Origin of the sequence: Streptomyces sp. AC558_RSS880, from assembly GCF_019049255.1 — a bacterium.
Classification (GTDB): domain Bacteria; phylum Actinomycetota; class Actinomycetes; order Streptomycetales; family Streptomycetaceae; genus Streptomyces.
The window spans coordinates 111,604-167,814 of the sequence record NZ_JAGMUJ010000031.1 but is presented as its reverse complement, the minus strand read 5'-3'; the positions used below and the strand labels follow the sequence as shown (position 1 = coordinate 167,814).

Below are 56,211 nucleotides of genomic sequence, written 5' to 3'. Positions count from 1 at the left end.
GGGCGGTCCCGGAGGCTGGGGCGCGCCGGGGCCGCCCGGGCCCATGCTTCCCGGGCCCGCGAGCATCGTCGCCGCGTGGTGGACACCACCGGGCGGCGCAGGCGGGGCCGGCGTCCCGGGCGGCGGGGTCGACCCACCCGGCGCCCCCGGCCCGTCAGGGCTGAGCGGCGGCACCATCTGCGTCGGCACGTACCCGCCCGCCGGAGCGGACGGCGGCGCGGGCGTACCGCCCGGACGCGCACCCGGGGTCCCCGGGGCGCCCGGAGGGGGCGGGGTCGCCGCGCCCGAGACGCGCCGCGGAGGCGGAGTCGCCTTGCTGGTCGCGGCATCCGCGATGTCCCCGGCGTTCGGCGCGAGCGGCCGCTCCGGCACACCCGCACCGGCCGGCGGAGGCGTAGGCGCACCCGGACCAGCCGACGGAGGCGTAGGCACACCCGGACCAGCCGGCGGAGGCGTAGGCGCACCACCGGGCCCGTGCGGATGACCGTACGGCGCACCGCCCGGCGTGGGCGGCGGCGCACCCGGCGCTCCCTGCGGCGCACCGGAATCCTGGACCGCCGGCGCGACGGCCGTCGGCGGAAGCCCGCTGCCGCCCGACATCAGCGCCGTCTTCGCCTCCGGCGGAGCCACGGGCGGCGGAGCGTCGTCACCGGACTCACTCAACTGCGGCGCGAACACGGTCTCCGGCAGCGGCACGGAACGGTCCTCACCGGCATCGGCGTTGGTGTCCGTACCGGCCCACGGAGTCGCCCCGGCCGGCGCACCCGCCCCCGCGGGAGAACCACTCCCCCCGGCGGCGGGCCACGCGGCACCACTCCCCGCAGACGCAGCCGCACCCGGCACGGAAGCCCCCGAACCGGAACCCGCCCCCGGAGAACCGGCAGACGCACCGCCCGCCCCCGAAGCAGACCCCGCAGCCGAACCCGAACTCGAACCCGAACCGTCGGCCGAAGCCGCAGACGCACCCGCCCCCGAGCCCTCCCCCCGCCGATCCGGAATCCCCAGCCGGTCCGCCGCCTCCTGCAACCACTCCGGCGGACTCAGCAAGAACGAGGTCTGGTTCAGATCCACCCGCGCCGCAGGCGCCGGCACCGGCTCGGACGCCGAATCGTCACGGCCGTACTCCTCCTCGTACCGGCGGATCACCTCACCCACCGGCAACGCCGGCCACAGCGTCGCCTCACCACTGTCGCGGGCGATCACCAGCCGCTGCGCACCCCCGTCCGAACGGGGCCCGTCCGCACGGTCCTCCGCCCACACCACGAACCCGAGGCCGAACTCCCGCACCCGCACCTCACGATGCTGATACGCCGGCACGTCCCCGTTGACCCACTCCTCCGCGCGCTCCTGCGCCTGCGCGAACGTCACCATCGCCGAAGCTCACTCCCCCGCGGAAGAAACCGGAACGGCACGCGCGAACCCACCGTCCACCATCAGATTCGCCACCGTCTCCAGCTCCGGCGGAGACCCCGCCAACCGGGACAGGAACACATCGAAATCGTCCCCGCACGACAACAACAGCCGCTCCACCCGCTCGGCCGGCGGCCACGACGGATCCACGTCCCGCGCGTCGTCGTACGCGCAGAACCACACCGAACCCTGCCGCTCACCCCGCACCTTCACGGCCAGCAGACCGCCCTGCACGAAAGCGACGCACAGATAGTCCTTGGTGAGATGGTCACGCAGACACTTGTTCACGTACACGAGGTCATTGACCGCCGCCTCGTCCCGCACCGTGAAGAACGGCTGGTCCACCAGCAGCCCCAGCTCCGCGTCCAACGCCGTCCCCACCGGCGCGCAACCGCCCGCCGCCTTCAGGAACGACCGGTACGCACCCGGCAACCGGTACCCGAGATCCTCCTCCACGCCCAGGACCTGCGACTCCGTCACCGCCACACCCGACTTCGGCAGCCCGAAATGCGCCGGCCGCGTCTCCTGCAACGGCCGCGTACCCCGCTTGCCGTGGTCCACCGCCGACGTCGCCACCCCGCCGTGATGCCGCAGCAGCGCCTTCACCTCGACCGGCACCAACTCCAGCCGCCGCGACCCCACCACGTGATGCCACGTCCACCCGTGCGGCGTCGCCACCGCCGGCACCGTGTCCCACAGATCGTGACCGCTCGCCGCCAACGCCGCGTTCGCCGACACGTAGTCCGTCAACCGCAACTCGTCGACGCCGAAACCCCCCGGCGGCTCCGCCACCTCCGCGGCCGCACGCGCATAGGGCGAGAAGTCCGGATATCCGCGCTCGTCCACCCGTACCCCTCTCGGGTGACGCGCCGCCCGCACCGGATCCGGGAAGTGCACGACCTGCCCGGCATAGGCCGCGTTCGGCGGCGCGGCTTGTCCCCCGGCCTGGCGGCCGGGAGGCACACCCAGCCCGAGCCGACCTGTCGTCATGGCGGTTGCCCCCTGCGGCACTCTGTACGTCCCGCACCGCCCGCCTTCGGACCACTACGGAACGTATTCGACTGTCACGTCTGTCTCGACTGCTTACCGCCACGACCCCCACGGCGCCCGCACACCCAACCGCGCGGATCACCGCATGGATCGCGGTTGCCGACAGCCTATGCGGTACGACGACACCGGTCACCGGCGCCGGTCATCCACCCCTCCGCTTCCGTGACCAGCCGTCACCCTCCCGTGACAGCCCGCCCAAACCCGGGCGTGTCACCCCGCCCCAGCTTCCGCATCAGCCACCCCATTTGGCACTCTGTGACCTCCGGGGGGATGCTCGGGAGGGGATGATGATCATGAACGTGACGCAGACGGGACCGCACAGCGGCCCAACCGGCGACCCTCGCTCCGGCGACCCCCGCGTCGGCTGGAGCGCCACCGACACCGCCCACACCCCCACCCTCCACCACCGCCGCGACGGCATCCTGCCCACCATCGCCGCGGCCCTCTCCGTCCGCGGCGCCACCCTCACCTGCACCGCCGCCCGCGGCGACACACCCCCCGCCCTCCACCCCCTCGTCCAGGACTTCCTCGACACCCTCACCAGCGACCAACGCGACCGCTTCACCGGCCGCTGCGCCGAGACCATCCTCATCTCCCGGCACATCACCACCGCCGACGCCGCCCGCAGCAAACGCGCCGCACGCAAACCCATGACCAACGGCGAAGCACGCAAAACCCTCAAGAACGCCAAACTCACCACCCGCCGCATCCGCGAGGACGGCGACCCCCTCCACGGCGCCTACGCCACCCCCTGCCGCGCCTGCACCGCACTCATCGCCCACTTCGGCGTCCGCATGGTCGACCCCGCCACCAACGGCTGACCCGGCCCCGCACCACCCACGACCTCGACGAACGAAGAGCAGATGCACACCGACCGCACCTCCACCACCCGCTTCGCCGTACCCGTCGACGCAGCCCTGCGCGCCGCCGGCTGGCAACCCGGACGCTGGGACATCAAACAAGCGGAGATCTGGGCCGACACCCTCCGCGACCACACCTCACCCGCAGGACACCGCCACACCGTCTTCCCCGCCGCCGTCGAAGCCTGGGCCGAATTCGGCGGACTCCACGTGACCCCCGGCGGCCCCGGCCGTCAGATCGCCCCCGCGACCCTGCACCTCGACCCCCTCCACGGCCTCCACCTCGCCCGCACCCTCGGCGACCTCGGCCGCGCCCTCGACACCGAGGTCTGCCCCCTCGGCGCCGAAACCGACACCCAAGCCCTCCTCGCCATCGACGCCCAAGGCCGCGTCTACGCCCTCGACCACACCGGCGACTGGTACCTCGGCCCCGACATCGACCACGCCCTCGCCACCCTCGTCTCCGGCATACAGCCCACCCGCCTCACCACCGGCTGAACACCACGGGACGACCGGACTACGACGCCGGAATCACCGCCGACACCCGGAAACCCCCCGCATCCGTCGGCCCCGACACGAACACCCCGCCCAGCGCCGACACCCGCTCCTTCATCCCCACCAGACCGTTCCCCCCCGACGGCAGCCCCGCCGACGACGCCGCCTCCGGCGGCGGCTCGTTCTCCACCTGCATCGCGATCTCCGACACCCGGTACGCCAGACGCACATACGTCTTCGCGCCCGCCGCATGCTTGTGCACGTTCGTCAACGCCTCCTGCACCACCCGGTACGCCGTCGACTCCACCTCCCGCGCACACGACCGGACCTCCCCCATCACCGACAGATCCACCACCATCCCCGCCGCCGCCGACTGCCCCACCAACTCCTCGATCTCCGACAGACACGGCCCCTCCGCCGCCCCCTCGGCCTCGCCCACCGCCCGGGACGCCGCAGCCGCCGCGGCCACCCCCACCGCCGCCAACGGCACCGACGCCCCCGCCCCGCGCCGCACACCGTCCCCGCCCGAACGCAGCACCCCGAGCATCTCCCGCAACTCCGTCAACGCCTGCCGCCCCATGTCCCCCACCAGAGCGGCATTCCGCACAGCCTTCTCGGGATCCTTCCGCGCCACCGCCTGAAGCGCCGCAGCGTGCACCACCATCAGACTCACCCGGTGCGCCACCACGTCATGCATCTCACGGGCGATCCGCGTCCGCTCCTCACCCCGCGCCCACTCCGCCCGCTCCTCCGCCCGCTCCGCGAGCAACTGGAGCTCCCGCTCCAGACTGTCCGCCCGCTCCCGCAGGCTCTCCATCAACCGCCGCCGCGCCCCCACGTACAGCCCCAGCAACAACGGCGGCGCCGTCACCCCGATCGCCGTCGTGATCGACGCGAACGGCACGATCCAGTCCCCGACCTCCACATCCCCCCGCGCCGGGTTCTGCCGCATCCGCACGAACATCACGATGAGCACACCCACCGACTGCATGCCCGCCAGCGACGCGATGATCCGCCGCGGCACCTCGGACGCGGCCAGCGAATACAGGCCCACGACGCCCATCAGGAAACCCATCGCCGCCGGCGTCACCGCGATCGCCACCAGCACCACCGCGATCGGCCACTTCCGCCGCACCAGCAGCACGGAACCGGCGAGCACACCGAAAACGGCCCCCACGCCGGCCGGAATCCCCGCCTCCCACGCGAACGGGATCCCCTCCAGCCCGCACTCCACCGCGGACACCACCGCGAGCCCCACATCCAGCACGGCACTACGCCGCCTGTCCCACCACCACGGCCCTCCCCGGGCCGTCACACGCTCTTCCCCCGTCGTGGTCATGCGTCCAGCCTACGGGCGCACAGCGCCGCTTTTCCGACGAGTTTCCACGTCCGGATCACACCACACAGGGTGACCGTTCGGATGCGATACGGCCCGAAATCCCTCGAACTGATGAATCGGACACCGTTCGAGAGGGGAACCGACCATTCCGCCCGGACGGTATGCGTGTGACACATGCACCCGGCAAATACGCCGACTTCGAGGGCCTGCGGGAGCGGGCGGTGGCGCTGCGACGGGCGGGCCACAGCCTCCGCCAGATCCGCGACGAGCTGAAGATCTACAACAACGACATCCTCAACCAGCTGGTGAAGGGGGAACCTCCGCCGGCCTGGACGAAACGCCCGAACGCGAAGGACGACCTACGGGCCAGGGCCCGGGAGCTACGGCTCCAGGGCTGGACGTACGACCAGATCGAGGCCGAGCTGGGCTGCTCCAGGAGCTCGGCGTCGCTGTGGGTACGGGACCTGCCGAAGCCTGAACGCAAGCGCACTCCCGAGGAAGCCGCAGCCATCGCCCGCCGGGGCTGGGAAGCGAAGCTGCGCATCCGGGACGAGGAACGGCAGCGCACCAAGGAAGCCGCCAAGCAGGCAATCGGCGACCTGTCGGCCCGCGAACTGTTCCTGGTGGGCGTCGGCTTGTACTGGGCGGAAGGCGGCAAGGACAAGCCGTACGACCGCCGCGAGAACGTCGCCTTCGTCAACAGCGACCCCAGCATGATCCAGGTTTTCCTGGCCTGGCTCGACCTGCTGGGAGTTGAGCGAGAGCGCCTGCGGTTCACGGTCATGATTCACGAGAAGGCGGACATCGCAGGCGCAGAAGAGTACTGGGCCGACCTCGTCGGCGCTGGTCGCTCCGCGTTCAACAAAACGACCCTGAAGAAGCACAACCCCAAAACAGTGCGCAAGAACGTAGGCGACACCTATCGAGGATGCCTCGTGATCAAAGTCCTGAAAAGCGCCGAGCTGTACCGTCGCATCGAAGGCTCCTGGTACGGCATAGTGTTGGGAGCCACCCGGCAAGCCGACGAAATGTCCGATTAGCCGGGTTGATTATCCCCTGTGGTGTAATCGGCAACACAGTCCGCTTTGGACGGATCATTCCAGGTTCGAGTCCTGGCAGGGGAGCCACGCTCAAGTTCGGGCCCTGACCGGTCACCCCGGTCAGGGCCCGCTCTCATGTCCCCCCACAACCACCCCGGTATCCTGCGGATGTCACCCCCTCCCCCATCACAGCCGAAGGGCATCCCGTGAGCACCAATCGCCCGGCAGCCGTCGTCGTTCTCGCAGCGGGTGAGGGCACCCGTATGAAGTCGGCCACACCGAAGGTCCTGCACGACATCTGTGGCCGTTCCCTGGTGGGTCATGTGCTCGCCGCAGCCGGTGAGCTGGAGCCGGAGAACCTGGTCGTCGTCGTGGGGCACGCCCGCGAGAAGGTGACCGCGCACCTCGCCGAGATCGCCCCCGAGGTCCGTACCGCCGTGCAGACGGAGCAGAACGGCACCGGGCACGCCGTGCGGATGGGGCTGGAGGAGCTGGGCGGTTCCGTGGACGGGACGGTCGTCGTCGTCTGCGGTGACACCCCGCTGCTGACGGGTGAGACGCTGCGGCGGCTGTCGGCCACCCACACCGCCGACGGCAACGCGGTGACGGTGCTGACGGCCGAGGTGCCGGACGCGACCGGTTACGGGCGGATCGTGCGGGACGACAGCGGTGCCGTGACGGCGATCGTGGAGCACAAGGACGCGTCCGAGGTGCAGCGGGCGATCCGGGAGATCAACTCGGGTGTGTTCGCGTTCGACGGGGTGCTGCTGGCGGACGCGCTGAAGAGGGTGCGGACGGACAACAGTCAGGGTGAGGAGTATCTGACGGACGTGCTCGGGATCCTGCGTGAGGCGGGGCACCGGGTGGGTGCGTCGGTGGCGGGGGATCACCGGGAGATCGCGGGGATCAACAACCGGGTGCAGTTGTCCGAGGCGCGGCGGATCCTCAACGACCGGCTGTTGACGGAGGCCATGCTGTCCGGGGTCACCGTGATCGATCCTGCGACGACGTGGGTCGACGTCACCGTGTCGTTCGAGCAGGACGTGGTCGTTCATCCGGGGACGCAGTTGCACGGGGCGACGCATCTGGCCGAGGGGTGTGAGGTCGGGCCCCATTCGCGGTTGACGGACACCCGGGTGGGTGCGGGGGCGCGGGTGGACAACACGGTGGCGGTGGGTGCCGAGGTGGGTCCTGAGGCGAACGTCGGGCCGTACGCGTATCTGCGGCCGGGGTCGCGGCTGGCGCGCAAGGCCAAGATCGGTACGTACGTGGAGACGAAGAACGCGTCGATCGGTGAGGGGACGAAGGTTCCGCACCTGTCGTATGTGGGTGACGCGACGATCGGCGACTTCTCGAACATCGGTGCGGCGAGCGTGTTCGTCAATTACGACGGGCAGGACAAACATCACACGACGGTCGGGTCGCACTGCAAGACGGGCTCGGACAACATGTTTGTGGCGCCTGTCACGGTCGGGGACGGTGCCTACACGGCTGCCGGGTCGGTGATCACGAAGGATGTGCCGCCGGGTTCGCTGGCCGTGGCCCGTGGCCAGCAGCGGAATATCGAGGGTTGGGTGGCTCGTAAGCGTCCGGGGAGCGCTGCCGCGAAGGCGGCGGAGGCGGCTTCCCGGGAGCCGGCCGGTGAGGACTGACCGGATTCGGTCCTCTCGAACAGGGCGTACCGTGATAAGTGCACTTCCGCACCGCCACCAGCTGCGACACCTCTGAGGAGACTGTGCTGTGACCGGGATCAAGACGACCGGCGAGAAGAAGATGATGTTCTTCTCCGGCCGCGCCCACCCCGAGCTTGCCGAGGAGGTCGCCCAACAGCTGGATGTCGGGGTCGTGCCGACGAAGGCTTTCGACTTCGCCAATGGCGAGATCTATGTGCGGTATCAGGAGTCGGCTCGTGGTGCCGACTGTTTCCTGATCCAGAGCCACACCGCTCCGATCAACAAGTGGATCATGGAGCAGTTGATCATGATCGACGCGCTGAAGCGTGCGTCGGCCAGGTCCATCACGGTCATCGTGCCGTTCTACGGTTACGCGCGGCAGGACAAGAAGCACCGGGGTCGTGAACCGATTTCGGCGCGTCTGATCGCGGACCTGATGAAGACGGCGGGTGCGGACCGGCTGCTGGCCGTGGATCTGCACACGGATCAGATCCAGGGCTTCTTCGACGGGCCTGTCGACCATCTCTTCGCGCTGCCGCTCCTCGCGGACTACGTGGGTGCGAAGGTGGACCGTTCGAAGCTGACGGTGGTGTCTCCGGACGCGGGCCGTGTGCGGGTGGCGGACCGTTGGTGCGACCGGCTGGGCGCGCCGCTGGCGATCGTGCACAAGCGCCGGGACAAGGACGTGGCGAACCAGGTCACGGTGCACGAGGTCGTGGGTGACGTGAAGGGGCGTATCTGCGTCCTGGTCGACGACATGATCGACACGGGTGGCACGATCTGTGCCGCGGCGGACGCGTTGTTCGCGCACGGTGCGGAGGACGTGATCGTGACGGCGACGCACGGTGTGCTGTCGGGTCCGGCGGCGGACCGGTTGAAGAACTCGCGGGTGAGTGAGTTCGTGTTCACGAACACGCTGCCGACGCCGGGGGAGCTGAGCGAGTCGCTGGACAAGATCAAGGTGCTGTCGATCGCGCCGACGATCGCGCGTGCGGCGCGTGAGGTGTTCCAGGACGGTTCGGTGACGAGCCTGTTCGACGAGCAGTAGACACGTGCGGTAGGCCCGCACAGTACCTGCAGTAAGGGTTCTGCACCGGGTCTCCCGATGATCGTTTTGGGTGCGGCCTCCTGGTCCGAGTAGACTGTCCAAGTTGCTCGGCGAGGGAGGCCGTTCCGCTTTTTCGAGGCGGTTTCGGCTGTCCGTTATCGACGCGCTCTTCGTAGCAGGCCGTTCGTGGCCGGGTGACCACGTCCGTTTCTGACTTCGAGGAGTGACCATGTCCGAGGTGAAGATCTCCGCCGCGACGCGCACCGAGTTCGGCAAGGGTGCCGCGCGCCGTATCCGCCGTGACAACAAGGTTCCGGGTGTGCTGTACGGGCACGGTTCGGACCCGCTGCACCTGACCCTTCCGGGCCACGAGCTGCTGCTCGCGCTGCGTACGCCGAACGTGCTGATCGCGCTGGACATCGACGGCACGTCGAACGAGCTGGCGATCCCGAAGTCGGTGCAGCGTGACCCGATCAAGGGCTTCCTGGAGCACGTCGACCTGCAGCTGGTGCAGCGCGGCGAGACCGTCACGGTGGAGATCCCGGTCCTCACCGAGGGCGAGCTGGCCGCGGGCGGCAACCTGCTGGAGCACGTGCTGGGCACCCTGACGGTCGAGGCCGAGGCCACCCACATCCCCGAGTCCGTCACGGTGTCCGTCGAGGGCCTGGCGGCCGGTGCCTCCATCCACGCCAAGGACATCACCCTCCCGAAGGGCGCCAAGCTGGCCGTCGACGAGGACGCGGTCGTCATCCAGGTGCTGGCCGCGCAGGCGGAGGAGGCTTCGGAGGGCGAGGGTTCCGCCGAGGCCGCCACCGAGGCCTGATCCGCACCAACGCCGTTTTCGTCAGCCGCTGCTTCCCTTCGGGAGCAGCGGCTGGCGCGTATCGAGGGAGACATGCAGGTGACGACCGACGCCGGTGCCCCGTGGCTGATCGCGGGGCTGGGCAATCCGGGACCCGAGTACGCGATGAACCGGCACAACGTGGGATTCATGGTGGCGGATCTGCTGGCGGAGCGGATGGGGGGCCGGTTCAAGCGGGCCGGCAAGGCTCAGGCGCAGGTGGTGGAGGGGCGGATCGGTCCGCCGGGGCCTGCCAACCGGCGGGTGGTTCTGGCGAAGCCGATGTCGTACATGAATCTGTCGGGCGGGCCGGTGAACGCGCTGCGGGAGTTCTACAAGGTGCCGGCGGAGCGGGTGGTCGCGGTCCATGACGAGCTGGACATCGATTACGGGACGCTGCGGCTGAAGCTGGGTGGCGGGGACAACGGTCACAACGGGCTGAAGTCGCTGACGAAGGCGTTCGGGCGGGATTACCACCGGGTGCGGTTCGGGATCGGGCGGCCGCCGGGGCGGATGCAGGTGGCGGACTTCGTGCTGAAGGACTTCTCGCCGGCGGAGCGCAAGGAGCTGGACTACTTCGTGGACCGGGCGGCGGACGCGGTGGAGTGTCTGGTGATCGAGGGGCTGGAGCGGGCGCAGGGGACGTACAACTCGTGACGTGCTGAGGGGCACATCGGTTGACTCGTCCCCCTGCCGGGGCCCGTCGGAGCCCACCGGAGTTGACCGACCGCAAGGTTATAGCCAAGGATCTCGGCCATGCCTTCTGCGGTCCGCTCCTCCCCCGGCTCCTCCGCCCTGCGGTTCGGCCGGTTCGCGGCGATGGGCACGGTCGTCGCGCTGATCCTGATCGCGGGTGTGTGGGCGTCGTGGGGTACGGCGCAGCACGCGATGCTGACGAAGGGGCGTGAGCGCGGCACGGTGGAGGTGACGCGGTGCGGCGCGACGACGTGTACGGGGCCGTACGCGCCGCTGTCGCCGGGGTCGCAGCCGCGCGCGGAGGTCGTACTGGAGGACTCGGTGGCCGTGGCGGAGGGGCGGACGTACACGGTGGTGCTGAAGCCGGGCGGCACGGACGCCGTCCGCTCGGGTCCCGCCGGGATCCTCTACGCGTGGGTTCCGTTGGGCGGCGCGCTGCTGCTCGCGTCGGTCGTCGTGGCCGGCGGTCTGCTGCGGACGCGGGCGGCGTGGGTGATGGCGCTGTCCGGGGTGGCACTGCTCACCGCGGCTTTCCTGGCCGTCTGAGACGAGCCGTGTGAGACGTGAGAACGAGGGGTGCCCCCGGCCGTACGAGGCCGGGGGCACCCCTCGTCGCGTCGGATCAGCCGGTGTTGCGCAGGCCGGCCGCGACACCGTTGACGGTGAGCAGCAGGGCGCGGGAGAGCAGCGGGTCGGGCTCCTCGCCGGCGCCGACGGCGTCACGCTGGCGCTTGAGGAGGGCCACCTGGAGGTAGGAGATCGGGTCCAGGTAGGCGTCGCGGATGGTGAAGGTCTGCTTGAGGACCGGGTCGGCGTCCAGGAGTTCCTGTTCGCCGGTGACGCGCAGCACCTCGGCGACGGTCAGCTCGTGTTCGGCCTTGATGGCGTCGAAGACGTGCTTGAGCTCGTCGGGGACGAGGGTGTCGACGTAGTGCTGGGCGATGCGCAGGTCCGTCTTGGCGAGGGTCATCTCCACGTTGGAGATGAAGTTGCGGAAGAAGTGCCACTGCTGGTGCATCTCGTCGAGCACGGTGTCGAGGCCGGCCTCGCGCAGGGCCTTGAGGCCGGAGCCGACGCCGAACCAGCCGGGGACGATCTGCCGGGACTGGGTCCAGCCGAACACCCACGGGATGGCGCGCAGTCCGTCGAGTGAGACGCCCGAGCCGGGGCGGCGGGAGGGCCGCGAGCCCAGGTGCAGGTCGGCGAGCTGGTCGACGGGGGTGGAGGCCAGGAAGTACGTCGGCAGGTCGGGGTCCTCGACGAGCCTCCGGTAGGCCGTGTGGGCGGCGTCGGAGACGACGTCCATGGCGGCGTCCCAGCGGGCGAGGGCCTCGTCGGACTGGCGGGGTGCGGTGTGCAGGGCGGACGCCTGGAGGGTGGCCGCGACGGACAGCTCCAGGTTCTCCCGGGCGAGGGCCGGGATGAGGTACTTGTCGGAGATGACCTCGCCCTGCTCGGTCACCTTGATCTCGCCCTCGAGGGTGCCCCAGGGCTGGGCGAGGATGGCGTCGTGGGTGGGGCCGCCGCCGCGGCCGACGGTGCCGCCGCGGCCGTGGAACAGCCTGAGCCGTACGCCGTAGCGGTGGGCGACGTCGCGCAGGCGCCGCTGCGCGCGGTGGATCTCCCACTGGCTGGTGGTGATACCGCCGAACTTGGAGGAGTCGGAGTAGCCGAGCATGACCTCCTGGACGTCGCCCCTGAGCGCGACGAGGCGCCGGTAGGAGGGGTCGGCGAGCATGTCCTCGAGGATGGTGTCGGCGGCCTTGAGCTCGTCGGTGGTCTCCAGCAGGGGCACGATGCCGATCTTCGCCCAGCCGGCGTGCAGGTCGATCAGTCCGGCCTCGCGGGCGAGGACGGCGGCGGCGAAGACGTCGTCGGCGCCCTGGCACATGGAGATGATGTAGGACTCGACGACCTCGGGCCCGAAGACCTCCAGGGCCCGCTTGACGGTCTGGAAGACGCCGAGGGTCTTCTCGCCGGCGGCGTCGACGGGCGCCGGGGTGGGGGCGAGCGGGCGGCGGGAGCGCAGTTCCTTGGCGAGCAGCTTGCCGCGGTACTCGCGGGGCATGTCCGTGTAGCGCCACGACTCCTCGCCGAGCCGGTCGAACAGCTGGCCGAGGGCGTGGTGGTGGGCGTCGGCGTGTTCGCGTACGTCCATGGTGGCGAGCTGGAGGCCGAAGGCGGCCAGGGTGCGGATCACCCGGGCGAGGCGGCCGTCGGCGAAGAGGCCGCCGCGGTGTTCGCGCAGGGAGGCCTGGATGATGCGCAGATCGGCGAGGAGCTGGCCGGTGCCGAGGTAGTCGCGGCCGGGCTCGTGGGGGGTGCCCTTGGCGAGGCGGAGCTTGGTGTTCTCCAGCTTCTGCCGGATGCAGGTGGCCTTGAGCCGGTAGGGCTCCTCGGCGTTGAGCCGCTTGTAGCGGGGGCTGATCTCGGGGAGGGCGTCGAGGTCGGCCTGGAGGGAGGCCAGCAGCTCCTCCGTCGCGCCCGCGTAGCGGATGGAGTTGGAGAGGAAGCCGCGCAGTTCGTCGATCATCTCCAGGGCGTCGTTGATGCCGTGTTCGTGCTGGAGGATGAGGACGTCCCAGGTGACCTGGGGGGTGACGTTGGGGTTGCCGTCGCGGTCGCCGCCGATCCAGGTGCCGAAGGTGAGGGGGCGGGTGTCGTCGGGGAGGTGGACGCCGACGCGCTCCAGCTCGGCGGTGAGGTCCTCCAGGACGTCGCCGACCGCGCCGGCGTGCAGCTCGTCGAGGTAGTAGATGGCGTTGCGGGCCTCGTCGGCGGGTTCGGGGCGGACCACGCGCAGTTCGTCGGTCTGCCAGACGAGGTCGATGTTCTCGGCGAGCCGGGTGTCCAGGCGGCGCCGGTCGGAGGCGATGACCGGGGTGTCGAGGAGGGCGGCGATCCGGCGGAGCTTGTTGAGGACGGAGCGGCGGGCGGCCTCGGTGGGGTGCGCGGTGAAGACGGGCCGGATGTTGAGGTTGCGGACCGTCTCGCGCAGGTGCTCGGGGTCGGCGTCCTTGAGGCGGTCGGCGGTGCGGGAGAGCAGCCCGCCCTCGGCGGCGCGGCGGGCGCGCAGTTCGCGGCCGCGGTGCACCTGCTCGGTGACGTTGGCCAGGTGGAAGTAGGTGGAGAACGCGCGGACCAGCTTGGCCGCGGTCTGCAGTTCGGTGCCCCGCAGCAGCTCGGCGGCGGCCTCGCCGTCCTCACGGGTGAGTCGGCGCACCTTCTCGACGAGGTCGAGCAGCTCCGGGCCCTCCTGCCGTACCAGGGTCTCGCCCAGGAGGTCACCCAGTCGGCGGATGTCGGCGCGCAGCTCGCTGCTCGTCGTGGTGGTCTGGTCGTCGGCACTGCTCACAGGTGCGGCTCCTTGCAGTGTTGAAGCTCGTCTGGGAGGGAACCCGGACGGCGTCTCGCGCGGCGTGCGCCGCTTGCGGGCCGGACGTCCGGGAAGAAATCAGAGCGGACCGCGCTGTCCGACCGACTTCAAGGATAGGTGTCGACCCGGACGCGCAGGCTCACGGGCTCTTGCCGCCGGGCTGCGCGCTGCCATACTTACGTTGCCGTAGGTTACGGAGGCGTAGGTACGCAGTGCGTTTCCGGAGGCCGGGCACCCACCCCAGTCCACATACCCCACAGGGAACACGCATGACCTCAGGCTCCGATGTGTTGCACGAAGCTACGAAACAAACCGGGTCCGACGACGCGGCGCCCTCCGCCACGCTGGGCGGCGAGCGCAAGCGCTCCATCGAGCAGATCACGCTGCTGCTCTTCATCACCGTCCCCTTCCTGGCGCTGGTGGCGGCGGTGCCGCTGGCGTGGGGGTGGGGGGTGAGCTGGCTGGACCTCGGTCTGCTGGTCTTCTTCTACTTCCTCGGCTGCCACGGCATCACCATCGGTTTCCACCGGCACTTCACGCACGGTTCGTTCAAGGCGAAGCGGCCGCTGAAGGTCGCGCTGGCGATCGCCGGGTCGATGGCGGTGGAGGGGCCGCTGGTGCGGTGGGTGGCCGATCACCGCAAGCACCACAAGTTCTCCGACGACGAGGGTGACCCGCATTCGCCGTGGAAGTACGGGGAGACGGTCCCGGCGCTGATGAAGGGCCTGTGGTGGGCGCACATCGGCTGGATGTTCGACGAGGAGCAGACGCCGCAGGACAAGTACGCGCCGGACCTGATCAAGGACCCGACGCTGCGGGCGATCTCCCGGCAGTTCATCCTGTGGACGGCGCTGTCGCTGGCGCTGCCCGCGCTGATCGGCGGTCTGGTCACCCTGTCCTGGTGGGGCGCGTTCACCGGGTTCTTCTGGGGGTCGCTCGTGCGGGTGGCGCTGCTGCACCACGTGACGTGGTCGATCAACTCGATCTGCCACGCGGTCGGCAAGCGTCCCTTCAAGTCGCGGGACCGTTCGGGCAACGTGTGGTGGCTGGCGGTCCTGTCCTGCGGTGAGTCCTGGCACAACCTGCACCACGCCGATCCGACCTCGGCGCGGCACGGTGTGGAGCGCGGGCAGCTGGACTCCTCCGCCCGGCTGATCCGCTGGTTCGAGCAGCTGGGCTGGGCGTACGACGTGCGGTGGCCGTCACGCTCGCGTATCGATTCGCGCCGTAACACCTCGGAAGGCGGCTCCCGGCAGGGGACGGAGTCCGTCGAGGCGGCATGATGGTCGCCGTGGCGACCGACTCCAGCAGCACCCCGAGCAATGACAAGCCGCGGCGTGCGCGTCGCACCCGGATGACCGGTGCGGAGCGCCGCCAGCAGCTGCTGGAGATCGGCCGCACCCTGTTCGCGGCGAAGGGCTTCGAGGCCACGTCGGTGGAGGAGATCGCGGCGAAGGCCGGGGTCTCCAAGCCGGTGGTGTACGAGCACTTCGGCGGCAAGGAGGGTCTGTACGCGGTGGTGGTGGACCGCGAGATGCGGCGTCTGCTGGACATGGTGACGGGTTCGCTGACGGCCGGCCATCCCCGCGAACTGTGCGAGCAGGCCGCGTTCGCGCTCCTGGACTACATCGAGGAGTACACGGACGGTTTCCGCATCCTGGTCCGTGACTCCCCCATCCCCCAGTCGACGGGCTCCTTCGCCTCGCTGATCTCGGACATCGCCACCCAGGTGGAGGACATCCTGGGGCGCGAGTTCAAGAGCCGCGGCTTCGACCCCAAGCTGGCCCCGCTGTACGCGCAGGCCCTGGTCGGGATGGTGGCGCTGACGGGCCAGTGGTGGCTGGACGTCCGCAAGCCGAAGAAGGCGGAGGTGGCGGCCCACCTGGTCAACCTGGCCTGGCACGGCCTGGACGGCCTGGAGCCGAAGCCGCGGCTGATAGGCCACCGGAAGTCCTAGCGGGGCTCCGGAAGTCCTAGCGGGGCTCCAGGAACTCGAGCCGGTTGCCCACGGGGTCGTCGGAGTAGAAGCGCTTGTGTCCCGGGAGGTCGTCGTCCCAGGTGACGGGGGCTCCGTGGGCGGCCAGGCGGGCGGCGTACGCCTCGATGCCGGTCACCCTCAGGCCGGGGTGGGCTTTCCTCGCCGGCCGGAAGTCGTGCTCGATGCCCAGATGGAGCCGTACGTCTCCGGCCTCGAACCAGCAGCCGCCGCGCGCCGCCAGGGCCGGCGGCTTCGGCGTCTCGGTCATGCCGAGGACGTCGGCGTAGTAGGCGCGCAGCCGTTCCTCGGAGCCGGGCGGGGCGGCGAGCTGCACGTGGTCGACGGCGGTGAGCATCACGCCTCCTTGACGGCGACCGCGAAGACGCGGCGGAAGGGGAACGGGGTGCCGTGCGGGCCGGTCGGATAGGCCGCTCGCAGGGCGGACCGGTACGCGCCGACGAACGCGTCGCGGGCCCCGGGATCGTCCGCCAGAGCCGTCAGGACGGGGCGCAGGCCCGTGCCCTTGACCCAGTCGAGGACCGGGTCCTCCCCCGTGAGCAGGTGGACGTACGTCGTCTCCCAGGCGTCGGTCGTGCAGCCGAGGGCGGTCAGGTGCTCCAGGTAGGCCTGCGGCCGGAGCACGGCGTCGTCGTGGCGCAGGACGCCGGACAGGCGGTCGCGCCAGCGCGGGGAGGCGGCCAGTTCCCGCATGAGTGCGTGGCTGGGGGCGTCGAAGTTGCCGGGGACCTGGAAGGCGAAGGTTCCGCCGGGAGCGAGCCCTTCGACCCAGTCGCGGAACCGCTCCACATGTCCCGGGACCCATTGCAGCGTGGCGTTGCTGACGATCAGGTCGTACGACCCGTCCGGCACCCAGGTGCGGACGTCGGCGTGGGCGAAGTCCAGCCCGCCGCCCTCGTGGTCGGCGCGGGCCTTGTCGAGCATCTCGGGCGAGTTGTCGTAGCCGGTGATGCGGGCGGTGGGCCAGCGTTCGGCGAGCAGGGCCGTGACGTTGCCGGCGCCGCAGCCGAGGTCGGCGATGCGGGCCGGGCCCCCGGGGAGTTCCGGGATCCGGGCGAGCAGATCGGTGAAGGGCCGGGTGCGGTGACCGGCGTGGCGCAGGTACTGGGCGGGGTCCCAGGTGGGGGTCGCTGCGGACATGGGGGCCTCCCGATGGCCGGTGGACGGGTACCCAGCGTCACCCACCATCCATCTCGACGTCAAGATGCTCGACATCAAGAGACTTCACATCGACACAACCACTACACTGATCGTCATGGAGGACGAGGTCGATCGGCTGGTCGCAGCGTGGCGCCGGGAGCGCCCGGACCTCGACGTGGAACCGCTCGAGGTGCTCAGCCGGGTGAGCAGACTGGCCCGGCACCTGGACCGGGCACGCCGGCTCGCCTTCACCGAGCACGGCCTGGAGTCCTGGGAGTTCGACGTGCTGACCGCGCTGCGCCGCGCGGGCTCTCCGTACCAGCTCTCGCCGGGGCAGCTCCTCACGCAGACGCTCGTCACCTCGGGCACGATGACCAACCGCATCGACCGCCTCACCAAGAAGGGCCTGGTGGAGCGGCTGCCCGACCCCAGTGACCGGCGCGGTGTCCTGGTCCGGCTCACGGACGAGGGCCGCGACCGCGCCGACCAGGCACTGGCCGGACTGCTGGCGCAGGAGCGGGCGATCCTCTCCGAACTCACCCGCGCCCAGCGCGGCGAACTGGCCGGTCTGCTACGCCAGTTGACCGCCCCGTTCGACAACATCCCCGGTTAGGTCGACGGGCCCGACACCCGCCCGCCGGGCGAGGGCCACCGCGGCGAGGGTGGAGTGCACCCCCAGCTTCCCGAGGACGTTCTGCATATGGGTCCGTACGGTGTGCGGGGACAGGTACAGGCGCTCGGCGACCGCCTTGCGCCCCAGCCCCGCGACCATGCACCGCAGCACCTCCCGCTCGCGCGGGGTCAGGGACTCCACGAGCCGTTCGCTCTCCGTGCGGTGCCGCCGGGCGGCGGTCAGCTCCCGCAGCACACCCGTCAGCAGCGCGGGCGGCAGATGCGTCTCGTCGCGCAGCACCCCCCGGATGACGGTGAGCAGCCGGTTCAGCGAGCAGTCCTTGGCCACCCACCCGGAGGCTCCCGCCTGCAGGGCGAGCGCGGCCCGGGCCGGGTCGTCCTTCTCGGCGAGGACGACGATCCGTACCTGCGGCTGCGCCGAACGCACCCCGGTGACCAGCGCTATCCCGTCGACGAGGCCGTCCTCGTCACCGGCCTGCACGGGCACGGCCGGCCGGCCGCCCGGCACCTTGCCGCCCAGGTCGGCGTCGACGAGCAGCACGTCGAACCGCCGTCCCTCGGCGGCCGCCCGCTCCAGACAGCGCAGCGCGGCCGGGCCGCTGCCCGCCGCGGACACGTCGACGTCGGGCTCCGCGGCCAGGGCCGCGGCCAGCGACTCGGCGAAGATGCGATGGTCGTCGACGACCAGGACTCGAATACGAACCACGAAACCCCCTTCCCCGAGCTCCTCACGGAGCAGGGGACTACCCCATCGTCGGAGGACGACACCGGCGCGGGTACGACGCCGAGGCCCCTGTCACTTCACTGACCGGACATGGGACGGGTCGCCGCAGCCGCACGGCCGCCGCCGCGCGACAACCGCCACCCCCACCTCGGACGCCGTACCCGACTGTCTCGCCCCCTGAACGGCGCCGGCCCCCACCGGCGCTGTTCATCAGGGTACGGGCGGGGGCCGGGAGCGGAAGGTTATTTGCAGAACTGGCGGCCTTGCGCGTTTATGGTGAGCCGCATGTTTCGTCTTGAGACAGAAGTCGACAAGGCCCGACGTGATCTGCTCCGCAGGCGGCTGAGGGACACCAATACGGCGGCCTCACCGGTCCTGCGCGCCCTGCGCGGAACCCCGGACGAACGTGAAGCGCCTTTGCACGTGTGGGCATCGGACGCGAACGGTGATCTCGCGGGCGGCCTGGTCGGCCACACCTGGACGACCTGGCTCCACGTGACCTACCTCTGGGTCGACGCCCGCCACCGGGGGGCGGGCCTGGGCTCCGGCCTCCTCGCGGAGGCGGAACGCGTCGCCGCCGCCGAACGCGCCTGCACGGCCTCCCGCGTGGAGACCTGGGACTTCCAGGCCCCCGACTTCTACCGGCGCCAGGGCTACGAGGTGGTGTGCGTGATCCCCGACTACCCGCCGGGGATCACGGAGTACACCCTGACGAAGCGCCTGGGCTGACCGAACCGCGCCCGCCCCGGCACCTACGGGCACCGTGACACGGACATCCCGAAAGGGGGCCACCCCCGCCGTGCCCGCGAACCCGGCCGACCCCGCCGAACCGGCCCGATCCGTATCGTCCTCGTGTCGCCCGTGCGTTTCGCGGGCGGCGGCGCCGGGGTCCGACCGGCGCCGCCGCCCCGTCTCAGCGCACCCGCCGCGCGCCCGCCGCGGGCACCGCCTCGAAGACCCGCGGGGCCTGGAACCCGGCTGCCGCGAAGGCCTCCTCCACCGCCTTGGTGATCGTCGGGACGTCCGTCTCCTCCACCAGGACGATGGCCGAGCCGCCGAAGCCGCCGCCGGTCATGCGGGCGCCGAGGGCGCCGGAGGTGACGGCGGTCTCCACCACCAGGTCGAGTTCGGGGCAGGAGACGCGGAAGTCGTCGCGCAGGGAGGCGTGGCCCTCGACCAGGACGGGCCCGATGGCCCGGGTGTCGCCCGACTCCAGCAGGGAGACGACCCGTTCGACCCGCTCGTCCTCCGTCACCACGTGACGGACCAGCCGGCGGACCTCCTCCTCGTCGCCGAGCCGTTCCAGCGCCGCGTCCAGTTCCGCGTACGGGAGGTCCCGCAGGGCGTCGACGCCTAGCAGGGCCGCGCCCTTCTCGCAGCCCGCGCGGCGCTTGCCGTACTCGCCCTCGCTGTGGCTGTGCTTGACCTGGGTGTCGACGACGAGCAGACGCATGCCCTCGGCGGCCAGGTCGAAGGGGATCTGGCGCTGGGAGAGGTCACGGGTGTCGAGGAACAGGGCGTGGCCGGTCTCGCAGCAGGCCGAGGCCGTCTGGTCCATGATGCCGACCGGGGCGCCGACGTAGACGTTCTCCGCGCGCTGGCACAGCCGGGCCAGCTGCCAGCCGCGCAGACCGAGGCCGAACAGGTCGTTCAGGGCGAGCGCGACGACGACCTCCAGGGCGGCCGAGGACGACAGGCCCGCGCCCGCCGGGACGGTCGAGGCGAGGTGGATGTCGGCGCCGGTGACGGTGTGTCCGGCCTCGCGCAGCGCCCACACCACGCCCGCCGGGTAGGCGGTCCACCGCTTGTCGGACTCGGGGGTCAGGGCGTCCACCGTCAGTTCCACGACGGGCCCGTCCACGTCGGCGGAGTGCAGCCGCAGGACGCCGTCGTCACGCCGGGACACCGCCGCGACCGCGGTGTGCGGCAGGGCGAACGGCATGACGAAGCCGTCGTTGTAGTCGGTGTGCTCGCCGATGAGGTTGACCCGGCCCGGTGCCGCCCACACCCCGTCCGGCGCGGTCCCGTACAGCTCCTCGAACCGCTCGGCGACGGACCCCGCGACGGCCTCGCTGGACTCGCTCATGCCCTGACCCCTGACCCTTCGTGACGTTCTACTCGGCCTGTTCGGCCTGCTCGGCGCGCTGCTGCGCGAACTCCCACGCGTCCGCGACGATCCCCGCGAGGTCGGCGCGCGACGGGTTCCAGCCCAGTTTCTCGCGGGCGGTGTCGGCCGACGCGACCAGGACCGCCGGGTCGCCGCCCCGGCGGGGGGCCACGACCTCGGGGATCGGGTGGCCGGTGACCTGACGGACCGTCTCGACGACCTCGCGGACGGAGAATCCGTTGCCGTTGCCGAGGTTGCAGATCAGGTGTTCGCCGGGCGCGGCGGCCCGCAGCGCGAGCAGATGGGCCTCGGCCAGGTCGGCGACGTGGATGTAGTCGCGCACGCAGGTGCCGTCCGGCGTCGGGTAGTCGTCGCCGTAGACGGAGATCGCGTCGCGCCGTCCCTGGGCCACCTGCAGCACGAGCGGGATGAGGTGCGACTCGGGGTCGTGCCGCTCGCCGTACCGCCCGTAGGCGCCGGCCACGTTGAAGTAGCGCAGGGAGACCGCGCCCAGTCCGTGCGCCGCCGCCTCACCGGTGATCATGTGGTCGACGGCGAGCTTCGAGGCGCCGTACGGATTCGTGGGCCGGGTGGGCGCGGACTCGACGATCGGGACCTGCTCCGGCTCGCCGTACGTCGCCGCCGTGGAGGAGAACACGAGCCGGCGCACGCCCGCCTCGCGCATCGCGCCGAGCAGCGCCATGGTGCCGCCGACGTTGTTGTCCCAGTACTTCTCCGGCTTCACCACCGACTCGCCGACCTGGGAGAACGCGGCGAAGTGCAGGACGCCGTCGTAGGAGGAGTCCAGCCATGTGGCGGCGTCGCGGATGTCGCCCTCGATGAACGACGCACCCGCGGGGACACCTTCCCGGAACCCGGTGGAGAGGTTGTCGAGCACGACGACCTCGTGGCCGGCCTCCAGCAGATGCTGGGCGACGACACCGCCGACGTAACCGGCCCCGCCCGTCACCAGGTACTTCCCGCTCATGAACTCGCTACCTCTCGCAGTCGCTCGGCCGCGCGCTCCGGCGGCACGTCGTTGATGAAGACGTTCATGCCGGACTCGGAGCCCGCGAGGAACTTCAGCTTGCCGGATGTGCGGCGGATGGTGAAAAGCTCGAGGTGGAGCGCGAAGTCGTCACGCGTGACGCCCTCGAAGTCCTCCAGCTGCCCGAACGGGGCCTGGTGCCAGGCCGCGATGTACGGCGTCGGAGGCTCGCCTTCCCCGAAGATCCGGTCGAAGCGCTTCAAGAGTTCCAGATACACCTGGGGGAACTCTGTGCGCGCCGCCTCGTCCAGTCCGAGCAGGTCGGGCACCCGGCGCTTGGGGTAGAGGTGGACCTCGTAGGGCCAGTGCGCCGCGTACGGCACGAAGGCCACCCAGTGTTCACCCTCAAGGACGATCCGCTCATCGGCCCGTTCCCGCTCCAGCACGGCGTCGAACAGGTTCTCGCCGCCCGTCGCCTCCTTGTGTACCGCCACTTGGCGCAGCATCAGGGCGGTGCGGGGGGTGGTGAAGGGGTAGGCGTAGATCTGCCCGTGCGGGTGCTGGAGGGTGACGCCGATCTCGGCCCCCCGGTTCTCGAAGCAGAAGACCTGTTCGACGGAGGGCAGATGCGACAGCTCGGAGGTCCGGTCGGTCCAGGCGTCGAGCACCAGTCGCGCCTGCCGCTCGCTCAGACCGGAGAAGGACGAGTGGTGGTCGGAGGTGAAGCAGACGACCTCGCACCGGCCCGAGTCCCCGGCCAGCGAGGGGAAACGGTTCTCGAAGACGACCACGTCGTACGACGAGTCCGGGATCTCGCTCAGCCGGTCGCCCTCGGAGGGGCAGAGCGGACACTCGTCGGCCGGCGGGTGGTACGTACGCCCCTGCCGGTGCGAGGCGATGGCGACGGAGTCGCCAAGGAGCACGTCGCGGCGGATCTCGGAGGTGGTGACGGTGGCGTCCAGCGGACGGCGGTCGACGGCGTCGCGGACGGTGTCGTCGCCCAGGTCGTAGTAGATGAGCTCGCGACCGTCGGCCAGCCGGGTCGAGGTCTTCTTCACTGCCGTACTCCTCTGCACCCGCCAATCATCCAACACAATCAAACATAACACATCACAACCCATCAGCGAGCCCCGCTTATCACAATCAAACAAAGAACGTCACGGGAAGTGTTCAATCACTGAACACGGAGGCATGGGTTCCGCACCGGATCAGTTCGCGAACGAAGCGAGTGTGTATGCAAACCCCCACATACCTAGCCGCAGAGCTTCGACTCCCCACCAACTGGCTGGACTACACGATCCTCGGGATCTACTTCGTCGTCGTGCTGGGCATCGGCTTCGCCGCCCGCCGCTCGGTCAGAACCAGCCTCGACTTCTTCCTGTCCGGCCGCTCCCTGCCCGCCTGGGTCACCGGTCTGGCCTTCATCGCGGCCAACCTCGGCGCCACCGAGATCCTCGGCATGGCGGCCAACAGCGCCCAGTACGGCGTCTACACGACCCACTGGTACTGGATCGGCGCCATCCCCGCGATGGTCTTCCTGGGCCTGGTGATGATGCCGTTCTACTACGGCAGCAAGGTCCGCTCGGTCCCCGAGTTCCTGCTGCTGCGCTTCGACAAGGCGGCCCACCTGCTCAGCTCGGTCCTCTTCGCGGCCGCCGCGATCCTCATCGCCGGCGTGAACCTCTACGCCCTCGCGATCGTCGTCGAGGCCCTCCTCGGCTGGCCGCAGTGGGTGGCGATCGTCGTCGCCGGCTTCTTCGTCCTGGCCTACATCACCCTCGGCGGCCTGTCCTCGGCGATCTACAACGAGGTCCTGCAGTTCTTCGTCATCCTCGCCGCGCTCATCCCGATCACGGTGCTCGGCCTGAAGAGCGTCGGCGGCTGGGACGGCCTGTCCGACTCCCTCACCGCATCGCGCGGCGGCGACTTCATGACCGCCTGGGGCGGCACCGGCATCGGCAGCGACAACCCGCTCGGCGCCAACTGGCTGACCATCGTCCTCGGCCTCGGCTTCGTCCTCTCCTTCGGCTACTGGACGACGAACTTCGCCGAGGTGCAGCGCGCCCTGTCCGCCAAGAACCTCTCGGCGGCCCAGCGCACCCCGCTCATCGCCGCGTTCCCGAAGATCTTCATCGTGTTCCTGGTGATGATCCCGGGCCTGGTCGCGGCGGTCCTCGTGCCCGCCATCGGCACGCCCGACTCGGACCTCCAGTACAACGACGCCATCCCGTACCTGATGGAACAGCTCCTGCCCAACGGCGTGCTGGGCATCGCCGTCACCGGCCTGCTGGCCGCGTTCATGGCCGGCATGGCGGCCAACATCTCCTCCTTCAACACCGTCTTCACCACCGACATCTGGGCGAAGTACGTGGTGAAGCACCGCGAGGACGCGTACTACGTCCGCTTCGGCCGCCTGATCACCGCGATCGGCGTCCTCGCCTCCATCGGCACGGCGTTCCTGGCCAGCTCCTTCTCCAACATCATGAGCTACCTCCAGACGCTCTTCTCCTTCTTCAACGTGCCGATGTTCGTGGTCTTCATCATCGGCATGTTCTGGAAGCGGGCGTCCATGAAGTCCGGCTTCTGGGGCCTGATCGCCGGCACCACCGCCGCGATGATCAACTACTTCGTCATCTACAAGCAGGGCATCATCGACATCCCCTCCGACCAGGGCGCCAACTTCGTCTCCGCGATCGCCGGCTTCGTCGCGGGCGCGGTGGTCATGGTCGCCGTGTCGCTCTTCACCGCGCCCAAGCCCGCCGACGAGCTCCAGGGCCTGGTCTACGGCACGCGCTCGCCCGGCATGGCGGAACCGCCCGCCGAGGGCGACGACGCGTGGTACCGCAAGCCCGCGCTGCTGGGCTGGGGTGCGGTGATTCTGGCTGCCGCCTGCTACATCCCGTTCTCGTTCTGACCGCGGGAGGATGGAGAGACCATGTCCGAGCACTACTCCGAGCGTGATCTTCAGCGGGAGATCACCGAGTTGGAGACCAAGTCCACGACGGCCGCACGGCTGTTCGACATCCGGCGGATCATCGGCGGGCTGTTCGTCGTGTACGGCGTGATCGTCACGATCGCGGGATTCACCGCGTCCGATGCGGACATCGACAAGGCCGAGGGAGTCAACATCAACCTCTGGACGGGGTTGGGGATGCTGGTCCTGGGCCTGCTGTTCCTCCTCTGGCTGAAGCTCAGGCCGACGGCTCCGCCGCCGCCGGATGTCGTTCCGGGGGAACGGGAGGAGTGAGCGGGGCCGCACGGGACGCGCGGTCCGGGGCTCGGTGGGGCGCCCGGTGTCGGTGTGGGCCGGGGGTAGGTCGCGCGGCCCGGCGCCAGCGGGGTGCCTCCCCCACTCTCGACTTCTCCCCCACTCTCGACTTCGCTCGAGCGGGGGGACCCCCATGAGCGGGAGGTACCCCCACCGCCCACCCGTGCCGCCCTGGGGGTACCTCCCAGGCCTTTACGGCACTGGGGGAGGCACGACCGCCCGCGGTGGCGGGGAGCCGGCGGGAGTGGCCGGCAGCCGCGTACGGCGGGAAGGGAACGGGGCGGGGGTGGCCGCCCGCAGTGGCCGGCGCGTCCGCGCCCCGCACCCCCTCCGAGCAACGTGATCCGCGCCGGTCCGAGGACGGACACCCCCGACGCGGCCCCGACCCACCCACCGACCGCAGGCGCTACGCCCGCCCCCACCGGACCGAACGATGCGCCGCAGGCATCCCACCCACCCGGCCGCAGGACTAGGAGCCGCCCCCCACCGGTCCCGCCCGGTCCAGCAACCCCGTCCGGGCGGCCAGGGCCGCCGCCTCCAGGCGGGAGCCCACGCCCAGTTTCATCAGGACCCGCTGGACATGCGTCCGGGCCGTGGACGGCGCGATGCCCATGCCCGCCGCGATCAGCCGGGTGTCCTCCCCGTCGGCGACCCGCACCAGCACCTCCACCTCCCGAGGCGTCAGCATCTGCAACAACCGCGCGCCCTCGTCGTCCGGCTGCGCCGCGGGATTCAGCAGTTCCCCGAACGCCCCCTGCAACAACTGCGGCGCCACGGCAGCCTCCCCCGCCCGCGCCTTCATGATCGCCCGCTCGACCCCCTCGATGCGCTCATCGTGCCGCACGTACCCCGACGCCCCCGCCGCGAACGCCGCCGCGATACCCCGCGGCGACGGAACCGGCCCCAGCACGACCACCGCCACCTGCGGCCGCTCCCGCTTGATCTTCACCACCGGATCGAACGCCCCCGCCTCCGCCGGCGCCGCCGTCCCCAGCAGGCACACCTCGGGCGCCCTGCTGATCACCAGATCCGCCGCCCCGGCAGCCGGCGCCGCAGCCGCCAGCACCCGGTGCCCCCGCAGCTTCAACGCCGAGGCCAACGCCTCGGCGAGCAATCGGTGGTCGTCGACCACCATCAGCCGCACTCCCATCGAACAACCAACCCCCCATAACAACGCACCCCAAGATGCCCCCGGAAGCTACACGCTTGTTCGACGCCGCGCTCCCCCTACCGGCGAGAATCGCCCCGGATCACCGAAATTCTCGCATTCGACGGCGATGAGCGCAGGATGCGCGATACGCCCGCGGCCCCGTCCCTGACCAGGGACGGGGCCGCGAGAAACAAGAAACCGAACGATCAGCTCGTACCGAAAGCGATCACCAGATATTCCTTCTCGTCCGAAGCCGACGAGAAGTCACTCGCGTACACACCGGACATGTACAGACCGCCCTGCGAGAACAGGATCTCCGCGTAATCCGGCGACATCCGCGTCTCCACGTCCCGCACGGCCTCCGTCGCCGGGTTCTCCATCAGCGTCGTCTGCTTGAAGGTCCCCCCGTCGATGCTGACGATCTGCCCGCCCTTGTCGTACGGCGGACGCTTGTACGCCAGGATGTTGCCGCCGTCCATCCGCAGCGGAGTGATCGTGTAGCCGTCACCCGCGTCGGCACGCTGCCCGGTCTGCTTGCCGGTCGCCAGGTCGAAGGCGACGACCTCGTTGGTCTGGCTGTACGACTCCCCGCCGCCCTCGTGCTCCTCGGTCGCGATGTACAGCCTGTCCTCGCCGACCGCCAGCCCGCTGCACTTCTCGAGCTTGTAGATGCCGTCGCAGCGGGCCGCGTACTCCTCGCCCGGCGCGGAGATGCGCGTACGCAGCTTGCCGGTCTTGTTGTCGATGGAGAAGAAGTCCGAGATGCCGCTGCCGTCGTCCGCGGATTCACCGACGTCGGCGGCCACGACCAGCGGGTCGGTGGAGACGACGGAGGCGTACTCAATGCCCTCGTCCATCTTGTACTCGGTGATCACCTTCCCGGTCTTCGGGTCGATGGTCTGGATGTGCAGCTGACGCTGCTCGTACGTGCCGCACTTGCGCACCGCGACGAGCTTCTCACCGCCGCCGTACCCGGAGTCGTAGCAGGAGTCGGACGTCTTGGGCGCCCACAGCTGCTTGCCGGAGGCGACCTCCCAGGCGGCGCCGCCGCTGGTGCTGCCCGCCGCGACGGTACCGCCGCTGATCGTGACGTTGCTGAAGCTGATCGGCATGGTGCCGGACTTGGCGCTCTTGGCCCACACCTGCTTGCCGGCCTCCAGATCGATCACCGCGACCTGCGTGCAGGACTGCGGATCCGTCTTGGTCGGCATGGCGGGCTTGAAGATGATCGCCGTCTTGTTGTCCTCGGTGACGCGGCCGCTGCCCTCGCACACCGGACCGGGCAGGTCGACCGTCCACTTCTCGGTGCCCTTGGCGCGGTCGTAGCCGACGACCTCGGCGATCCCGCTCTTGGCGTACACCGTGTCGGTCAGCCAGGAACCGGAGGTGGGGATGCTCGTGGTGCCCTTGGGGACCTTGGGCGCGGGCACCTGGAACAGCACCTTGGAACCGGTGTCGGCCGGTGCCTTCTCCTTCGCCTCGGAGGAGGTGCCCCCGGTACCCCCGGTGCCGCCGCTCTTCTCGTCCTTGCCGCCGGTGCCGCCGGTGCCCGCGGTGGTGTTCTTGTCGTCGTCCTTGCCGGACGAGGACGCGTACCAGACACCGCCGCCGACGATCAGGGCGATGGCCGCGACCGCCGAGACGATGATGGCGGCCTGCGCGTTGAACTTCTTCCCGCCACCCCCCGGCTGCGGCTGCATCGGCATGGTCGGCGGCTGCGGATGCCCGTACCCGGGCTGGCCATAGCCGGGCTGTCCGTACCCGGGCTGGCCGTATCCGGGCTGCCCGTACGCCCCCGGCTGCTGCGGCTGCCCGTACGCCCCCGGCTGCTGCGGCTGCCCGTACGCCCCCGGCTGCTGCGGCTGCCCCGGATACCCGTACCCGGCGGCGGCCGGCGGCTGCTGCGGATACCCGTACCCGGGCCCCTGCGGAGCCGACGGCGGCGTGACCGGAGGCTGCGGGGCGGCCGGGGTCGGCGGAGTCTGCGGGGCGGCCGGAGTCTGCGGATACCCGTATCCGGGCTCCGGGGCCTTGTTGAGTTCGGGCCCACCAGGAGCGGACGGCTGCTGCGGCGGACCGAACCCCGGCTGCTGCGGGGGCTGGTTGGGCGGCGGAGGCGGCTGGGTCATGACGTGAGTACCTCGAAAAAAGGGGACGACGGGCGACGGATGACGGACGGCGGGAAGAAGACGAGCCGCGACCTCACTTGCCGTAGGCGAGCATCAACTTCTCCTTCGACTCGTCATTGCCGGTCAGCCGGGTCGTCGAGATGTAGAAGCGGCCGTCGACCCAGTCGATCGCCTTGCTGTAGAAGTCCCTCTCGATGTCCGCGACGCCCTGCGGGTTCTGCATCAGCTTGACCGGCTTGTGATCGCTGCCGCCGGTGGGGACGGCCACGACCTGGCCACCGGAGTCGTACGAGGGCTTCACGTAGGCGATGAGCTTGCCGCCCTCGACCTTCATGGGCTGCATCGACTCGGCCACCGGGGACTTCACCCGCCACTTCTCCTTGCCGTCGGCGAGGCTGATGGCGACGATCTCGTTGGCCCCGCCGGACGCCACGGTGGGCAGGTAGAGGGTGTCCCCGTCGACGGCGGCGGCCTGGCAGCTCTGAAGGCTGCGCGACAGGACGGCCCAGCCGCACTCGGGGGCGAAGTCCTCGTCGACGCCGACCTGCGAACGCACCTTGCCGCCGGCGGTGAAGGTGGCGATGTTCCAGCTGTCCTTGTCCTCGTTGCTGGCGTGGACGACCACCGGGTCGACGGAGAAGGTGTGATCGACGCGCCAGCCCTTCTCGTACGCGTAGGTCCACTTCACCTTGCCGGTCCTCGGATCGAGTTCCCGGAGCTCGTCGTGCTCATTGTTGCCGCCGGCGCCGCAGGAGGCGACCTGGATCAGCCGCTCGCCGCCCGCGAATCCGGAGGGGAAACAGGCGTCGCCGTACTTCTTCGTGTCGAACAGCTTCTTGCCGTTCGTCACGTCGTACGCGGTACCCGACATCGAGCGGCCCACCATCAGCGTGTCACCGGCGAGGGACATCTCGATCGAGAGCACGGAGTCGAACAGCGCGCCCTCGGCGACCTCCTGCTTCCAGCCCTTCTCGCCGGTGTTGAGGTCGACGAGCTGGAGCTGGTTGCACTCGGCGCTGTCGCTCTTGCCGTTCTTGTAGGCGACGACGACCTTGTCGTCGGCCGTCTTCTCCTGGGTGACCGCGCATATCTCCTGCGGGAAGGTGATGGTGTCCCAGGTGGGAGCGCCGTCACCGATGTTGTAGGCGGAGAGCTCCTTGTAGACGGCCTTCACCGCCGTCTTGTCGGTGATCCACATGCCGGGGGCGTCGGCGCCGGAACCGGGCGCGTCGGGCGCCTCCTTGTACCAGAGCACCTTGGACTCACCGGCCTGGCGGCCCTCGTTGAGGTTCTCCGGGTCCTCGCCGCCGTCGCCGCTGCCGTCGCCCGGGTTGACCGGGGCGCCGGACGAGCCACCCGGCTCGGGGTCGTCGGTCGGCTTGGAGACGGGCTTCTTGTCCTTCTTGCCGTCGTCACCGGAGACGGCCCACACGGTGCCGCCGACCACCAGCAGCGCGGCGACCGCGGCACCGATGACCATGGCGGGCTTGCCCTTGAAGGGGTTCCGGGAGCCGGGCCCGCCGGGCGGCGGCGTACCGGGCGCCCCGGGGAACTGCGGCTGCGTCGGGTATCCGTACCCGGGCTGCCCGTAGGGCCCCGGCTGCTGCGGCTGGCCGTAGGGCCCGGAGGCGTACGGTCCGGAGTTGTACGGCCCCGGCTGCTGCGGATACCCGTACCCGGGCTGCGGCGGACCCTGCGGAGGCGTCTGCGGAGCCCCGAAGCCACCTCCCGGCGGCGGATCCTGCGGTGCTCCGAAGCCACCCTGCGGCGGCTGGTTCGGCGGCTGCGTCATCAGCGCGTTCCCCCTTACATCACTGATTTTTAGCCACGCCCTGAGGTACGCGATGAACCCAGAGTCGTATTCAGACGTTTCTCAGACTGGCCCCTTTGTATCACCCGGCACCGACACGCCACCGGGCCGCGTCCTCCCCTGTTCCCAAGGGAGGACCGGCCCGTGATGCCTCTGTTACGCGCCTTCACGCCCCCTTCACGCCACCCGCGCCCCCGTACACGGACAGGGCCGGCGGCTCAGGCGTCGTCCGCCAGTTCCAGCCAGCGCAGCTCCAGTTCGTCCCGCTGTCCGGCCAGTTCCCGCAGCTCGGCGTCGAGTTCGGCGACCTTCGCGAAGTCGGTGGCCTGTTCGGCGATGGCGGCGTGCAGCCTGGTCTCCTTCTCGGAGATCTTGTCGAGCTGGCGCTCGATCTTCTGGAGTTCCTTCTTGGCGGCGCGCTGGTCGGCGGCGCTCTTCTCCGGGGCGGAACCCTGAGTCGCCGCGGCCGGGACGGCGGCCACCGAGGCGGCGGCGGCCTCCTCCATCCGCTTGCGGCGCTCCAGGTACTCCTCGATGCCGCGCGGCAGCATCCGCAGGGCGCCGTCGCCGAGGAGGGCGAACACCCGGTCGGTGGTGCGCTCGACGAAGAACCGGTCGTGGGAGATGACGATCATCGAGCCGGGCCAGCCGTCGAGGACGTCCTCGAGCTGGGTGAGGGTCTCGATGTCGAGGTCGTTGGTGGGCTCGTCGAGGAAGAGGACGTTGGGCTCGTCCATCAGCAGCCGCAGCAGCTGCAACCGCCGCCGCTCACCACCCGACAGGTCCCCGACCGGCGTCCACTGCTTCTCCTTGTTGAACCCGAACGTCTCGCACAGCTGCCCGGCGGTCATCTCGCGCCCCTTGCCGAGGTCGACGCGCTCCCGCACCTGCTGCACGGCCTGCAGCACCCGCCAGGTGGGGTCGAGCTCGGCGACCTCCTGGGAGAGGTAGGCGAGCTTGACCGTCTTGCCCACGCGGACGCTGCCCCCCGCGGGCTGCACCTCCCCCTCGCTCCGGGCCGCCTCGGCGAGCGCCCGCAGCAGGGACGTCTTGCCCGCCCCGTTGACCCCGACCAGACCGATGCGGTCCCCGGGCCCGAGCTGCCAGGTGACGTGCTTGAGCAGCACCTTGGGCCCGGCCTGGACGGTGACGTCCTCCAGGTCGAACACCGTCTTGCCGAGCCGGGACGACGCGAACTTCATCAGCTCGCTGCTGTCACGCGGCGGCGGAACGTCCTTGATCAGCTCGTTCGCGGCCTCGACCCGGAACCGCGGCTTGGACGTCCGCGCGGGAGCACCGCGCCGCAGCCAGGCCAGCTCCTTGCGGACCAGGTTCTGCCGCTTGACCTCCTCGGTGGCGGCGATCCGTTCGCGCTCCGCGCGGGCGAAGACGTAGTCGGAGTAGCCGCCCTCGTACTCGTACACGTCACCGCGCTGCACGTCCCACATGCGGGTGCAGACCTGGTCGAGGAACCAGCGGTCGTGGGTGACGCAGACGAGCGCGGACCGGCGGTTCCGCAGGTGCTCGGCGAGCCAGGCGATGCCCTCGACGTCGAGGTGGTTCGTCGGCTCGTCGAGGACGATCAGCTCCTGCTCCTCGATGAGCAGCTTGGCGAGCGCGATCCGCCGCCGCTCGCCGCCGGACAGCGGCCCGATGACGGTGTCGAGCCCTTTGGGGAACCCGGGCAGGTCCAGCCCGCCGAACAGCCCGGTCAGTACGTCCCTGACCTTGGCGTTCCCGGCCCATTCGTGGTCGGCCATGTCCCCGATGACCTCGTGCCGGACGGTGGCGGCCGGGTCGAGGGAGTCGTGCTGGGTCAGCACCCCGAGCCGCAGCCCGCCGGAGTGCGTCACCCGCCCGGTGTCGGCCTCCTCCAGCTTGGCCAGCATCCGGATGAGGGTGGTCTTGCCGTCGCCGTTGCGCCCCACGACCCCGATCCGGTCCCCCTCGGAGACACCGAGGGAGATCCCGTCGAGCAGCGCACGCGTCCCGTACACCTTGCTGACGTTCTCGACATTGACCAGATTGACGGCCATTTCTCTCCTGCCCGGTGGATCGATCAGTTTTCAAGCGTAGGCCCTGACGGAGGGCGGCCGGGACGCGAGGCGACAGTCACTCCTTGTGATGACGTGGTCGGAAAGGGACGGCTACCGTGGAGGGCAGGCAGCAGGATCCCGTCCATGGGAGGAACCATGACCGCCGAGTCCGTAGAGCACCGCGTCCAGTGGCCGGTGCCGCCGTTGGACGGCTACACCGTGGATGACCTGTTCACGCTGCCTGATCTCCCGCCGCACACCGAGCTGATCGACGGGAGTCTGGTCTTCGTGAGTCCGCAGCGCCGTTTCCACTTCCTTGCGATCGACCTCTTGTTCAACGGGCTGCGTAGCGCTCTCGGCCCGGAGTTCAGTGTCGAGCGGGAGATGACCGTCGTTCTCGACAAGCGCAACGGCCCCGAACCGGATGTCAGCGTGGTTCGAGCCGACGCGGTCACCGGGCTGAACCAGACCAGCTTCAAGGCCGAGGACGTCCTGCTCGCCGTGGAGGTCGTCTCGCCCGACTCGGAATCCCGCGACCGTACGACCAAACCTCACAAGTACGCCCTCGCGGGAATCCCCCACTACTGGCGTGTCGAGCCGGACGGAACCACCGGCCGTCCCCTCGTCCATGTCTACGAGCTCGACCCGGTGACGCAGTCCTATGTACACATGGGCTGGCACCGTGACCGGATCAAGGTCGACAAGCCTTCCGCCATCGCCATCGACCTGGGCCCGGTCGAAACACGGCCCTGAGCGCTTCAGACGACCGTCGCACCCGGCACGGGACCTGCCGCCGTACGCACCGTGCGGCAGGTACCGGAGGCCCGCAGGGCGCCCGCGATCCCCTCCGCCGCCTCCGCGTCCCGGGCGAGGAACGCCGTAGTCGGCCCCGACCCCGACACCAGCGAGGCCAGTGCCCCCGCCGCACGCCCCGCCGCCAGCGTGTCCGCCAGCTCCGGGAACAGCGACAGCGCAGCCGGCTGAAGGCCGTTGGAGCCGGAGACGGCGACGGCGAGTGCGTCGACGTCACCCTTGGCGAGTGCGTCGAGCAGTTCCCGCGAGGCCACGGGCTCGGGGATCTCCCGTCCCTCCCCCAGCCGGTCGAACTCCCGGAACACCGCCGGTGTGGACAGCCCCCGCGAGGCCATCGCGAACACCCAGTGGAAGGTGCCCCCCACCTCCAGCTCCGTCAGCCGCTCGCCCCGTCCGGTGCCGAGCGCCGCCCCTCCCACCAGGCTGAACGGCACGTCGCTGCCCAGCTCGGCGCAGATGTCGAGGAGTTCGTCGCGCGAGGCGCCCGTCCCCCACAGCGCGTCGCACGCCAGCAGGGCGCCCGCGCCGTCCGCGCTGCCGCCCGCCATACCCCCTGCGACGGGGATGTCCTTGGCGATGTGGAGGTGGACGTCCGCGTCCCGGCCGTACCGCTCGGCGAGCGCCAGGGCGGCGCGGGCGGCGAGGTTCGTACGGTCGAGCGGGACCTGGTCGGCGTCGGGACCGGCGCAGGTCACACGCAGCTCATCGGCCGCCGTGACCGTGACCTCGTCGTGGAGACCCACCGCGAGGAAGACGTTGGCCAGGTCGTGGAAGCCGTCGGGGCGGGCCGCGCCGACCGCGAGCTGGACGTTGACCTTGGCGGGGACGCGGACGGTGACGCTCACTGCTGACCCGGCTCCTTGTTCTCGGCGATGCGCGCGAACTCCTCCACCGTGAGGGACTCACCCCGCGCCTGCGGCGACACCCCCGCCGCGACCAGGGCGGCCTCCGCCGCGGCCGCCGAGCCCGCCCACCCGGCGAGCGCGGCCCGCAGCGTCTTGCGGCGCTGGGCGAAGGCCGCGTCGACGACGGCGAACACCTCGCGCCGGGAGACGCCGGTCTTCAGCGGCTCCGCGCGGCGGACCAGCGAGACCAGCCCGCTGTCGACGTTGGGCGCGGGCCAGAAGACGTTCCGCCCGATGGCGCCGGCCCGCTTGACCTCCGCGTACCAGTTGGCCTTGACCGACGGCACGCCGTACACCTTCGAGCCGGGCGCGGCGGCGAGCCGGTCGGCGACCTCCGACTGGACCATGACGAGGGTGCGCTCGATGCTCGGGAACGTCTCGAGCATGTGCAGCAGCACCGGGACGGCCACGTTGTAGGGCAGGTTCGCGACCAGCGCGGTCGGGGCGGGTCCCGGCAGTTCGGTGACGTGCATCGCGTCGGAGTGGACCAGCGCGAACCGCTCGGCCCGCCCGGGCATGCGGGCGGCGACGGTGGCGGGCAGCGCGGCGGCCAGGACGTCGTCGATCTCGACGGCGGTGACCCGGTCGGCGGCCTCGAGGAGCGCCAGGGTGAGCGAGCCGAGCCCCGGGCCTACCTCGACGACCACGTCGTCGGGGCGGACCTCGGCGGTGCGCACGATACGGCGGACCGTGTTGGCGTCGATGACGAAGTTCTGGCCGCGCTGCTTGGTGGGCCGTACGCCGAGGGCGGCCGCCAGTTCACGGACGTCGGCGGGGCCCAGGAGGGCGTCGGGGGTGGGGCTGGTCACGGGACAAGGGTACGGGGCACGGGGACCTCGCAGGTCACGCCTGTGGATAACCGAAGGCGCGGGCCGTGTTCGCCCCGAGGGCGGTGGCGAGGGTGTCCTCGTCGACGCCCCGCACGGCCGCCATGGCGCGCACGGTCACCGGCACCAGGTACGGGGCGTTGGGCCGGCCGCGGTACGGCACCGGGGTCAGGAACGGCGCGTCGGTCTCCACCAGGACCAGCTCCAGCGGGGCCACGGCGAGCGCGTCCCGCAGGTTCTGCGCGTTCTTGAAGGTGACGTTGCCGGCGAACGACATGTAGTAGCCGGCGCTCGCGCAGATCTCCGCCATCTCGGCGTCGCCCGAGTAGCAGTGGAAGACGGTGCGCTCGGGCGCGCCCTCCTCCTTCAGCACGCGCAGGACGTCGGCGTGGGCGTCGCGGTCGTGGATGACGAGGGCCTTGCCGTGCCGCTTGGCGATCTCGATGTGGGCGCGGAAGGACTTCTCCTGCGCCTCCTTGCCCTCCGGTCCGGTGCGGAAGTAGTCGAGGCCGGTCTCGCCGACGCCCTTGACCTGGGGCAGCGCGGCCAGCCGGTCGATCTCGGCGAGCGCCTCGTCCAGGCCGGCGTCCCCGCCGGGCTCGCGGGCGCCCTGCCGGGACCAGCCGTCCGGGTCCCCGTGGACGATGCGCGGCGCCTCGTTGGGGTGCAGCGCGACCGTCGCGTGGACGGCGTCGTACGCCGCCGCCGTCTCGGCCGCCCACCGGGACCCCTTGAGGTCGCAGCCGACCTGCACCACGGTCGTCACCCCCACCGACGCGGCCTTGGCGAGCCCTTCCTCCACCGTGCCGGACTGCATGTCGAGGTGGGTGTGCGAGTCCGCGACCGGAACCCGCAGGGGCTCCGGGAGCGGCGGGGCGGCGTTCTTGTCGGGGGCGTTCGAAGGCATGCCCCCGATCCTACGGAAGCGGCGCGGACGTCAGCTCGGCGTCGTGTGCGCAGGCGACCCGGCCCGCCCCCAGGATGCGCACCAGGTGACCGTCGCAGTTCTGGCACGTCGGCCGGTTCAGCGGGGAGGGGACGATCTGGCCGTCCGCCACGTACATCACGAACTCGTGGCCGTCGGCGTCGGTGTGGTGCTCTATCTCGTACGACTGTTCCCAGCCGTATCCGCAGCGCATGCAGGCGAAGGAATACGACTCGTCGACGACGGCGGTGGCGCCCGCGCGCAGCGCGGCCTGCCCGGTGATCTCGGTCATCCCGGCTCCTGTCGGTCCGCTGGAGGGAGCGGATCCGCCCCCGAACCTAAGTGGACTACTCCACTGCCGCGAGCGCAGGAGGGCCGACCGAGTATTGACGGCGATTTGGTGTCCCCTTGCCCGACCGCCTCACGGACGGTGCCGGAGCTTTGCCTTCCGCCGGACCGCTTTACCCGCCCGTGGGGCGCCCGCTCACCGGAGGAGCGACCTGCTCAGAGGTCGTTTCGCGCCCCCGGGACCGTTCACGCCCCGGGGCCGTTCACGCCCCCGCGTTCTTCGCGGCCACCACCGCGTCGAACACCTGCCGCTTGGGAAGCCCCGCCTCCACGGCCACCGCCGCGATCGCCTCCTTGCGCCGCTCCCCGGCGTCCTCCCGCACCCGCACCCTCCGCACCAGCTCGGCGTCGTCGATCTCCTCGGCCCCCTTCTCCGGCGCCCCCTCGACCACCACCGTGATCTCCCCGCGCACGCCCTCCGCCGCCCACGCGGCCAGCTCCGCCAGCGGACCGCGCCTGACCTCCTCGTACGTCTTGGTCAGCTCCCGGCACACGGCGGCCCGCCGCTCCCCGCCGAACACCTCGGCCATCGCGGCGAGGGTGTCGTCGAGGCGGTGCGGGGCCTCGAAGTAGACGAGGGTGCGCCGCTCGTCGGCGACCTCGCGCAGCCGTCCCAGCCGCTCGCCGGCCTTCCGGGGCAGGAACCCCTCGAAGCAGAACCGGTCCACGGGCAGCCCGGACAGGGCGAGCGCGGTGAGCACCGCGGACGGCCCCGGCACCGCGGTGACCTTGACGTCCCGCTCGACGGCCGCGGCGACCAGCCGGTAGCCGGGGTCGGACACGGACGGCATCCCGGCGTCCGTCACCAGCAGCACGCGCGCGCCGCCCGCCAGCTCCTCGACCAGCTCGGGCGTGCGGGCGGACTCGTTGCCCTCGAAGTACGACACGACCCGCCCCTTGGGGGTGACGCCGAGCGCCTGGGTGAGGCGCCGCAGCCGCCGCGTGTCCTCGGCGGCGACGACGTCGGCGCCCGCCAGTTCCTCCGCGAGCCGGGGCGGGGCGTCGGAGATGTCGCCGATGGGGGTGCCTGCGAGTACGAGGATTCCGGTCACTCCCCCATCCTCCCAGCACCGGACGGAGCCGGGGCATACCGGCCATGCGCGGGACTCACACAGCCCTGTTCCCTACGATGGCGCGGTGACCAGTACCGCGTCCTCCACGGACACCCTGCAGGACCAGGCACCGCACGAAGAGCGGCCGTCGTGGCGGCAGCGGCTGCGCCGTTTCGGCTACCCGGCGCCGGGCCCGGCCGGAGGTGACGTCCGCAAGGCCGATGTCCGCGGGGGCGACGTCCGCGACCGCCTGGTGCCGCCGTACACGGAGCCGTCGAAGCGGCTGTGGGACACGCTCGGGGTGCCACCGGTCCTCGCGGGGCACGTCACCCGCTGGTCGGGGTGGGGCGGCCCGCTCCTGGTCACGTTGCTGGCGGGCGTGCTCCGGTTCTGGAACCTGGGCAGCCCGAAGGCGGTGATATTCGACGAGACGTACTACGCCAAGGACGCGTGGGCGCTGGTCCACCGCGGGTTCGAGGTCAACTGGGACAAGAACGTCAACGATCTGATCCTCTCGGGCGGTCCCGTCCCCGTCCCGACGGACGCGGCGTACGTCGTGCATCCGCCGGTCGGCAAGTACGTGATCGGGCTGGGCGAGCTGTTGTTCGGCTTCGACCCGTTCGGCTGGCGGTTCATGACGGCGCTGCTCGGCACGCTCTCCGTGCTGATGCTGTGCCGGATCGGCCGGCGCCTGTTCCGCTCCACGTTCCTCGGCTGTCTCGCGGGCGCGCTGATGGCGGTGGACGGGCTGCACTTCGTGATGAGCCGGACCTCGCTGCTCGACGGCGTGCTGATGTTCTTCGTGCTGGCGGCGTTCGGCTGCCTGGTGGTCGACCGGGACCGGGCGCGCGAGAAGCTCGCCGCCGCGCTGCCCGTGGACGCCGACGGCCGGGTCCGCCCGGACGCGTACGTCGCCGAGAACACCCGGATCGGCTTCCGCCCCTGGCGCCTGGCGGCGGGTCTGATGCTGGGGCTGGCGATCGGCACGAAGTGGAACGGCCTCTACATCATGGCCGCGTTCTGTGTGATGGCGGTGCTGTGGGACGTCGGCGCGCGCAGGGTCGCCGGCGCGCACCGGCCCCGCCTCGCGGTGTTGAGGCGCGACCTGGGCTGGGCGTTCCTGTCGACCGTGCCGGTGGCCGTGGTCACCTACTTCGCCTCCTGGATCGGCTGGATCCTCTCCCCGGCCGACGGCACCGGCGGCTACTACCGCGACTGGGCGGCCAAGGACGGCAAGGACAGCAGCTGGTCGTGGCTGCTGCCCGACTGGTGGCGCAGCCTGTGGCACTACGAGAACCAGGTCTACGACTTCCACGTCGGCCTGTCCTCGCCGCACACCTACGAGTCCAACCCGTGGAGCTGGATCGTCACCGGCCGTCCGGTCTCCTACTTCTACGAGTCCCCGGCCCCCGGCACGGACGGCTGCCCGGTCGACGCGGGCGAGAAGTGCGCCCAGGAGGTGCTGGCCCTCGGCACGCCGATGCTGTGGTGGGTGGCCTGCTTCGCGATCCTGTACGTCCTGTGGCGCTGGCTGTTCCGACGCGACTGGCGGGCCGGCGCGATCGCCTGCGGCATCGCGGCCGGTTACGCGCCCTGGTTCCTGTACCAGGAGCGCACGATCTTCTTCTTCTACGCCGTCGTCTTCCTCCCCTTCCTCTGCCTGGCCGTGGCGATGCTCCTGGGCGCCCTCGTCGGTCCGCCCCGCTCCACCGACACCCGCCGTGTCGCGGGCGCGACGGCGGCGGGCGTACTGACCCTGCTGATCGCCTGGAACTTCATCTACTTCTGGCCCATCTACACCGGCACCACGATCCCGATCGACGACTGGCGGGCGCGGATGTGGCTGGACACGTGGGTCTAGCTGCACAGACACACCACGAGGGCGCGGCAGACTGCCGCGCCCTCGCGGTCGTTGTTGGTCGTTAGCGGTTGTCGTGGGCCACCCTCGGACGGCCCGGAGACGGCCCGCCGCTCGTCCAGCAGCAGCTTTACAGCGGGCTCCGTTCACCTTCTATGACCTGCAGCTCACGTACGTCCTCGTTCCGGCCCAACTGAGCTGGCGAGTTAGTCGCGCCAGCTCGGCCGGTCGCTGGGTGGGCACTCTCCTAGTAGCCACACGGGACAGGTACTGGGTGGCCGTTGTCGAAGAGTTACTGAAGGACAGGGTGGATTCAGACTTCCCGTCCTTGCAGGCCGCCTCCGTCTCCGCCCCTTGTGCGGCCTTCTCCCTCGATATCTCCGAGGCTCTCCTCGACCTGATGCGAAGCATTCCGAGGCATTCCGCCGCCCCGTTCCCGGAGATCGATCGTGGTGATATCCGCGATACGCTCAACATGCTCCATCAAGATCTGAGAAATCATGGCTCGATGATGGTGAGCGACCTCAAGCCTTTTCTGCGCGAAGGAAAGCAGCACCGACCTTTCCTCTTCTGCGATGTCTTGCCGCGCGGCACGAGCCAGTACCTGACTCAATTCCTCGAAAACGTCCAGGACCCATTGTGGGTGGTCGGTATCTTCCTCAGTATGCTGGCCGAGGCCGCGTACCCCTTCGACGAGGTCGACACTGCGTCTGGCTGTGGGGATGTAGAGACCATCGTGGAGGGCTTCGTACAGGGCTGTTCGCGCCTCGGCGCGAACAGGTTCCACAGCCCGGCGGAACTCCTCCAGGTCCACCGGATCGCGGTAACTTATTTCCGACCACATTCGCACTAAGAGGTCGTCCCACGCTGCGATGGATTTACGCACCAGTACAACCCGGGCGACTTGGGCACGCAGCAGCTCCGCCTCGCGAGCCGTCGCGGTCTCGGACCGGGCCCGGTCGCGTTCGGCCTCCGCTTCTCTCCTCGCCCGCTTCTGCAGTTGAAGCGGCCCCCAAAAAGCAACGCCCCCGGTGACAACGGCACCCCCGAGAACTCCGATCAGACCGTAGACCGCGTCTGATAAATTCCCCCCCATTTTCCCTCATTTCCACCCAGTGGCCTCAACCAGCAGTACAGAAAGCTACTCGCCCTCTGCAGTGCCGTCACTCCCTCGCTGCGGCATCTGCCACGAGTCGGCTTATGAACCCGGCGTCGCGCAGGCGCTCAAACGCTGCGGTCACGTCCTCGGGTACGCGCTGCTCGATCATGAATCCCTGTTGCGGGTAGATCATGAGCCGCTGCTGCGCGCCGGCCAGCATGTCGATGACCAGGCGTGCGTCTCCGATCGAGTCGACGTAGTCGGCCAGGGTCATGGGTGTGGACGCGCTGACCCACTCAACTTCGGGCCACAGTTTGCGGGCGGTTGCGTAGGCGCGTCGTTCCTCGTATGGCTTGCTGACCAGCAGGACGGAGGAGACGGCGGCCTGGTGCTCTTCGAGGAGTGCGCGAGAGAAGCGGATGTTCTCTCCTGTATTCCGGGCCCGCGGTTCAACGAGGATGGCATCGGCCGGCACTCCCAGTTCCATCGCCCGCTCGCGGTAGTGCTCGGCCTCGCCACGCGGCATGCGGTCGCGTGTGGTGCGGCTGGTCGCCCCGGTGAAGACGATCAGCGGCATCATGCCCCGGTGGTAGAGATCGGCGGTTGTGTCCGCGACTCCAAGGTCATGACTGCCGAGTCCGATCGCGACAGAGCATGGGCGCAGCTCATGGCCCATCTGCTGGAAGTCCCAGAGCCGTTGAGCGTCGGCCCATGCCTGTGCTGAGATCACTTGCTCTCGCCCTCCGTTTTCGCTGAGTCGGGGACCTTGAAGTCGTACGTCCAGGCGAAGCGTGTCGCCGCGTGCACGCCGACCGCGAACTCCACCACGGTGCCGTCGGCCGTGTACGTCGTCCGGTGCAGCTCCACCACCCACTCACCCGGTGCGAGTTGGAGGAGCTGGACTTCGTCCGCCGTGGGGATGCGTGCGAACAGCGTCTCCTGCATGTGGTCGATCTCGTATCCGGCGTCGTACAGGACACGGAAGCCACCGCCCCGGCCGGCAGGCCCCGGCGTCGGGTCGACGATGCGCGTCCCTTCTACGTGCTCGGGACGGTAGTAGCTGGTCAGCGTGTGCGTCGGCTGTGAGCCTTCCTTGACCACGCGCGCGCGTGCGTAGACCTCCGCACCTTCCGGCAGACCGTGTGCCTGGGCGACGACGGCCGGCGCCGTCACACGGCTGACGGTCTGGGTCTGTTCGTTCCGCTTGTACGTGCGTCCGGACGCCACGCGGTCCGCGATGAACGCCACTTCATCGCCGTCCCGCCACTTGGCCTTGTCGTACCGTGCGATGCCGAGCCGCTTGAGCGGGGCCCGCTCACGGACGACCGTGCCGTGTCCGCGCGACGACGTGACCAGCCCTTCGGCCTCCAACGCCTTGTAAGCCGCATGGACCGTGGACTTCGAGCCTTCGCCCGCTTCCACTAGGTCCCTGATCTGCGGCAATTGGGCACCGGGCGCGTACTCGCCGTTCCTGATCTGTTCGGCCAGTCGGTCCGCAAGCTCCCGCCACTTGGGCGCCATGCAGCACTCCTCTCGACATCGACCAGTGAAACACAGTCCCAGGACTGTTGACAGTCCTGGGACTGTGGGTCATGGTCTTACTGAACGGCCCGCAGTCCTAGGACAGTGAGCCCGGAGCGTCCCTATTGGGCTGCTCCTATGTCGCCCGGAGGGCTCCGTGAAACGGGCTCGAAGGAAGCGCAAGCGCCTTGAGAACTTCACACAGGGAACTGCCGGTAACCCGTGGTCCGCCTGCCCGAAGGGGTCGGAAACAAGGCGGAGAAGACCGGCGTGCCCCGTACGGCAACCCGACCGGTTCGAGTCCGGTCCGGGGCACTGCGGCCGCTGCTCAGTGGTCGCGCCGCGTGTGACACGCGGCTTTCTCCAATAACGGCGCGCACCCCCGGAGGGCCAACTCCGGGGGTGCTGTTCGGGCCGTTCCACCGCTGAGAGGAACACGACCCAATGGAGCACATCGTCACTGTTCAGGACGCTGTTACCGCGTTCGCCGACTTCATGGAGCCGACGAACGCCGAGCTGGACGCGATCGAGCAGGAGATGCCCGTCATCCTGGCGGACGTCGACCTGCTGGACGCGCACATCGTCACCCTGGACCGCACGCCGACCGAGCTGGACAACCGGCGCATCCGCCGGGCCCGCCGCCGCGCGCTGGCCGCCCGCGTCGCCCTGCTCAACGGCACCGCCGGCGCGAGCCTTCCCGGGGGTGCGGCGTGAAGACACTGACCGCGCAGATGTCGAGCGACGGCAGGGCGTGGCGCCTGTACGTCGTGCTGTACGGAGTGCCGGACTGGCCGACCTTCCGGTGGGAGCGGTCCGGGCCGGTGCCCACCGGGACGGAGCGCCGGGCGGCGCTGGCCGCCCTCGGCTACGAGATGGCGCCCGGCGCGGCGTGGTCCTGGACGGAGGACAGCCGGGACCCCGACGACGACTCCACCCCGGTTGTGCTGATCGCGGCCGTTGCGGTGCGCGGTCGGGACGGGGGTGTGGCATGAGGGCCAAGACCGTTCTGCCCGCCGTCGCGATGACGGCGGTGTCCATGGTCCTCACCCTGGCCGTGGTCGTGATGTGGCTGGGCGCGGCGATGCCGTGGCTGGTCGCGCTGGTCGTGGGTCTCGGTATCGACGGCGGTTGGCTGGCCACCCTGGCCTATGAACGACGGTTGGCCGCGCAGGGCGACCACAACCGGGCGGTGACCGCCGTGGGCTGGTCGTTCGGCGTCCTCGCCACCGCTGTTCTGGTCGCGCACGCGCTGAGTGTCGAGCATTCCGCCGGGGCGTGGCTGGCTGTGGCGTGGCTGCCGCTCGCGGCCAAGGCCCTGTGGCTGGTCCATGGCATGTGGGAGCGCACCGCGCTCACCCCGGTCGCGCTGGATGCGATCCGGGGGATTCAGCAGGAGGCGCGCGACGAGGCGGCCGTGGCCCGCGCCCGACTGCGCGCGGAGGCGGCGACCGAGGAGACGCGGCTGACGGCCGTGACGGAGGCCGGGGCGCGCGTCGCACGTGTCCAGGCGCGGACCGCGCAGACGTTGTCCGGGGCGTGGTCGACGCTAGAGACGGCCCGTGCCGGTGAGGAGACTGGCAGGGCGTTGACCAGCGTGACGGCCCGCGTCACGCCCGGTGTCACACCCCGCTGGGAACTCCCCGTGTGGGGGCCGACGGAGCCGCTCGCGGCCCGCTCGCTGGAGGCCGCGCCGGCGCTCACCGATGACGCCCTGGACGTCATCGTCGACGGCATCCGCACCAGCGAAACACCCGCCCTCTCCTACCGGGAGATGGCCGCCCGCTTCCGGGCCGCCGGGCACTCCGCTTCCGAGGTCCGCTTGCGGGCCGCGTGGAAACGCGTGGCGTGATGGGGGCGCTGCCGGTGTTCCGGTGGCGTCTCGCCCCGGACGGCTACGCCACCCGCCGCCAACTGCGCGCCCAAGGGCTACGGCCCGGTGGGCAGGACGTGGCTGCGCAGTTGGAGCGCCCCCGCCGCCGGCGGGGGCCACTGGTCGCCTACCTCTACCGCGTCGACCTGGCCCTGCCGGTCCGGCCCATGACCCCGGCCCGCAGGGCGGCGCTGGCCAAGGCGAACGCTGCCCGACGCCTGTGTCCGGCATGCCGGCGCGATGCCGGATACGTCATCTCCGCCGCGCTGGGCACGTGCGTGCCCTGCGCCTACCCCGGCCCGAACGGGTCCGATGGGAGCACCCGTGAGCAGTGCTGACCTGCGTCGCCTGGACCGCGAGATCCGGGTGACCTCGAAGAAGTTGGAGGCCGTGCGGCGGGGGGAGTTGTGGCCGCTGAACGGCCGCGAGCGCCGCGCCATGACCCGCGCCCTGGCCGGCGGCGCCTACCGCACCATGCGGGGCCGCAGCACCGGCCGCGCGGACCAGCAGATCGAGTCCACCGGCAGCACTGCCGAGATGCGGCTGACGGCGGAACTGTCCGCCCTGCACGCGGAGCGGCAGCGGATCGTCACCGAGACCGCCCGCACCAAGGCCGCCAAGAAGTCGTCCGGCTGGTGGTGACCAGCCAACCCTTCCCCGCCGGGGTGACCGCCTCTTTCCACGGACATGGCCACCCCGGCTCTCCCTTTACTCCCGCCCCCATAGGGGGCAGTCAGGAGATCTCCCAGCATGTCTGAGAACGTCGTCCCCTTCCACAAGCACACCGACCCGCCCGCCGACACGGCGACCGTGACCACCCTGACCGTCGTCCCCGACGCGCCGCCCGCGCGGCCGGTGCCGCTGTGGGTGCGCTCCGGGCGCGCGGTGAAGACCGCCGTCATGCACGAACGCACCCGATCGGCCGGCCGCTCCGTGGTCCGGCACAGCCTCTACACGTTCAACGGCGGGCGGATCGTGGCCCGCCGCACCTGGGACGGCCGCACCGGCTCCCGGTACGAGCGGATGATCCGGGCGGCGGAGGCCGCGGGGAACCTCGAGGCGGCGGAGGAGTGGGAGGAGCGGTTGCAGCGCTTCCGCGCCGCCCGCCACCACCGCCGCATGGACCTCCTGCACTCCCCGGTCGACGCCGCCAAGGGCGTGGCCGTGGGCGCCGGCATGAGCATCGGTCTGCTGGTCGCCCTCGGCATCGTCATGGCCATCAGCACCGGGGACGCCGGGCACGTGGTCACCCCGCTGTCGGCCACCATCGACTTCATCGCTTTACTGATCCGGATCGTCCAGGTGGTATGGGGCCCGGCCCTCACCATCGGCCTGTTCCTCGCCCTGCTCGCCCTGTGGTCCATCGGCCGCAAGCAGCACGCCGCACCCGCGTGGGCCCTGCCCGCGAACGTCCGCTCGGGCGAGGGTGAGCCGATCACCCCGTCCATCGTGGTCAAGGCCCTCCGAGACCTGGGGGTGCCCGCGCTGGCCCGCGCTATCAAGGAGATGGGCGACGCCGGCGCGTCCATGCTCGGGCCGATCACCATCGCCGGATGCGGCGTGGAGGTCGACGTCACGCTTCCCTCGGGGGTGTCGACCAACGAGGTGCAGAACAAGCGCCGCAAGCTCGCCGAGAACCTGACCCGGCATGAGCACGAGGTGTTCATCACCATCCCGCAGGCCGCACGAACGGTGCGGCTGTGGATCGCCGATTCCGGGGCGCTGGATGAGCCGATCGGCCCCTCCCCGCTGGTCACCGACGACACGATGACCGCCGACTACGCCAAGGGCAAGGCCCCGTGGGGGCAGGACCTGCGCGGCGACGCCGCCGCACTGTCCCTCTACCAGCGCCACCTGCTGATCACGGGTCTGTCGAACCAGGGCAAGACCGTGGCCCTGCGCTCGCTGGCCCTGTGGCTGTCGCTGGACCGGTCGGTGCAGTTCCTCATCGGTGACCTCAAGGGTGTGGGCGACTGGGCCATGTTCGACGGGCTCGCCACCACCCTGATCCAGGGCCCAACGGATGAGCACGTGATCCAGGTGACCGAGATGGTCGAAGGCGCGGTGGACGAAATGAACCGCCGCATCCAGGCCCCGCCCGGCACCACGTTCCCGCCGCTCATCGTGCTGGTCGACGAGGCGCAGGTGGCATTCATGTGCCCGGCCAAGGACGCCGACAAGCGCCCGTACGGCGGGTCCAAGGCCAACTCCCGGTACTTCATGGCCGTCCGCAAAATCCACAACCAGGGGCGAGCGGTGAACGTCCTGATGTGGCAGGGCACCCAGGACCCCACCAACGAAAACCTGCCCAAGCTCGTGCGCGAGGGCGCCCACACCCGCGCGTCCCTCGCCCTCGGCACGGAGTCGCAGGCCCGCATGGCGCTGGGGGACAAGGCCGTCGACGGCGGGGCCGCACCGAACCTCCTCCGGCCCGGCCTGGACCGGGGAACCCTGGTCGTCGCCTCCGACGGGATCACCATCCCGGCCGGACAGTCGTCCATCACGGTGCGCACGCACTACATCGACGACGCCGCCAGGGCCATCACCGACCGGGCCAAGGCCCTGCGCGACGGCGTCACCACCCTGCACGCCATCGAGCGGACCGAGGAACACGACCCGCTCGCCGACATCGCCGCCATCATCGGCGACGCACCCCGCGTCCGCACCAAGGACGTGCTGGCGCGGCTCGCCGCACGCAACGCCGGCGCGTACGGCGGCTGGTCGTTCCTCGACCTCAAGCGCGTCCTGGACGACGCCGGCGCCGGGCCGTACAAGTCCGACGGCGTCATGGTCGTCGCCCGCGACCGCGTCGCCCGCGCCCTCGCCAACCGCGACAGCGAGGGTTCCGCTTCCGCCGACTGACGGCAGGGAGCCGACCCCCGGCGGGTCAGGGAGACAGGGAGAACTCCCTGAACCCCTCCCTGACCCGCCTCCCTGGCTCTGACCTGCGTGAATGATCGTTCAGGGAGTCAGGGAGGCCCGCAGGTCAGACCCCCGAAACACCCCTCCGCACGGCATCCCGAAGGGGGTGTCTCCGCCTCCCTGACCCGACGACGGAAGGGATTCCGCATGCACTCCGAACCCGCGCGTCACGCGCCCGCCGAACGGGCCGTGATCGCCTACCAGCCCACCCCGATACCGCCCTCCGTCACCCACCCGGCACCGGTCGCCCCCGTCCAGCCGGGCACGGTTCCGGTGGTGGCGAGCATCATCCTGCCGGACGGCCGGATCGTCACCGGCTACGCGATCGAGCACCCGCAGCCCGCCCCGGTCGCCGCGAAGCCGGCTGTCTCCCGCACCGCAGTGAACGTCGCCCTCGGAGGCGTCGGCTTCCTCGCGGTGTGCGGCGGACTGCTCCTGCTCACCTCGTTCATCGCCGCGCTCACCGCGTTCGTCACCCAGCTCATCACCCTCGCCGCCGTCATCTTCGGCGGCTGGATCGCCGTCCAGGCCCTCAGCGCGAGCGGCCACAAGGGCGGCACCACGGTCAACATCCGCAAAGCGACGTTCAAGCGCAACAAGTTCGGGTGAGCTACGCGCTCGGTTCTGGATGTTCAGCCCAGTACTTGTCCAGTGCGGCCCACCACAACGGACGCTCATCAATCAGATGAACAATCGCCGGAGAGGTACGCCGGAGAGACAAAGCGAAGTCGCGCCACCCTACGTAGAACTTGATATCGGGATTGGTTTCGGTGATCACGAGGCCGTAGTCCACCACATCGGCGAGCATGCCCGCGATGGTGAGAACACGGGCCCGCTGGTGCTCGTCATCGGGAAGCGACGCACCGCCGTAGAAGTGACCGTACAACCACGGTTCTGCGGCAATGAGGCTCTCGATGTGGTGCAGCCGTTCCATCCCGTTGTACATGGCGGACACGCCAGCCACGCCGTTATTGATCGCCGTTTGCCGCGTCAATTCCCGCGTCTGCCAACTCGACACGAGCAATGACACAACCACACCGATCGTCGCGATCATCCCGAAGATCTCGTCCATCAGCCCCCCGAAAAAGTACCGGTGCTCTACCCGCGCGGGTGATCCATTAACGGTGCTTCTCTGGCGCACCGCTCCGCACCGAATCCCCGGTGTTACTCCGACCACTCCCGGCACCTAGCTATGCCAAGGGCGGCCCCCTTCCGCCAAGAACCGGGGCCGCCCTTGCCCACCAGCCATCCAACTGACCTGTGGAGGTCTCCCAGCATGACCCAACCCACCACCGTCCGGCGAGTGCCCGGCCCACAGCCGCAGCTGCCCGAACCACTGCGGACCGCGCTGGAGCTGGCCGCTACCGGGGTGCCGGTACTGCCCCTGCGCCAGGGCAAGGTGCCGTTCGGCAACTGCCACCGGTGCGCGGGCAACGTGTGCGGCGGCCGGCCGAACATGAAGAGCGCTGGCCCGTGCCAGTGCCCCGGCGTCTGCCACGCATGGGCCGCCGCCACCACCGACCCGGACGTCCTCGCCTCCCCGGCCTGGACGGCCGTATGGCGGCGGGCCGTCTCCGTCGCCTACCACCCCGGCGGCGCAGGCCTGACCGTGGTGGACCTGGACGACGCGGGCGCCATCGCATGGGCCCGCGAGACCCTGCCCGCCACGCGGACCGTGGCGACGACGCGCGGTGAGCACTGGATCTACTGGGGCACCATGACGTCACACAACGCGGTGCGTCCCGGCGTCGACATCAAGTCGGCCATGTCCTACGCCCGTTACCTCGGACCCGGCGCCGGCACCATGACCGTCCTGCCGGACGTCGTCCGCGCGCTGGCCACCAAGGATCACTCCCCGGTTCGGCCGACACTGCAGGCCGTCGCCATGCCCGCACGGTCCGAGGGTGGGGAGTGCCCGCACCGCACACCCGCCTATCTGGAGCGTGGCATCGCCATGGCGGAGCAGTGCATCACCGAGGCCCGCAGTGCGGTCCACGCGACCGTGTACCGGACGTTCCTCGCCGTGCTGTCCCGGCACGGCCGGTGCGGCTGCTTCACCGACGCCCACATGACACGGCTGTTCACCGCCGCGCAGGCCAAGGGCGAGACGCTGCGGCACTGCACTGACGCGTGGACCAACGCCCGCACGACGTTGGGATTGTGACCATGTCCGACGACGAGAAGACTCCCGCCCGCGAGGTCATCGCCAACTACGCGCAGGCGCACTTCCGGTACTTCCGCACCGCCGACGGGACCGTGTACGCGCAGAGGAACGGCCACCCCGTGGCCCGTCCGATCCGCTCCCAGGGCACCTCGGGCAGTCACCGGCAGGAACTCATGGTCGGCCTGTTCAACGACGGGCACGGCGTGTTCAACGGCACCGCTTTGAAAGAGGCACTGGACTTGATCGAGGCACTGGCGATGAGCCAGCAAGTACAGCCCGTCCACATCCGCGTCGCCCCCGGCTTCGACGGCGCGACATGGCTGGACCTGGGCCGCGACGACGGACGGTCGGTCCGTATCCACCCCACCGGTTGGGACATCACCATTCCCGACCCGCGTGAGGTGTGCTGGCGGCGCACCCAGCTCACCGGGGAACTGCCCCTGCCCGCCAAGGACACCGATGGCAAGGGCATCGACGCCCTGCTGCGGTTGTGCAACTTCGCCACCGCCGAGACCGAGTGCCTGGCCATCACCTGGCTCATCGGCTGCCTCGAGCCGTCCGTGCCCGTGCCCGCCCCGTTCCTCACCGGCCCGCAGGGCGCGGGGAAGTCCACCGGCGGCCGGATGCTCGTGCGGATCATCGAGGGCATGACTGGCGACCTGCGCCGGGCACCGAAGGACGAGGAGAACCTGATCGCGGCTGTGGCCGCCGGATGGGTCACCGCCCTGGACAACCTCTCTCACCTCGCCCCGGATCTGTCCGACCTGATGTGCTGCATCGTCACCGGTGCCGAGACCATCAAGCGCGCCCTCTACACCGACGGGGACGTCGTCCGCGCCCGCTACCGCCGCCCTCTACTGCTGACCGGCATCGACGTGGGCGTCATCCGGCCCGACCTCGCCGAACGGCTTTTGCCGCTCCGCCTGGAACGCCCTCATACCCGGCGCACCGAAGCGGAGCTGTGGGCGGAGTTCGAAGAGGCCCTACCCGTGATCCTGGGCTCCCTCCTGGACCTCACCGTGCAGGTGCGCGCGGCGGATGCGGACATCCCCACCGACCTGCGCATGGCCGACTTCGCCCATCTGTGCGCGCAGCTGGACGCAGCGACCGGTCTCGGAGCGCTGGGCGCCTACCGGGCCGCCCTGGACGACCTGAACGACGACGTCATCGAGGGCGACCTACTGGCGCAGACCGTGCTGAAGTACGCCGCCGGCCTGGACGCCGGGGCGGAGCAGCGGATGACGTCCACCGAGTGGCTGCACTGCCTCACCGGCCTCTACGGCGGTGAGGAGTGCCGTCCCCTGCCCAAGGGGTGGCCGACCACGGGCAAGGTGCTCTCGGACCGCCTCAAGCGCCTTCAACCCACCCTCGCCGCCCGCGGCGTCCTCATCGACTGGGGCCGCACCAGCACGGCCCGCTACATCGAGATGACCCGGCCCCCGGCCCCGCCGCCCCCGCACGAGCAGGCACCGGCGTTCTGACCGGCGGCATCACGCCCCTGCACAAGCAAGAGGAGCACCCCCGCCCGGCGTGCTCCTCTTGCTGTTCGGCGGCGCAGCCGCCCTGCGATGGTCGCGCCGCGAAGCGGCTCCTTCTTCATGTTCTGAACCGCGCACCACAACAGACACCCCCTTCTCTTGTCCGAAGGAAAGGGACGCTGCGTCACCTGCGTCAGCCGGGAACGGAAAACACCCCGCGACCTGCCGCTACAGCGGTGACGCAGGCAGGCGGAGGCTGCGTCATCCCGTGTCACCCGCGTCATCCGGTGACGAAGACCTGCGTCACCACATGACGTGCCCAGAAGCCCTACGTCACCGCGAAACAGCAGGTCAGAGCGACGCGTGTCACAGGTGACGCGATGACGCAGAATTCCGCACCTCGGACAGAGGCGGCCATGCCCTCCCCGCTTGGAGTCCCTATGGCACAGCCGACAGACCCCGACCCCCGCGCCACCCTCCGCGGCGGCCTCCCCGACCGGTACCTCACCCCCGCCGACATCGCCGAGATGTTCGAGGTGCCCCTGGAGACCGTCTACCAGTGGCGCAAGAAGCGCACAGGCCCGCCCGGCTTCCGCATCGGCAAGCACCTCCGCTACGACCCCACCGACGTACGTGACTACGTCACCGGCCTCAAGAACAGCGCCACCGCCGCCTAGCCAGACACCACCGCACACAGCAGGGAGAGCCGCCGTGTGCGGCTCTCCCTGCTGTGTGTTGAGAGAGGACCGCCGCCCCATGGCAGGCCACATCCAAGACCGCTGGTACAAGACCGAAACCGACGCCAACGGGAAGCCCGTCAAGGCCAAGACCGACCGTCACGGAACGGGCCTCCGCTACCGCGCCCGGTACGTCGGCCCGGACGGCACCGAGAAGAGCAAGTCGTTCCGTGACAAGGAGCTGCGGCTCGCCAAGCAGTGGCTCGCGCACATCGAGGCGGACATGTCGCGCGGTCAGTACGTCGACCCGCGAGCCTCCCGGACGACGTTCCGGCAGTACGCGGAACGCTGGGTGCAGACGCACACCGGCGAGATCAACAGCCGTGAGGCCGCGGAGCGTCGGCTCCGGCTGCACGCCTACCCCCACATCGGCTCGCGCCCGCTCGGCTCCTTCAAGCCCGAGCACATCCGCGCCTGGATCGCCGCCCTTGAAGCCACGGTGCCGGCGGAGTCGCACCGCCGCATCATCGTGGGCACCGTTTCCGCGGCGCTGAGCGCGGCGGTCGACGACGGGCTACTCAACAAGAACCCCTGCCGGGCCCGCACGGTGCAGCTCCCGAAGGCCGGCAAGCCGCGCGTCGTCCCGTGGACGGCAGAGCAGGTCTTCGGAGTGCGCACCGCCCTCCCCCGGCGCTACCAGGCCGCCGTAGATGCCGGGGCAGGATGCGGACTGCGACAGGGCGAGATCTTCGGTCTGGCCATCGACGAACTCGACTTCGAGGGCGGATGGCTGGCCGTGGGCCATCAACTCAAGCGCATCCGGGGCAAGTACGTGTTCGCCCTCCCCAAGGGCGGCAAGGTCCGGGACGTACCGCTTCCCAAGGCTGTGGCGACCGTGCTCCGGGACCACGCCAAGGAGTGCGAACCGATCGACGTGACGCTTCCGTGGCGTACGCCGGACGGCCCTCTCGTGACCAAGCGACTCATCTTCAGCGGAGTCGAGGGCAACCACGTGCGCGTGAGCGTCTTCAATGATCACCACTGGAAGCCCGCCCTGGCCGCCGCCGGCGTCATCCCCGAGGCGAAGCCGGGCGAGCGCTACGCGTCCGCGCGTGAGCACGGGATGCACGCGCTCAGACACTTCTACGCCTCCGTTCTGCTGGACGCCGGCGAGAACATCCGGGCCCTGAGCCAGTACCTCGGTCACAGCGATCCGGGGTTCACGCTCCGGACGTACACGCACCTGATGCCGAGCAGTGAGGGGCGCACCCGGAAGGCGGTCGACAGCCTCTATCTGGCGTCGAATCCTCAAGATCACGGCCCAGGGACGGCCCAAGCTGCCTGATCCGGCCCCGGCCAGAGACGAACGTCCTGGTCGGGGCCCTACGGGGCCGGATCACGCGAACTTCATCTACTTCTGGCCCATCTACACCGGCCAGACGATCCCGATCGACGACTGGCGGGCGCGGATGTGGCTGGACACCTGGGTGTGAGCCGTTCCGGTGTCCGGGCGGATCTCTGTTCGGACAACAAACGGAAACAGCCGACCCGGTTGTCACTGTCTGCGCATAGGGTGCTCACTCACCGGGCTTTTTGAACACGTTCACAAGGCGTGGGGGGTCCGGCGGAGGGGGAGCGTCCGATGGGCAAGGGGGTCAAGACCGCCGTCATCGGCGGTGTGTTCGCGGTGATGGTGGGCGGGGCCGGGTACGGCGTCTACAACATCGTGTCGGCCGTGAGCGGTGACGGGGGCAGCGGCTCGAGCGCCGCGACGACGAAGAAGTCGGGGCCGCCGGACGAGGGGGAGGTCGAGGAGACCACCAAGAGCTTCTTCGCGGCCTGGGAGAAGGGGGAGGCATCCCAGGCGGCGTCGTACACGAACAACGCCGAGGAAGCCGGCGCGCTGCTGACGGCGTACGGCGACGACGCCCGGGTGGGCGACGTCGAGATCACGCCCGGTACGGCCGCCGGGACCACCGTGCCGTTCACCGTGAAGGCGACCGTCTCCTTCGACGGGAAGTCCGAGGCGCTGAGCTACAAGAGCGAGCTGACCGTCGTGCGCGGGCAGACCACCGGGCGAGCGCTGGTCGACTGGAAGCCCTCCGTCGTCCACCCGGACCTGAAGGAGGGCGACACCCTCGTCACCGGGGAGTCCGCGCAGCCGCCCATCGAGGCGGTGGACCGCGACGGGACGGTGCTGACGAAGGAGGAGTACCCCTCCCTCGGGCCGATCCTGGACACCCTGCGCCAGAAGTACGGCGAGAAGGCGGGCGGCACCCCCGGCGTCGAGCTGGTGATCAGGCACGCCGAGGGCGCCACGGGCGAGCCGGCCGCCGACACCCCGCTGCTGACCCTCGCCGAGGGCGAGCCGGGCAAGCTGCGCACCACCCTCAGCGCCGGGGTGCAGGCCGCGGCCGAGAAGGCGGTGCAGCAGTACGCCGAGTCGTCGGTGGTGGCGGTGAAGCCGAGCACCGGTGAGGTGCTGGCGGTGGCCAACCACCGCGACGACGGGTTCAACGCGGCCTTCCAGGGCCAGGTCGCCCCCGGTTCCACCATGAAGATCATCACCGCCGCCATGCTCATCGACAACGGCGTGACCTCGATGAACGGCCCGGCGCCCTGCCCGTCCACCGCAGTCATGCGGAGCCAGACCTTCAAGAACATCACCGGCATGAAGCCGAACGAGGGCGCCAGCCTCGCCGACAGCTTCCTGCGCTCCTGCAACACGGCCTTCATCAAGCTCATCGACGAGGAGCCGCTCACCGACGCCTCGCTCACCCAGGAGGCCCAGGAGCGGTTCGGGCTCGGCCGGGACGACTGGAAGACCGGCATCGCCTCCTTCGACGGCAGCGTCCCGGCCGTCGCCGGACCGGACCGCGCGGCGAACGCCATCGGCCAGGGCCAGGTGCAGATGAACCCGCTGAACATGGCCTCGGTGACGGCCACCGCGATCACCGGCGCCTTCCGCCAGCCGTACCTGGTCTCCCCCGACCTCGACGGCCGGCAGCTGGCGCAGGCCAAGGGGCTCCCGGCGGGCACCGCCGCCCAGCTCAAGCAGATGATGCGGCTCACCGCCACCCAGGGCACCGCCCAGGAGGCCATGTCCGGGCTCGGCGGCGGTGACATCGGCGCGAAGACCGGTTCCGCCGAGGTCGACGGCAACGCCACCTCCGACAGCTGGTTCACCGGCTTCCGCAACGACGTCGCGGCGGCGGCCATGGCTCAGCAGGGCGGCCACGGCGGCGACGCGGCCGGGCCGATTGTCGCAGCCGTGCTACGAGCGGGCGGCTGATCGCACCGCGCGCGGGGCGGGACTCTAGGGTGGTGGCCGTCGTTGGCACACGTGAGCGCCACGAGGGCCACGGGGAGTCCGGCGGACAGCGGAGGAACGGGAAGCAGTGGGGAAGAACAGAAGGAACGCCGCCGAGGGGCGGAGGACGAGGCCCGTCGTGCTCGGCGGAGTGATCGCCGTGGTCGTCGGCGGCGCCGGGTTCGGCGCCTACGCGCTGCTCGGCGGCGGTGCCGCCGCGGAGGACGGCACGCGGACGTCCTCCGCGCGGGAGGTGAGGACCGGCCCGCTGTCCGCCGACGAGGTCACCGCTGCGGCCGAGCGCTTCCTCACCGCCTGGCAGGACGGGAAGGTGAGCGAGGCGGCCGCCGCCACCGACGACCCGAAGGCCGCGGCCGCCCTGCTCACCGCCTACGCCGAGGACGCCCGGATCAAGGACGTCGCCCTCACCGCCGGCACCCCCGCCGGCGACAAGGTCCCCTTCGCCGTCAAGGGCACGGTGTCGTACGAGGAGACCGGCAAGCCGCTGGCGTACGACAGCGCGCTGACCGTCGTACGCGGGGCCGGGGACGGTGAGCCGCGGGTGGCCTGGCAGCCGGCCGTCGTGCACCCCGACCTCAGGGACGGCGACAAGCTGGTCACCGGCGAGGCGGGCACCCCGCCGGTCAAGGCGCTGGACCGGGACGGCGACGAGCTGACCACCGCCGCGTACCCGTCCCTGGGGACGGTGCTGGACGGGCTGCGCGAGAAGTACGGCGAGAAGGCGGGCGGCGAGGCCGGCGTCGAGCTGCGGATCGTCCGCGGCAAGGCGTCGAAGAAGGCGGAGCTGTCCGACAAGACGCTGCTGGAGCTGAGCGAGGGCACGCCCGGCACGGTGAAGACCACGCTGAGCCCCTCCCTGCAGGCCGCCGCCGAGGCGCAGGTGGCGAAGAAGGAGCAGGCGTCGGTGGTGGTGCTGCGCCCGTCGACCGGCGAGATCCTCGCGGTGGCCAACTCCTCGCGCGGCTTCAACGTCGCGTTCCAGGGTTCACTGGCCCCGGGCTCCACCATGAAGGTGATCACCGCCTCGATGCTGATCGAGAAGGGGCTCGCCTCGATGGACGAGCAGCACCCGTGCCCGAAGTACTTCAGCTACGGCGGCTGGAAGTTCCAGAACGACGACAAGTTCGAGATCAAGGACGGCACGTTCAAGGCGAGCTTCGCCCGCTCCTGCAACACGGCCTTCATCAGCCAGGCGCCCGAGCTGAAGGACGACGACCTGACCAAGCAGGCCCAGGAGGTGTTCGGGCTGGGGAGGAACGACTGGCAGGTCGGCGTGCCGACCTTCGACGGCTCGGTGCCGGTGCAGTCGGCGGCCCCGATGGGGGCCTCCCTGATCGGCCAGGGCGGGGTGCGGATGAACCCGCTGAACATGGCGTCGGTGTCGGCGACGGTCCAGTCGGGCGTCTTCCGCCAGCCGTACCTGGTCTCCCCCGAGGTCGACGGACGGAAGCTGGCGACGGCCTCGCGCACCCTGTCGGCCGGCACGCTGGCGCAGCTGCGGGAGCTGATGTCGTACACCGCGGCCTACGGCACGGCGGCGGAGGCGATGGCCGGGGTGAGCGGGCAGACCGGCGCCAAGACCGGGTCGGCCGAGGTCGACGGGCAGAAGAAGCCCAACGGCTGGTTCACCGCGTACCGCGGGGACCTGGCGGCGGCGGGCGTGGTCCAGAAGGCCGGCCACGGCGGTTCGACGGCCGGACCGATCGTGGCGGCGCTCCTGAAGAGCGCCGGCTGAGCAGCCGGAGGCCGGGGGTCAGTGCGGGACGGGTTCGGCGGCGGCCGCGTAGGTCCGCCGCAGGAACCGGGTCAGGGTCTTCGTCTCGAACTGCACCACCGACACGCCCTGCGCGGTGTGGAACTCGACCACGGCCTGGACCCGGCCGCACGGCCACACCCGTATCTCGCCCCTGCCCGTGGGGGCGAGCAGGCCCTGTTCCAGCAGTTCCCGGTCGACGAACCACTCTCGGGGCGCGGCGCCCGGGAGCTCCACGCGGACGCAGAGGGGATCTCGTTCGGGGTCGTAGCGCAGTACCACGGGTACCGCTCCGCGGTCCTCTTCCAGGTCGTCGGTGACGATGTGGGCTCGCGCGTACTGCTCTACCACGGACATCGGTGGCCCCTTACGCTGCGTCAATGTGCATGAAAGGCGTGTAAGCCGTATACCCGCCCCCCGTTCAATCGTGCACCGAAACCGGAATTCGCGCGTCCGAGCGGCGTATATCACAGATGAGGTATGCGTGAGGTAAAACAAGCCGCTCGCTCTTGCGCAGCGTTTGCAACAGGCCACATCATCGAGTCCGTGCACGCACCTGACGGATTCATCAACGCCCCTGTGTCCGCCGCGGCCGGACTCGTCGCCGCCGGCGCGATCGCCGTGAGCCTGCGCGGCGCGCGCCGGGAACTCGACGAGCGCACGGCCCCGCTGGCCGGGCTGGTGGCGGCGTTCATCTTCGCCGTGCAGATGCTGAACTTCCCCGTCGCGGCGGGGACCAGCGGACATCTGCTCGGTGGCGCCCTCGCCGCGATCCTCGTGGGCCCCTACACCGGGGTCCTCTGTGTCTCCGTCGTCCTGCTGATGCAGGCCGTCCTCTTCGCCGACGGCGGGCTGACCG

The 56,211-nt window shown here is 70.5% G+C and carries 53 protein-coding genes, 1 tRNA gene and 1 pseudogene (2 of these 55 cut by a window edge); 32 read left to right on the top strand and 23 right to left on the bottom strand.

Going from position 1 to position 56,211, the window contains the following annotated elements; translation table 11 throughout:
• Together KUM38_RS14695 and KUM38_RS14690 are read right to left on the bottom strand one after the other, a co-directional pair.
• Window positions 1-1,371, bottom strand: the 5' portion of a protein-coding gene (locus KUM38_RS14695) for an SUKH-4 family immunity protein (RefSeq protein ID WP_217129803.1). 1,332 nt of this gene lie to the left of the window's left edge; only the first 1,371 of its 2,703 coding nucleotides appear in the window; its start codon is at window positions 1,369-1,371; the stop codon falls past the left edge of the window.
• Between the two features lie 9 nt (window positions 1,372-1,380).
• Window positions 1,381-2,400, bottom strand: coding sequence for an SMI1/KNR4 family protein (locus KUM38_RS14690; protein ID WP_217129802.1), 1,020 nt, complete (start codon window positions 2,398-2,400; stop codon window positions 1,381-1,383).
• Window positions 2,401-2,753: 353 nt separating this feature from the next.
• Between KUM38_RS14690 and KUM38_RS14685 the strand changes: the two genes are divergently transcribed.
• Both KUM38_RS14685 and KUM38_RS14680 read left to right on the top strand, forming a co-directional pair.
• Complete coding sequence (locus KUM38_RS14685; RefSeq protein WP_217129801.1) at window positions 2,754-3,281, top strand: YwqJ-related putative deaminase; 528 nt, start codon at window positions 2,754-2,756, stop codon at window positions 3,279-3,281.
• Window positions 3,282-3,323: 42 nt separating this feature from the next.
• On the top strand, window positions 3,324-3,818 hold the full coding sequence (locus KUM38_RS14680; protein WP_217129800.1) for an SUKH-3 domain-containing protein: 495 nt from the start codon (window positions 3,324-3,326) through the stop codon (window positions 3,816-3,818).
• Between the two features lie 19 nt (window positions 3,819-3,837).
• Here the strand turns inward: KUM38_RS14680 and KUM38_RS14675 are convergent, their stop codons facing one another.
• Window positions 3,838-5,154, bottom strand: coding sequence for a sensor histidine kinase (locus tag KUM38_RS14675; protein ID WP_217129799.1), 1,317 nt, complete (start codon window positions 5,152-5,154; stop codon window positions 3,838-3,840).
• A gap of 167 nt (window positions 5,155-5,321) precedes the next feature.
• Between KUM38_RS14675 and KUM38_RS14670 the strand changes: the two genes are divergently transcribed.
• The 7 genes from KUM38_RS14670 (at window position 5,322) to KUM38_RS14640 (ending at window position 10,998) form a co-directional block, all read left to right on the top strand.
• Complete coding sequence (locus tag KUM38_RS14670; RefSeq protein WP_217129798.1) at window positions 5,322-6,194, top strand: hypothetical protein; 873 nt, start codon at window positions 5,322-5,324, stop codon at window positions 6,192-6,194.
• Window positions 6,195-6,206: 12 nt separating this feature from the next.
• Window positions 6,207-6,281: transfer RNA gene (locus tag KUM38_RS14665), tRNA-Gln, on the top strand.
• Window positions 6,282-6,400: 119 nt separating this feature from the next.
• Window positions 6,401-7,846, top strand: a complete 1,446-nt coding sequence (gene glmU / locus KUM38_RS14660) for a bifunctional UDP-N-acetylglucosamine diphosphorylase/glucosamine-1-phosphate N-acetyltransferase GlmU (RefSeq protein WP_217129797.1) — start codon at window positions 6,401-6,403, stop codon at window positions 7,844-7,846.
• A gap of 88 nt (window positions 7,847-7,934) precedes the next feature.
• Window positions 7,935-8,915, top strand: coding sequence for a ribose-phosphate diphosphokinase (locus KUM38_RS14655; protein ID WP_217129796.1), 981 nt, complete (start codon window positions 7,935-7,937; stop codon window positions 8,913-8,915).
• 229 nt (window positions 8,916-9,144) lie between these two features.
• Entirely contained in the window at window positions 9,145-9,738 is a 594-nt protein-coding gene (locus KUM38_RS14650) for a 50S ribosomal protein L25/general stress protein Ctc (protein ID WP_217129795.1), read from the top strand.
• A gap of 72 nt (window positions 9,739-9,810) precedes the next feature.
• On the top strand, window positions 9,811-10,413 hold the full coding sequence (gene pth / locus KUM38_RS14645; protein ID WP_217129794.1) for an aminoacyl-tRNA hydrolase: 603 nt from the start codon (window positions 9,811-9,813) through the stop codon (window positions 10,411-10,413).
• 99 nt (window positions 10,414-10,512) lie between these two features.
• Window positions 10,513-10,998 (top strand): hypothetical protein, encoded by a 486-nt coding sequence (locus tag KUM38_RS14640; protein WP_217129793.1) that lies wholly within the window; start codon window positions 10,513-10,515, stop codon window positions 10,996-10,998.
• 76 nt (window positions 10,999-11,074) lie between these two features.
• Here KUM38_RS14640 and ppc read toward each other — a convergent pair whose 3' ends face one another.
• A complete protein-coding gene (gene ppc / locus KUM38_RS14635) occupies window positions 11,075-13,807 on the bottom strand; it encodes a phosphoenolpyruvate carboxylase (protein ID WP_217129792.1) in 2,733 nt (910 codons plus the stop codon).
• Between the two features lie 290 nt (window positions 13,808-14,097).
• Between ppc and KUM38_RS14630 the strand changes: the two genes are divergently transcribed.
• Both KUM38_RS14630 and KUM38_RS14625 read left to right on the top strand, forming a co-directional pair.
• A complete protein-coding gene (locus KUM38_RS14630) occupies window positions 14,098-15,111 on the top strand; it encodes a fatty acid desaturase (protein WP_217129791.1) in 1,014 nt (337 codons plus the stop codon).
• Window positions 15,108-15,785 (top strand): TetR/AcrR family transcriptional regulator, encoded by a 678-nt coding sequence (locus KUM38_RS14625; RefSeq protein ID WP_217129790.1) that lies wholly within the window; start codon window positions 15,108-15,110, stop codon window positions 15,783-15,785. The genes KUM38_RS14630 and KUM38_RS14625 overlap by 4 nt, the downstream gene beginning before the upstream one ends.
• A gap of 16 nt (window positions 15,786-15,801) precedes the next feature.
• Here the strand turns inward: KUM38_RS14625 and KUM38_RS14620 are convergent, their stop codons facing one another.
• Entirely contained in the window at window positions 15,802-16,161 is a 360-nt protein-coding gene (locus KUM38_RS14620; protein WP_217129789.1) for a VOC family protein, read from the bottom strand.
• A complete protein-coding gene (locus tag KUM38_RS14615; protein ID WP_217129788.1) occupies window positions 16,161-16,964 on the bottom strand; it encodes a trans-aconitate 2-methyltransferase in 804 nt (267 codons plus the stop codon). Before KUM38_RS14615 ends, KUM38_RS14620 begins: the two co-directional genes overlap by 1 nt.
• A 115-nt stretch (window positions 16,965-17,079) precedes the next feature.
• Between KUM38_RS14615 and KUM38_RS14610 the strand changes: the two genes are divergently transcribed.
• Window positions 17,080-17,577, top strand: coding sequence for a MarR family winged helix-turn-helix transcriptional regulator (locus KUM38_RS14610; RefSeq protein WP_217129787.1), 498 nt, complete (start codon window positions 17,080-17,082; stop codon window positions 17,575-17,577).
• Here KUM38_RS14610 and KUM38_RS14605 read toward each other — a convergent pair.
• On the bottom strand, window positions 17,536-18,303 hold the full coding sequence (locus KUM38_RS14605; protein WP_217129786.1) for a response regulator transcription factor: 768 nt from the start codon (window positions 18,301-18,303) through the stop codon (window positions 17,536-17,538). The genes KUM38_RS14610 and KUM38_RS14605 overlap by 42 nt on opposite strands.
• A gap of 291 nt (window positions 18,304-18,594) precedes the next feature.
• Between KUM38_RS14605 and KUM38_RS14600 the strand changes: the two genes are divergently transcribed.
• The gene (locus KUM38_RS14600) at window positions 18,595-19,050 is read left to right on the top strand and encodes an N-acetyltransferase (RefSeq protein ID WP_217129785.1); all 456 of its coding nucleotides are present in this window, start codon (window positions 18,595-18,597) and stop codon (window positions 19,048-19,050) included.
• Between the two features lie 184 nt (window positions 19,051-19,234).
• Here KUM38_RS14600 and galK read toward each other — a convergent pair whose 3' ends face one another.
• From galK to galT, 3 genes are read right to left on the bottom strand one after another with little or no spacing between them, the layout of a single operon-like run.
• Window positions 19,235-20,407, bottom strand: a complete 1,173-nt coding sequence (gene galK / locus KUM38_RS14595) for a galactokinase (protein WP_217129784.1) — start codon at window positions 20,405-20,407, stop codon at window positions 19,235-19,237.
• Window positions 20,408-20,435: 28 nt separating this feature from the next.
• Window positions 20,436-21,416 carry a UDP-glucose 4-epimerase GalE gene (gene galE, locus KUM38_RS14590; RefSeq protein ID WP_217129783.1) on the bottom strand — a complete coding sequence of 327 codons (981 nt, stop codon included), beginning with the start codon at window positions 21,414-21,416 and terminating at the stop codon, window positions 20,436-20,438.
• Window positions 21,413-22,474, bottom strand: coding sequence for a galactose-1-phosphate uridylyltransferase (gene galT, locus KUM38_RS14585; protein WP_217129782.1), 1,062 nt, complete (start codon window positions 22,472-22,474; stop codon window positions 21,413-21,415). Before galT ends, galE begins: the two co-directional genes overlap by 4 nt.
• Window positions 22,475-22,650: 176 nt before the next feature.
• On the opposite strand from galT, the gene KUM38_RS14580 reads away from it, so the two are divergent.
• Both KUM38_RS14580 and KUM38_RS14575 read left to right on the top strand, forming a co-directional pair.
• The gene (locus KUM38_RS14580; RefSeq protein ID WP_217129781.1) at window positions 22,651-24,330 is read left to right on the top strand and encodes a sodium:solute symporter family protein; all 1,680 of its coding nucleotides are present in this window, start codon (window positions 22,651-22,653) and stop codon (window positions 24,328-24,330) included.
• A 21-nt stretch (window positions 24,331-24,351) separates the two neighbouring features.
• Window positions 24,352-24,663, top strand: a complete 312-nt coding sequence (locus KUM38_RS14575; RefSeq protein ID WP_217129780.1) for a hypothetical protein — start codon at window positions 24,352-24,354, stop codon at window positions 24,661-24,663.
• Between the two features lie 490 nt (window positions 24,664-25,153).
• On the opposite strand, the gene KUM38_RS14570 is transcribed toward KUM38_RS14575, so the two are convergent.
• The 4 genes from KUM38_RS14570 to KUM38_RS14555 form a co-directional block, all read right to left on the bottom strand.
• Window positions 25,154-25,834, bottom strand: coding sequence for a response regulator transcription factor (locus tag KUM38_RS14570; protein WP_217129779.1), 681 nt, complete (start codon window positions 25,832-25,834; stop codon window positions 25,154-25,156).
• Between the two features lie 206 nt (window positions 25,835-26,040).
• A complete protein-coding gene (locus KUM38_RS14565; RefSeq protein WP_217129778.1) occupies window positions 26,041-27,963 on the bottom strand; it encodes a PQQ-binding-like beta-propeller repeat protein in 1,923 nt (640 codons plus the stop codon).
• Between the two features lie 73 nt (window positions 27,964-28,036).
• A complete protein-coding gene (locus KUM38_RS14560) occupies window positions 28,037-29,755 on the bottom strand; it encodes a PQQ-binding-like beta-propeller repeat protein (protein WP_217129777.1) in 1,719 nt (572 codons plus the stop codon).
• 236 nt (window positions 29,756-29,991) lie between these two features.
• Window positions 29,992-31,809 (bottom strand): ABC-F family ATP-binding cassette domain-containing protein, encoded by a 1,818-nt coding sequence (locus KUM38_RS14555; RefSeq protein ID WP_217129776.1) that lies wholly within the window; start codon window positions 31,807-31,809, stop codon window positions 29,992-29,994.
• A gap of 156 nt (window positions 31,810-31,965) precedes the next feature.
• Between KUM38_RS14555 and KUM38_RS14550 the strand changes: the two genes are divergently transcribed.
• Complete coding sequence (locus KUM38_RS14550; protein ID WP_217129888.1) at window positions 31,966-32,562, top strand: Uma2 family endonuclease; 597 nt, start codon at window positions 31,966-31,968, stop codon at window positions 32,560-32,562.
• A gap of 5 nt (window positions 32,563-32,567) precedes the next feature.
• On the opposite strand, the gene KUM38_RS14545 is transcribed toward KUM38_RS14550, so the two are convergent.
• The 5 genes and pseudogenes from KUM38_RS14545 to rsmI all read right to left on the bottom strand — a co-directional run bounded on the left by KUM38_RS14545 (window position 32,568) and on the right by rsmI (window position 36,679).
• Window positions 32,568-33,467, bottom strand: a complete 900-nt coding sequence (locus KUM38_RS14545) for a 4-(cytidine 5'-diphospho)-2-C-methyl-D-erythritol kinase (RefSeq protein WP_217129775.1) — start codon at window positions 33,465-33,467, stop codon at window positions 32,568-32,570.
• The gene (rsmA, locus tag KUM38_RS14540; RefSeq protein ID WP_217129774.1) at window positions 33,464-34,336 is read right to left on the bottom strand and encodes a 16S rRNA (adenine(1518)-N(6)/adenine(1519)-N(6))-dimethyltransferase RsmA; all 873 of its coding nucleotides are present in this window, start codon (window positions 34,334-34,336) and stop codon (window positions 33,464-33,466) included. The genes KUM38_RS14545 and rsmA overlap by 4 nt, the downstream gene beginning before the upstream one ends.
• A gap of 34 nt (window positions 34,337-34,370) precedes the next feature.
• Window positions 34,371-35,261, bottom strand: coding sequence for a TatD family hydrolase (locus KUM38_RS14535; protein WP_217129773.1), 891 nt, complete (start codon window positions 35,259-35,261; stop codon window positions 34,371-34,373).
• A 37-nt stretch (window positions 35,262-35,298) separates the two neighbouring features.
• Window positions 35,299-35,571, bottom strand: a pseudogene (locus KUM38_RS14530) (hypothetical protein); the annotation flags it as partial.
• Between the two features lie 259 nt (window positions 35,572-35,830).
• Window positions 35,831-36,679, bottom strand: coding sequence for a 16S rRNA (cytidine(1402)-2'-O)-methyltransferase (gene rsmI, locus KUM38_RS14525; RefSeq protein WP_217129772.1), 849 nt, complete (start codon window positions 36,677-36,679; stop codon window positions 35,831-35,833).
• A gap of 85 nt (window positions 36,680-36,764) precedes the next feature.
• Between rsmI and KUM38_RS14520 the strand changes: the two genes are divergently transcribed.
• Complete coding sequence (locus tag KUM38_RS14520) at window positions 36,765-38,540, top strand: dolichyl-phosphate-mannose--protein mannosyltransferase (RefSeq protein WP_217129771.1); 1,776 nt, start codon at window positions 36,765-36,767, stop codon at window positions 38,538-38,540.
• A 271-nt stretch (window positions 38,541-38,811) separates the two neighbouring features.
• Window positions 38,812-39,390, top strand: coding sequence for a hypothetical protein (locus KUM38_RS14515; protein WP_217129770.1), 579 nt, complete (start codon window positions 38,812-38,814; stop codon window positions 39,388-39,390).
• Between the two features lie 310 nt (window positions 39,391-39,700).
• Here KUM38_RS14515 and KUM38_RS14510 read toward each other — a convergent pair whose 3' ends face one another.
• Window positions 39,701-40,366: a YdcF family protein gene (locus KUM38_RS14510; protein WP_217129769.1), complete on the bottom strand. Its 666-nt coding sequence runs from the start codon at window positions 40,364-40,366 to the stop codon at window positions 39,701-39,703.
• Entirely contained in the window at window positions 40,363-41,157 is a 795-nt protein-coding gene (locus KUM38_RS14505; RefSeq protein ID WP_217129768.1) for a GntR family transcriptional regulator, read from the bottom strand. Before KUM38_RS14505 ends, KUM38_RS14510 begins: the two co-directional genes overlap by 4 nt.
• 444 nt (window positions 41,158-41,601) lie before the next feature.
• On the opposite strand from KUM38_RS14505, the gene KUM38_RS14500 reads away from it, so the two are divergent.
• The 7 genes from KUM38_RS14500 (at window position 41,602) to KUM38_RS14470 (ending at window position 46,558) form a co-directional block, all read left to right on the top strand.
• The gene (locus KUM38_RS14500; protein ID WP_217129767.1) at window positions 41,602-41,871 is read left to right on the top strand and encodes a DUF6284 family protein; all 270 of its coding nucleotides are present in this window, start codon (window positions 41,602-41,604) and stop codon (window positions 41,869-41,871) included.
• Window positions 41,868-42,149, top strand: a complete 282-nt coding sequence (locus KUM38_RS14495) for a DUF6303 family protein (protein WP_217129766.1) — start codon at window positions 41,868-41,870, stop codon at window positions 42,147-42,149. Before KUM38_RS14500 ends, KUM38_RS14495 begins: the two co-directional genes overlap by 4 nt.
• Complete coding sequence (locus KUM38_RS14490) at window positions 42,146-43,006, top strand: protein spdB (RefSeq protein WP_217129765.1); 861 nt, start codon at window positions 42,146-42,148, stop codon at window positions 43,004-43,006. Before KUM38_RS14495 ends, KUM38_RS14490 begins: the two co-directional genes overlap by 4 nt.
• On the top strand, window positions 43,006-43,365 hold the full coding sequence (locus KUM38_RS14485) for an RRQRL motif-containing zinc-binding protein (protein WP_217129887.1): 360 nt from the start codon (window positions 43,006-43,008) through the stop codon (window positions 43,363-43,365). The genes KUM38_RS14490 and KUM38_RS14485 overlap by 1 nt, the downstream gene beginning before the upstream one ends.
• Entirely contained in the window at window positions 43,352-43,669 is a 318-nt protein-coding gene (locus KUM38_RS14480) for a hypothetical protein (protein WP_217129764.1), read from the top strand. The genes KUM38_RS14485 and KUM38_RS14480 overlap by 14 nt, the downstream gene beginning before the upstream one ends.
• 108 nt (window positions 43,670-43,777) lie before the next feature.
• The gene (locus KUM38_RS14475) at window positions 43,778-45,889 is read left to right on the top strand and encodes an ATP-binding protein (RefSeq protein WP_217129763.1); all 2,112 of its coding nucleotides are present in this window, start codon (window positions 43,778-43,780) and stop codon (window positions 45,887-45,889) included.
• Between the two features lie 207 nt (window positions 45,890-46,096).
• Window positions 46,097-46,558, top strand: a complete 462-nt coding sequence (locus KUM38_RS14470; protein WP_217129762.1) for a hypothetical protein — start codon at window positions 46,097-46,099, stop codon at window positions 46,556-46,558.
• A gap of 1 nt (window position 46,559) precedes the next feature.
• Here KUM38_RS14470 and KUM38_RS14465 read toward each other — a convergent pair whose 3' ends face one another.
• The gene (locus tag KUM38_RS14465; protein ID WP_217129761.1) at window positions 46,560-47,021 is read right to left on the bottom strand and encodes a hypothetical protein; all 462 of its coding nucleotides are present in this window, start codon (window positions 47,019-47,021) and stop codon (window positions 46,560-46,562) included.
• 204 nt (window positions 47,022-47,225) lie between these two features.
• Between KUM38_RS14465 and KUM38_RS14460 the strand changes: the two genes are divergently transcribed.
• The 6 genes from KUM38_RS14460 (at window position 47,226) to KUM38_RS14435 (ending at window position 55,334) form a co-directional block, all read left to right on the top strand.
• Complete coding sequence (locus KUM38_RS14460; protein ID WP_217129760.1) at window positions 47,226-48,113, top strand: bifunctional DNA primase/polymerase; 888 nt, start codon at window positions 47,226-47,228, stop codon at window positions 48,111-48,113.
• A 2-nt stretch (window positions 48,114-48,115) separates the two neighbouring features.
• Window positions 48,116-49,594, top strand: coding sequence for a virulence-associated E family protein (locus KUM38_RS14455; RefSeq protein ID WP_217129759.1), 1,479 nt, complete (start codon window positions 48,116-48,118; stop codon window positions 49,592-49,594).
• Window positions 49,595-50,031: 437 nt separating this feature from the next.
• A complete protein-coding gene (locus KUM38_RS14450; RefSeq protein WP_217129758.1) occupies window positions 50,032-50,268 on the top strand; it encodes a helix-turn-helix domain-containing protein in 237 nt (78 codons plus the stop codon).
• Between the two features lie 79 nt (window positions 50,269-50,347).
• Window positions 50,348-51,613, top strand: a complete 1,266-nt coding sequence (locus tag KUM38_RS14445; RefSeq protein WP_217129757.1) for a site-specific integrase — start codon at window positions 50,348-50,350, stop codon at window positions 51,611-51,613.
• Window positions 51,614-51,910: 297 nt separating this feature from the next.
• Window positions 51,911-53,560, top strand: a complete 1,650-nt coding sequence (locus KUM38_RS14440) for a penicillin-binding transpeptidase domain-containing protein (RefSeq protein ID WP_217129756.1) — start codon at window positions 51,911-51,913, stop codon at window positions 53,558-53,560.
• A 106-nt stretch (window positions 53,561-53,666) separates the two neighbouring features.
• Window positions 53,667-55,334 carry a penicillin-binding transpeptidase domain-containing protein gene (locus KUM38_RS14435; RefSeq protein ID WP_217129755.1) on the top strand — a complete coding sequence of 556 codons (1,668 nt, stop codon included), beginning with the start codon at window positions 53,667-53,669 and terminating at the stop codon, window positions 55,332-55,334.
• Window positions 55,335-55,352: 18 nt separating this feature from the next.
• Here KUM38_RS14435 and KUM38_RS14430 read toward each other — a convergent pair whose 3' ends face one another.
• Window positions 55,353-55,709, bottom strand: coding sequence for an SsgA family sporulation/cell division regulator (locus tag KUM38_RS14430; RefSeq protein ID WP_217129754.1), 357 nt, complete (start codon window positions 55,707-55,709; stop codon window positions 55,353-55,355).
• 189 nt (window positions 55,710-55,898) lie between these two features.
• On the opposite strand from KUM38_RS14430, the gene KUM38_RS14425 reads away from it, so the two are divergent.
• Window positions 55,899-56,211, top strand: the 5' end (the start) of a protein-coding gene (locus tag KUM38_RS14425) for an energy-coupling factor ABC transporter permease (protein ID WP_217129753.1). 752 nt of this gene lie beyond the right edge of the window; 313 of the gene's 1,065 nt are visible here — the first part of the coding sequence; it begins with the start codon at window positions 55,899-55,901; the stop codon falls past the right edge of the window.

Bases quoted from the DNA above. Each gene is read 5' to 3' on its own strand.
- KUM38_RS14485 (WP_217129887.1), top strand. From the start codon at position 43,006: ATGGGGGCGCTGCCGGTGTTCCGGTGGCGTCTCGCCCCGGACGGCTAC.
- KUM38_RS14685 (WP_217129801.1), top strand. From the start codon at position 2,754: ATGAACGTGACGCAGACGGGACCGCACAGCGGCCCAACCGGCGACCCT.
- KUM38_RS14460 (WP_217129760.1), top strand. From the start codon at position 47,226: ATGACCCAACCCACCACCGTCCGGCGAGTGCCCGGCCCACAGCCGCAG.
- KUM38_RS14500 (WP_217129767.1), top strand. From the start codon at position 41,602: ATGGAGCACATCGTCACTGTTCAGGACGCTGTTACCGCGTTCGCCGAC.
- KUM38_RS14505 (WP_217129768.1), bottom strand. From the start codon at position 41,157: ATGGCGCCCAAGTGGCGGGAGCTTGCGGACCGACTGGCCGAACAGATC.
- KUM38_RS14690 (WP_217129802.1), bottom strand. From the start codon at position 2,400: ATGACGACAGGTCGGCTCGGGCTGGGTGTGCCTCCCGGCCGCCAGGCC.
- KUM38_RS14620 (WP_217129789.1), bottom strand. From the start codon at position 16,161: ATGCTCACCGCCGTCGACCACGTGCAGCTCGCCGCCCCGCCCGGCTCC.
- KUM38_RS14550 (WP_217129888.1), top strand. From the start codon at position 31,966: ATGACCGCCGAGTCCGTAGAGCACCGCGTCCAGTGGCCGGTGCCGCCG.
- KUM38_RS14470 (WP_217129762.1), top strand. From the start codon at position 46,097: ATGCACTCCGAACCCGCGCGTCACGCGCCCGCCGAACGGGCCGTGATC.
- KUM38_RS14490 (WP_217129765.1), top strand. From the start codon at position 42,146: ATGAGGGCCAAGACCGTTCTGCCCGCCGTCGCGATGACGGCGGTGTCC.
- KUM38_RS14450 (WP_217129758.1), top strand. From the start codon at position 50,032: ATGGCACAGCCGACAGACCCCGACCCCCGCGCCACCCTCCGCGGCGGC.
- KUM38_RS14615 (WP_217129788.1), bottom strand. From the start codon at position 16,964: ATGTCCGCAGCGACCCCCACCTGGGACCCCGCCCAGTACCTGCGCCAC.
- KUM38_RS14580 (WP_217129781.1), top strand. From the start codon at position 22,651: ATGCAAACCCCCACATACCTAGCCGCAGAGCTTCGACTCCCCACCAAC.
- KUM38_RS14560 (WP_217129777.1), bottom strand. From the start codon at position 29,755: ATGACGCAGCCGCCGAACCAGCCGCCGCAGGGTGGCTTCGGAGCACCG.
- KUM38_RS14430 (WP_217129754.1), bottom strand. From the start codon at position 55,709: ATGTCCGTGGTAGAGCAGTACGCGCGAGCCCACATCGTCACCGACGAC.
- galK (WP_217129784.1), bottom strand. From the start codon at position 20,407: ATGAGCGAGTCCAGCGAGGCCGTCGCGGGGTCCGTCGCCGAGCGGTTC.
- KUM38_RS14535 (WP_217129773.1), bottom strand. From the start codon at position 35,261: ATGCCTTCGAACGCCCCCGACAAGAACGCCGCCCCGCCGCTCCCGGAG.
- KUM38_RS14680 (WP_217129800.1), top strand. From the start codon at position 3,324: ATGCACACCGACCGCACCTCCACCACCCGCTTCGCCGTACCCGTCGAC.
- KUM38_RS14640 (WP_217129793.1), top strand. From the start codon at position 10,513: ATGCCTTCTGCGGTCCGCTCCTCCCCCGGCTCCTCCGCCCTGCGGTTC.
- KUM38_RS14600 (WP_217129785.1), top strand. From the start codon at position 18,595: ATGGTGAGCCGCATGTTTCGTCTTGAGACAGAAGTCGACAAGGCCCGA.
- KUM38_RS14565 (WP_217129778.1), bottom strand. From the start codon at position 27,963: ATGACCCAGCCGCCTCCGCCGCCCAACCAGCCCCCGCAGCAGCCGGGG.
- KUM38_RS14675 (WP_217129799.1), bottom strand. From the start codon at position 5,154: ATGACCACGACGGGGGAAGAGCGTGTGACGGCCCGGGGAGGGCCGTGG.
- KUM38_RS14650 (WP_217129795.1), top strand. From the start codon at position 9,145: ATGTCCGAGGTGAAGATCTCCGCCGCGACGCGCACCGAGTTCGGCAAG.
- KUM38_RS14625 (WP_217129790.1), top strand. From the start codon at position 15,108: ATGATGGTCGCCGTGGCGACCGACTCCAGCAGCACCCCGAGCAATGAC.
- KUM38_RS14570 (WP_217129779.1), bottom strand. From the start codon at position 25,834: ATGGGAGTGCGGCTGATGGTGGTCGACGACCACCGATTGCTCGCCGAG.
- KUM38_RS14445 (WP_217129757.1), top strand. From the start codon at position 50,348: ATGGCAGGCCACATCCAAGACCGCTGGTACAAGACCGAAACCGACGCC.
- KUM38_RS14630 (WP_217129791.1), top strand. From the start codon at position 14,098: ATGACCTCAGGCTCCGATGTGTTGCACGAAGCTACGAAACAAACCGGG.
- pth (WP_217129794.1), top strand. From the start codon at position 9,811: ATGCAGGTGACGACCGACGCCGGTGCCCCGTGGCTGATCGCGGGGCTG.
- KUM38_RS14555 (WP_217129776.1), bottom strand. From the start codon at position 31,809: ATGGCCGTCAATCTGGTCAATGTCGAGAACGTCAGCAAGGTGTACGGG.
- KUM38_RS14455 (WP_217129759.1), top strand. From the start codon at position 48,116: ATGTCCGACGACGAGAAGACTCCCGCCCGCGAGGTCATCGCCAACTAC.
- KUM38_RS14465 (WP_217129761.1), bottom strand. From the start codon at position 47,021: ATGGACGAGATCTTCGGGATGATCGCGACGATCGGTGTGGTTGTGTCA.
- KUM38_RS14475 (WP_217129763.1), top strand. From the start codon at position 43,778: ATGTCTGAGAACGTCGTCCCCTTCCACAAGCACACCGACCCGCCCGCC.
- KUM38_RS14440 (WP_217129756.1), top strand. From the start codon at position 51,911: ATGGGCAAGGGGGTCAAGACCGCCGTCATCGGCGGTGTGTTCGCGGTG.
- KUM38_RS14610 (WP_217129787.1), top strand. From the start codon at position 17,080: ATGGAGGACGAGGTCGATCGGCTGGTCGCAGCGTGGCGCCGGGAGCGC.
- galE (WP_217129783.1), bottom strand. From the start codon at position 21,416: ATGAGCGGGAAGTACCTGGTGACGGGCGGGGCCGGTTACGTCGGCGGT.
- KUM38_RS14575 (WP_217129780.1), top strand. From the start codon at position 24,352: ATGTCCGAGCACTACTCCGAGCGTGATCTTCAGCGGGAGATCACCGAG.